The sequence below is a fragment of the Janthinobacterium sp. BJB426 genome (assembly GCF_002735705.1).
Lineage (GTDB): Bacteria > Pseudomonadota > Gammaproteobacteria > Burkholderiales > Burkholderiaceae_D > Janthinobacterium.
Genome location: NZ_PDZL01000020.1, coordinates 1 through 55183 on the forward strand (window position 1 = coordinate 1; position 55183 = coordinate 55183).

General features: G+C 63.0%; 60 protein-coding genes (1 of these 60 cut by a window edge). 39 read left to right on the plus strand and 21 right to left on the minus strand.

From position 1 onward, the window contains the following. Positions 1-476 precede the first annotated feature (476 nt). The gene (locus CSQ93_RS23775) at positions 477-1355 is read left to right on the plus strand and encodes a flagellin N-terminal helical domain-containing protein (RefSeq protein ID WP_099380175.1); all 879 of its coding nucleotides are present in this window, start codon (positions 477-479) and stop codon (positions 1353-1355) included. Between the two features lie 56 nt (positions 1356-1411). Continuing rightward, positions 1412-2524 (plus strand): hypothetical protein, encoded by a 1113-nt coding sequence (locus tag CSQ93_RS23780; RefSeq protein WP_199534491.1) that lies wholly within the window; start codon positions 1412-1414, stop codon positions 2522-2524. 52 nt (positions 2525-2576) lie between these two features. Here the strand turns inward: CSQ93_RS23780 and CSQ93_RS23785 are convergent, their stop codons facing one another. The 7 genes from CSQ93_RS23785 to CSQ93_RS23815 are packed head-to-tail and all read right to left on the minus strand — an operon-like array spanning position 2577 to position 8890. Next, a complete protein-coding gene (locus CSQ93_RS23785; protein WP_099380176.1) occupies positions 2577-4664 on the minus strand; it encodes a flagellar biosynthesis protein FlhA in 2088 nt (695 codons plus the stop codon). Next, a complete protein-coding gene (locus CSQ93_RS23790) occupies positions 4661-5800 on the minus strand; it encodes an EscU/YscU/HrcU family type III secretion system export apparatus switch protein (RefSeq protein WP_099380177.1) in 1140 nt (379 codons plus the stop codon). The genes CSQ93_RS23785 and CSQ93_RS23790 overlap by 4 nt, the downstream gene beginning before the upstream one ends. Further along, positions 5790-6590, minus strand: a complete 801-nt coding sequence (locus CSQ93_RS23795) for a flagellar biosynthetic protein FliR (protein WP_099380178.1) — start codon at positions 6588-6590, stop codon at positions 5790-5792. Before CSQ93_RS23795 ends, CSQ93_RS23790 begins: the two co-directional genes overlap by 11 nt. An 11-nt stretch (positions 6591-6601) precedes the next feature. Next, positions 6602-6874 (minus strand): flagellar biosynthetic protein FliQ, encoded by a 273-nt coding sequence (locus tag CSQ93_RS23800; RefSeq protein WP_034757874.1) that lies wholly within the window; start codon positions 6872-6874, stop codon positions 6602-6604. 3 nt (positions 6875-6877) lie between these two features. Further along, positions 6878-7648, minus strand: a complete 771-nt coding sequence (fliP, locus tag CSQ93_RS23805) for a flagellar type III secretion system pore protein FliP (protein ID WP_077403187.1) — start codon at positions 7646-7648, stop codon at positions 6878-6880. After that, positions 7645-8010 carry a FliM/FliN family flagellar motor switch protein gene (locus CSQ93_RS23810; RefSeq protein ID WP_035818022.1) on the minus strand — a complete coding sequence of 122 codons (366 nt, stop codon included), beginning with the start codon at positions 8008-8010 and terminating at the stop codon, positions 7645-7647. Before CSQ93_RS23810 ends, fliP begins: the two co-directional genes overlap by 4 nt. A gap of 1 nt (position 8011) precedes the next feature. Next, positions 8012-8890: a FliM/FliN family flagellar motor switch protein gene (locus CSQ93_RS23815; protein ID WP_199534492.1), complete on the minus strand. Its 879-nt coding sequence runs from the start codon at positions 8888-8890 to the stop codon at positions 8012-8014. A 552-nt stretch (positions 8891-9442) separates the two neighbouring features. Here CSQ93_RS23815 and CSQ93_RS23820 point away from each other — a divergent pair. The 17 genes from CSQ93_RS23820 (at position 9443) to CSQ93_RS23900 (ending at position 23109) form a co-directional block, all read left to right on the plus strand. Next, the gene (locus CSQ93_RS23820) at positions 9443-9781 is read left to right on the plus strand and encodes a flagellar hook-basal body complex protein FliE (protein WP_099380180.1); all 339 of its coding nucleotides are present in this window, start codon (positions 9443-9445) and stop codon (positions 9779-9781) included. Between the two features lie 60 nt (positions 9782-9841). Further along, positions 9842-11569 (plus strand): flagellar basal-body MS-ring/collar protein FliF, encoded by a 1728-nt coding sequence (fliF, locus tag CSQ93_RS23825; protein ID WP_099380181.1) that lies wholly within the window; start codon positions 9842-9844, stop codon positions 11567-11569. Beyond that, complete coding sequence (locus CSQ93_RS23830; RefSeq protein WP_035818015.1) at positions 11547-12587, plus strand: flagellar motor switch protein FliG; 1041 nt, start codon at positions 11547-11549, stop codon at positions 12585-12587. The genes fliF and CSQ93_RS23830 overlap by 23 nt, the downstream gene beginning before the upstream one ends. Continuing rightward, a complete protein-coding gene (fliH, locus tag CSQ93_RS23835) occupies positions 12584-13273 on the plus strand; it encodes a flagellar assembly protein FliH (RefSeq protein ID WP_099380182.1) in 690 nt (229 codons plus the stop codon). The genes CSQ93_RS23830 and fliH overlap by 4 nt, the downstream gene beginning before the upstream one ends. Then, positions 13270-14580, plus strand: coding sequence for a flagellar protein export ATPase FliI (fliI, locus tag CSQ93_RS23840; protein ID WP_099380183.1), 1311 nt, complete (start codon positions 13270-13272; stop codon positions 14578-14580). The genes fliH and fliI overlap by 4 nt, the downstream gene beginning before the upstream one ends. Positions 14581-14588: 8 nt before the next feature. Next, complete coding sequence (locus tag CSQ93_RS23845) at positions 14589-15026, plus strand: flagellar export protein FliJ (RefSeq protein WP_070289072.1); 438 nt, start codon at positions 14589-14591, stop codon at positions 15024-15026. Between the two features lie 89 nt (positions 15027-15115). Next, positions 15116-16525 carry a flagellar filament capping protein FliD gene (gene fliD, locus CSQ93_RS23850; protein ID WP_099380184.1) on the plus strand — a complete coding sequence of 470 codons (1410 nt, stop codon included), beginning with the start codon at positions 15116-15118 and terminating at the stop codon, positions 16523-16525. Positions 16526-16575: 50 nt separating this feature from the next. Further along, complete coding sequence (fliS, locus tag CSQ93_RS23855; protein WP_035818009.1) at positions 16576-16965, plus strand: flagellar export chaperone FliS; 390 nt, start codon at positions 16576-16578, stop codon at positions 16963-16965. A 31-nt stretch (positions 16966-16996) separates the two neighbouring features. Further along, positions 16997-17275 carry a hypothetical protein gene (locus CSQ93_RS23860; RefSeq protein ID WP_233516324.1) on the plus strand — a complete coding sequence of 93 codons (279 nt, stop codon included), beginning with the start codon at positions 16997-16999 and terminating at the stop codon, positions 17273-17275. Then, positions 17272-18414 (plus strand): flagellar hook-length control protein FliK, encoded by a 1143-nt coding sequence (locus tag CSQ93_RS23865; RefSeq protein WP_099380186.1) that lies wholly within the window; start codon positions 17272-17274, stop codon positions 18412-18414. The genes CSQ93_RS23860 and CSQ93_RS23865 overlap by 4 nt, the downstream gene beginning before the upstream one ends. Continuing rightward, complete coding sequence (locus CSQ93_RS23870) at positions 18414-18890, plus strand: flagellar basal body-associated FliL family protein (protein ID WP_099380187.1); 477 nt, start codon at positions 18414-18416, stop codon at positions 18888-18890. The genes CSQ93_RS23865 and CSQ93_RS23870 overlap by 1 nt, the downstream gene beginning before the upstream one ends. 33 nt (positions 18891-18923) lie before the next feature. Further along, entirely contained in the window at positions 18924-19667 is a 744-nt protein-coding gene (locus CSQ93_RS23875; RefSeq protein ID WP_077403148.1) for a FliA/WhiG family RNA polymerase sigma factor, read from the plus strand. Positions 19668-19723: 56 nt separating this feature from the next. Beyond that, positions 19724-20638, plus strand: a complete 915-nt coding sequence (gene motA / locus CSQ93_RS23880; RefSeq protein WP_034757817.1) for a flagellar motor stator protein MotA — start codon at positions 19724-19726, stop codon at positions 20636-20638. Continuing rightward, positions 20565-21626 carry a flagellar motor protein MotB gene (locus tag CSQ93_RS23885; RefSeq protein ID WP_099380188.1) on the plus strand — a complete coding sequence of 354 codons (1062 nt, stop codon included), beginning with the start codon at positions 20565-20567 and terminating at the stop codon, positions 21624-21626. Before motA ends, CSQ93_RS23885 begins: the two co-directional genes overlap by 74 nt. A 16-nt stretch (positions 21627-21642) precedes the next feature. Beyond that, a complete protein-coding gene (flgM, locus tag CSQ93_RS23890) occupies positions 21643-21933 on the plus strand; it encodes a flagellar biosynthesis anti-sigma factor FlgM (protein WP_034757812.1) in 291 nt (96 codons plus the stop codon). Continuing rightward, positions 21930-22370, plus strand: coding sequence for a flagellar export chaperone FlgN (flgN, locus tag CSQ93_RS23895; protein ID WP_099380189.1), 441 nt, complete (start codon positions 21930-21932; stop codon positions 22368-22370). Before flgM ends, flgN begins: the two co-directional genes overlap by 4 nt. Continuing rightward, on the plus strand, positions 22357-23109 hold the full coding sequence (locus CSQ93_RS23900; protein WP_099380190.1) for a glycoside hydrolase family 73 protein: 753 nt from the start codon (positions 22357-22359) through the stop codon (positions 23107-23109). Before flgN ends, CSQ93_RS23900 begins: the two co-directional genes overlap by 14 nt. Before the next feature lie 7 nt (positions 23110-23116). On the opposite strand, the gene flgA is transcribed toward CSQ93_RS23900, so the two are convergent. Further along, a complete protein-coding gene (gene flgA, locus CSQ93_RS23905) occupies positions 23117-23764 on the minus strand; it encodes a flagellar basal body P-ring formation chaperone FlgA (protein ID WP_099380191.1) in 648 nt (215 codons plus the stop codon). 254 nt (positions 23765-24018) lie between these two features. Between flgA and flgB the strand changes: the two genes are divergently transcribed. From flgB to CSQ93_RS23970, 13 genes are all read left to right on the plus strand, one after another. Beyond that, positions 24019-24381, plus strand: coding sequence for a flagellar basal body rod protein FlgB (gene flgB, locus CSQ93_RS23910; protein ID WP_034758109.1), 363 nt, complete (start codon positions 24019-24021; stop codon positions 24379-24381). An 8-nt stretch (positions 24382-24389) separates the two neighbouring features. After that, on the plus strand, positions 24390-24806 hold the full coding sequence (gene flgC, locus CSQ93_RS23915; RefSeq protein ID WP_034757795.1) for a flagellar basal body rod protein FlgC: 417 nt from the start codon (positions 24390-24392) through the stop codon (positions 24804-24806). 3 nt (positions 24807-24809) lie between these two features. Then, a complete protein-coding gene (locus CSQ93_RS23920) occupies positions 24810-25463 on the plus strand; it encodes a flagellar hook capping FlgD N-terminal domain-containing protein (protein ID WP_099380192.1) in 654 nt (217 codons plus the stop codon). 56 nt (positions 25464-25519) lie between these two features. Further along, positions 25520-26716, plus strand: a complete 1197-nt coding sequence (locus CSQ93_RS23925) for a flagellar hook protein FlgE (RefSeq protein ID WP_099380193.1) — start codon at positions 25520-25522, stop codon at positions 26714-26716. Between the two features lie 26 nt (positions 26717-26742). Beyond that, positions 26743-27471, plus strand: a complete 729-nt coding sequence (locus CSQ93_RS23930) for a flagellar basal body rod protein FlgF (protein WP_099380194.1) — start codon at positions 26743-26745, stop codon at positions 27469-27471. 32 nt (positions 27472-27503) lie between these two features. Then, positions 27504-28292 (plus strand): flagellar basal-body rod protein FlgG, encoded by a 789-nt coding sequence (flgG, locus tag CSQ93_RS23935; protein WP_167389655.1) that lies wholly within the window; start codon positions 27504-27506, stop codon positions 28290-28292. 11 nt (positions 28293-28303) lie between these two features. Continuing rightward, entirely contained in the window at positions 28304-28966 is a 663-nt protein-coding gene (flgH, locus tag CSQ93_RS23940; protein WP_099380232.1) for a flagellar basal body L-ring protein FlgH, read from the plus strand. Positions 28967-28975: 9 nt separating this feature from the next. Beyond that, positions 28976-30088, plus strand: a complete 1113-nt coding sequence (locus CSQ93_RS23945) for a flagellar basal body P-ring protein FlgI (RefSeq protein WP_099380195.1) — start codon at positions 28976-28978, stop codon at positions 30086-30088. Next, positions 30085-30477: a flagellar biosynthesis protein FlgJ gene (locus CSQ93_RS23950; protein ID WP_416208785.1), complete on the plus strand. Its 393-nt coding sequence runs from the start codon at positions 30085-30087 to the stop codon at positions 30475-30477. Before CSQ93_RS23945 ends, CSQ93_RS23950 begins: the two co-directional genes overlap by 4 nt. Before the next feature lie 81 nt (positions 30478-30558). After that, positions 30559-31920, plus strand: coding sequence for a flagellar hook-associated protein FlgK (flgK, locus tag CSQ93_RS23955; RefSeq protein ID WP_099380196.1), 1362 nt, complete (start codon positions 30559-30561; stop codon positions 31918-31920). Between the two features lie 10 nt (positions 31921-31930). Next, the gene (gene flgL, locus CSQ93_RS23960; protein ID WP_099380197.1) at positions 31931-32842 is read left to right on the plus strand and encodes a flagellar hook-associated protein FlgL; all 912 of its coding nucleotides are present in this window, start codon (positions 31931-31933) and stop codon (positions 32840-32842) included. Between the two features lie 5 nt (positions 32843-32847). Then, positions 32848-33891, plus strand: a complete 1044-nt coding sequence (locus tag CSQ93_RS23965) for a hypothetical protein (RefSeq protein WP_233516325.1) — start codon at positions 32848-32850, stop codon at positions 33889-33891. A 100-nt stretch (positions 33892-33991) separates the two neighbouring features. Then, positions 33992-35092 carry a glycosyltransferase family 9 protein gene (locus CSQ93_RS23970; protein ID WP_099380198.1) on the plus strand — a complete coding sequence of 367 codons (1101 nt, stop codon included), beginning with the start codon at positions 33992-33994 and terminating at the stop codon, positions 35090-35092. Here the strand turns inward: CSQ93_RS23970 and CSQ93_RS23975 are convergent. Together CSQ93_RS23975 and CSQ93_RS23980 are read right to left on the minus strand one after the other, a co-directional pair. Then, a complete protein-coding gene (locus CSQ93_RS23975) occupies positions 35077-37242 on the minus strand; it encodes a putative bifunctional diguanylate cyclase/phosphodiesterase (RefSeq protein ID WP_199534493.1) in 2166 nt (721 codons plus the stop codon). The genes CSQ93_RS23970 and CSQ93_RS23975 overlap by 16 nt on opposite strands. A gap of 117 nt (positions 37243-37359) precedes the next feature. Further along, positions 37360-37812, minus strand: coding sequence for a hypothetical protein (locus CSQ93_RS23980; protein WP_099380199.1), 453 nt, complete (start codon positions 37810-37812; stop codon positions 37360-37362). Positions 37813-37994: 182 nt separating this feature from the next. Here CSQ93_RS23980 and CSQ93_RS23985 point away from each other — a divergent pair, with 182 nt between their 5' ends. Further along, complete coding sequence (locus CSQ93_RS23985) at positions 37995-38462, plus strand: PACE efflux transporter (protein WP_070291265.1); 468 nt, start codon at positions 37995-37997, stop codon at positions 38460-38462. Here the strand turns inward: CSQ93_RS23985 and CSQ93_RS23990 are convergent. Next, positions 38438-39319 carry a LysR family transcriptional regulator gene (locus tag CSQ93_RS23990; RefSeq protein ID WP_035826890.1) on the minus strand — a complete coding sequence of 294 codons (882 nt, stop codon included), beginning with the start codon at positions 39317-39319 and terminating at the stop codon, positions 38438-38440. The two genes, CSQ93_RS23985 and CSQ93_RS23990, sit on opposite strands and share 25 nt — an antisense overlap. 87 nt (positions 39320-39406) lie before the next feature. Between CSQ93_RS23990 and CSQ93_RS23995 the strand changes: the two genes are divergently transcribed. Further along, positions 39407-39610 carry a DUF3460 family protein gene (locus tag CSQ93_RS23995; RefSeq protein WP_035817978.1) on the plus strand — a complete coding sequence of 68 codons (204 nt, stop codon included), beginning with the start codon at positions 39407-39409 and terminating at the stop codon, positions 39608-39610. 6 nt (positions 39611-39616) lie between these two features. Here the strand turns inward: CSQ93_RS23995 and CSQ93_RS24000 are convergent, their stop codons facing one another. Then, on the minus strand, positions 39617-40366 hold the full coding sequence (locus CSQ93_RS24000) for a YcbK family protein (RefSeq protein WP_416208784.1): 750 nt from the start codon (positions 40364-40366) through the stop codon (positions 39617-39619). A gap of 99 nt (positions 40367-40465) precedes the next feature. Then, positions 40466-41302, minus strand: coding sequence for an EAL domain-containing protein (locus tag CSQ93_RS24005; RefSeq protein ID WP_099380201.1), 837 nt, complete (start codon positions 41300-41302; stop codon positions 40466-40468). A gap of 232 nt (positions 41303-41534) precedes the next feature. On the opposite strand from CSQ93_RS24005, the gene CSQ93_RS24010 reads away from it, so the two are divergent. Then, the gene (locus tag CSQ93_RS24010) at positions 41535-42347 is read left to right on the plus strand and encodes a class II glutamine amidotransferase (protein ID WP_099380202.1); all 813 of its coding nucleotides are present in this window, start codon (positions 41535-41537) and stop codon (positions 42345-42347) included. A gap of 66 nt (positions 42348-42413) precedes the next feature. On the opposite strand, the gene CSQ93_RS24015 is transcribed toward CSQ93_RS24010, so the two are convergent. Next, positions 42414-42944 carry a GNAT family N-acetyltransferase gene (locus CSQ93_RS24015; RefSeq protein WP_035817966.1) on the minus strand — a complete coding sequence of 177 codons (531 nt, stop codon included), beginning with the start codon at positions 42942-42944 and terminating at the stop codon, positions 42414-42416. A gap of 301 nt (positions 42945-43245) precedes the next feature. Here CSQ93_RS24015 and CSQ93_RS24020 point away from each other — a divergent pair, with 301 nt between their 5' ends. Together CSQ93_RS24020 and CSQ93_RS24025 are read left to right on the plus strand one after the other, a co-directional pair. Further along, on the plus strand, positions 43246-44301 hold the full coding sequence (locus tag CSQ93_RS24020) for a sulfate ABC transporter substrate-binding protein (RefSeq protein WP_099380203.1): 1056 nt from the start codon (positions 43246-43248) through the stop codon (positions 44299-44301). A gap of 164 nt (positions 44302-44465) precedes the next feature. Beyond that, a complete protein-coding gene (locus CSQ93_RS24025; RefSeq protein ID WP_034757699.1) occupies positions 44466-44684 on the plus strand; it encodes a TOBE domain-containing protein in 219 nt (72 codons plus the stop codon). Positions 44685-44743: 59 nt separating this feature from the next. Here CSQ93_RS24025 and CSQ93_RS24030 read toward each other — a convergent pair whose 3' ends face one another. Genes CSQ93_RS24030 through CSQ93_RS24040 form a run of 3 tightly spaced genes read right to left on the minus strand, consistent with a single transcriptional unit; the run spans position 44744 to position 47206 of the window. Next, positions 44744-45172, minus strand: coding sequence for a DsrE family protein (locus CSQ93_RS24030; protein WP_099380204.1), 429 nt, complete (start codon positions 45170-45172; stop codon positions 44744-44746). A 43-nt stretch (positions 45173-45215) separates the two neighbouring features. Beyond that, the gene (locus tag CSQ93_RS24035) at positions 45216-45965 is read right to left on the minus strand and encodes a LytR/AlgR family response regulator transcription factor (protein WP_099380205.1); all 750 of its coding nucleotides are present in this window, start codon (positions 45963-45965) and stop codon (positions 45216-45218) included. Then, the gene (locus CSQ93_RS24040) at positions 45962-47206 is read right to left on the minus strand and encodes a sensor histidine kinase (RefSeq protein ID WP_099380206.1); all 1245 of its coding nucleotides are present in this window, start codon (positions 47204-47206) and stop codon (positions 45962-45964) included. Before CSQ93_RS24040 ends, CSQ93_RS24035 begins: the two co-directional genes overlap by 4 nt. 416 nt (positions 47207-47622) lie before the next feature. Between CSQ93_RS24040 and CSQ93_RS24045 the strand changes: the two genes are divergently transcribed. Then, positions 47623-48501 (plus strand): serine hydrolase, encoded by an 879-nt coding sequence (locus tag CSQ93_RS24045; protein WP_099380207.1) that lies wholly within the window; start codon positions 47623-47625, stop codon positions 48499-48501. On the opposite strand, the gene CSQ93_RS24050 is transcribed toward CSQ93_RS24045, so the two are convergent. Beyond that, positions 48502-49434, minus strand: coding sequence for a DMT family transporter (locus CSQ93_RS24050; protein ID WP_099380208.1), 933 nt, complete (start codon positions 49432-49434; stop codon positions 48502-48504). 109 nt (positions 49435-49543) lie between these two features. On the opposite strand from CSQ93_RS24050, the gene CSQ93_RS24055 reads away from it, so the two are divergent. Then, positions 49544-50443: a LysR family transcriptional regulator gene (locus tag CSQ93_RS24055; RefSeq protein WP_099380209.1), complete on the plus strand. Its 900-nt coding sequence runs from the start codon at positions 49544-49546 to the stop codon at positions 50441-50443. A gap of 14 nt (positions 50444-50457) precedes the next feature. Here the strand turns inward: CSQ93_RS24055 and CSQ93_RS24060 are convergent, their stop codons facing one another. From CSQ93_RS24060 to recB, 3 genes are all read right to left on the minus strand, one after another. Continuing rightward, complete coding sequence (locus CSQ93_RS24060; RefSeq protein ID WP_099380210.1) at positions 50458-52383, minus strand: methyl-accepting chemotaxis protein; 1926 nt, start codon at positions 52381-52383, stop codon at positions 50458-50460. 159 nt (positions 52384-52542) lie between these two features. After that, on the minus strand, positions 52543-54501 hold the full coding sequence (recD, locus tag CSQ93_RS24065; RefSeq protein WP_099380211.1) for an exodeoxyribonuclease V subunit alpha: 1959 nt from the start codon (positions 54499-54501) through the stop codon (positions 52543-52545). Further along, positions 54498-55183, minus strand: the final stretch of a protein-coding gene (recB, locus tag CSQ93_RS24070; RefSeq protein ID WP_099380212.1) for an exodeoxyribonuclease V subunit beta. The gene runs 2971 nt beyond the window's last position; 686 of the gene's 3657 nt are visible here — the last part of the coding sequence; the start codon falls outside the window, past its right edge; the stop codon is at positions 54498-54500. The genes recD and recB overlap by 4 nt, the downstream gene beginning before the upstream one ends.

Below are 55183 nucleotides of genomic sequence, written 5' to 3' on the forward strand. Positions count from 1 at the left end.
GCCTGCGCATTGGCCAACAAACTGGCGCGCACGGCATGGGCCATCGCGGCCCACCATACCGAATTTGAAATAAAAGAGGCGCCCATGACAACATGAGGGCCTCCCAAGACTCACTGCTTTACAGCACTCCTACCTGGTTTTGCGACTGCTGACATTGGATGACGTGAACGGCACACCGGCCTGACGGATAACCTAGCTAAAAAATCGGCTGTCAAAGGCCGAGCGGCTTTTAAGGACCGACAGGCGCGACTCTCATCGTGGCGCGGAGATCCATCTCCAACCAAACGCCGGATAGATTTAAGCAAGCCTACTCACATCATACAAAATCAGCTTGCAAAAAGGAGGGTGACCATAGATTTTTTATGTGCGAAACGTATTGATTTGACTATATTGCCTTTCGATTTAACAATGCTGGCGCCGCAGTCGCCTATACAAGGTAGACCCGACTCACCCTCACCGCCCACCGGAGCCGCCACGTGCTGAGCATTCACACCAATATCGCCGCAATGTACGCCCAAAGCGCCGCCGCCAGTGCGCAAAGCCGGCTGACGATGTCGATGATGCGCCTCTCCACCGGCTTTCGCATCAACTCGGCCATGGACGACGCTGCGGGCCTGCAGATCGCCACGCGCCTCAGTGCCCAGGTCAGCGGCATGACGGTGGCCATGCGCAATACGCAGAACAGCACCTCGATGCTGCAGACGGCCGAAGGCGCGTTTGGCGAAGTCACGGACATGCTGGTACGCATGAAAGACCTGGCCACGCAGGCGGCCGACGCTTCGTCCAACCAGACCGACCGCGACGCCATGCAGTCCGAGTACGATGCGCTGGGGCTCGAGCTGTACAACGTCATGACCAACACCTCCTACGGCGGCGGCCTGTTGCTGGGCAACGGCAGTGCCGGCAAGGGCACCCTGTCGGAGGCGATGACCTTCCAGATCGGCGCCAGCAGCAGCGAAACCATGAAGTTCGACGTGTCAGGCAAGATGGGCAGCCTGGATACATTATTGAAAGCCATTTCGGCCAACTTTTCCGCCACCGGCACGGCCGGCAGCGAAATCGGCACGAATGGCGCCGCCAACAGCATGATCGATCAGCTGGCGGCGGCGCTCGACCAGGTCGGCGGCGTACGCTCGGCTCTGGGGGCGGCGGCCAACCGCCTCGACCACGTGCACAACAATCTGGCCAACATGGTCACCAATACCAAGGCCGCCATCGGCCGCATCATGGATGTCGATTACGCGGCGGAAAGCGCCAACATGGTGTCAGCACAAATGTTGCTGCAGGCCAGCACGGCGATGCTCAAGCAAAGCCAGAGCATGCAGAAAATGATACTGTCACTGTTGCAGCCATGATGGCTGATACAGCCTGATTCACCGGCTTTTATAGACTTTCATCTGGACACAGTGGCATGGCGATAGACCGCATTTCATCGGGCAACCCGGTTCCCCTGATTACCCAGCGCTTCGACGTCAGCCCCGCTACGCCGATGGTGCCGGGCGTGGTGCAGCCGCTGGTGCCCATCGGTCCCTACATGGCGCCCGCGCCCGACGCCGGCACCCTGCCCGCCCAGCTGCAGCAGAAGGGACAGGACAGCCTGGCGTCCCTCATCAAGCCAAATGCCGACGGCACGGGCGGCGCCATGCCGCGCGACAGCAGCGCCATGCAGGTCAATCAGCTTTTCTTCACACGCCAGCTGGTCTGGCAACCGCCTGACGCGGCACAGCTGGCCGCCTCGTGGCGCGTGATGGTCAAGACGTATGGCGAGCAATACGCGGCCCTGCAGGAACAGGCACGCGGCCAGCACGTGCCGGGCAACCTGTTCATGGCCGAGCAGCAACCGGCCCTGCTGCGCGAAGGCGCCCGTCCGCCGTTGACGGTCGACAGCGAAGCGTGGCGCTTTGCCGTGTATGGCTGGGGCGGCCAGCGCCTGCTGCTGCGCGTGCTGGCCAGCGACGAGGATGAGGATGCAACGCCCAGACGGCGCGGCAAGGTGGCGCTGCGCGTCGAACTGATCATCATCGGCATCGGCCGGGTCGTGATCCAGATGGAACCGTCCGGCGACGGTGTGCTGCTGGAACTGGCTGCCGACGAGGAAGCCGCATTGCGCCATTTGCGCCTGGCCCTGCCCGAGATCGCCGACGCCGTGCGGCGCGCCGGTCTGCGCGTGGTGCGCTGCCGCCTGAACCGCCAGCTGCACGCGCAGCGCGTGCACGGCAATTACCCGATGCAGGCAGGCGCCGCCTCGCTGTCGCTGGCCCTGTTCCGCGCCATGGCCGAAGTGGCGCTGCTGCTGACGCAGCCGGAAGCGGAAGCGGCGGCCGATCCCGATGCGCCTGCAGCCAGCACTGCCGCGGCCGCAGCCGAAGAGGAGGCCATCATTGTCTCGAAGGAAGTGGCGGCGCCGCTCGGGTATGACTATGGCGATGCGGCGGCGGGCGAGCAGGAAGAGGAAGTGCTGTTGCTGGCCGGGCCGGCCGAAGCTACGCAGGATTTGCTGCCGCCCATCGACGAGCAGGATTGACGCAGCACAAAAAAAACGGCGCCCGAAGCGCCGTTTTTGTTTATGCCATCGTTTACCCCACCGTGCCGATGATGCTCACTTCGCGGTTTTCCGGGATTTCGTTGTACGACAGCACATGCAGGCCCGGCGCGAACAGGCGCGCATAGCGGGCCAGCAGCGGACGGATCTGCGGCAGCACCAGCAGCAGCGGCGGCGTGGCCTGCTGCTTCATCTGCTCGCGCGCCACCGGCATGTTCACCTGCAGCTGCGACAGCAGGTGCGGGTCGATCGGGTAATTATCCAAGGTCACCTTGCCCGACTGGCGCGCCTGGTTCAGCGAGCCGAGCAACATGTTTTCCAGCTCGCCGCCCAGGTTAAACGCCTGCATTTCCATCTTCTGGCCAAACAGGCCGCTGACGATCTGGCGCCGCAGCGCGCAGCGTACTTCGGCCGCCAGCAGGATCGGGTCCTTGGTCGTTTCCGAACTGTCGAGCAAGGTGGTGGCGATGGGCACGATATCCTTCAGCGACACATTTTCCGCCAGCAAGACGCGGAACACGCGCAGCAGCTGGGTGTGCGTCAGCGCCTTGTCCAGCGCGCCAGCGAGCTTGGGCGACAGGGCCGTCAGGCGCTCCATCATGTTCGAGACGTCTTCGTGGCGGAACAGTTCCGGCAGGTATTCGCGCACCATTTTCGACAAGTGCGTGGCAATCACGCTGGGCGCCTCGATGACCTGGTAACCGAGGCCCAGCGCATGCGCCTTCTCGCTCGGTTCGATCCACGTGACGGGCATGCCGTAGGCCGGCTCGATGCCGGGAATGCCATCGAGCTGGCCATACACGTTCGGCGACGGGATCGCCATCAGGCGGTCGGCCTGCACTTCCGCCTGCGCGACCACCGTGCCCGACAGCACGATGGCGTATTGCGACGGCTTCAGGGCCAGGTCGTCGCGCACGCCGATATTCGGCAGCAGCAAGCCCATCGCTTCGGACAGGCTCTGGCGCACGCCCTTGACGCGCTTGTTCAGCGGTTCGCCTTGCGTTTTATCCACCATGCCAACCAGTTTATAGCCGAGCATCACCATCAGCGGTTGCACGGCAGGCAGTTGCTGCCACTCCAGTTCGGCCGGGCGCTCGTCGCGCAAGGCCGCCTCGATGGCCGCCATGCCGGCCGCATCGGGCCCCTTCACGCGCTTGGTCAATCGCCAGGCCACGAAGGCCAGCACGCCCGCGAAGGTCATGAACATGAACCACGGCATGCCCGGAATCAAGGCCAGCGCCACCATCATGCCGGCCGCGCTGAAGATCACCGTTGGCGACGTCAGCACCTGGCCTGCCACTTGCTGTTCGAAGTCGCCCGAATCGCTGATGCGGGTCACCAGGATGGCGGCCGCGGCCGACAGCAGCAGCGCCGGAATCTGCGCCACCAGGCCATCACCGATGGTCAGCAGTGCATATTGACGGAAGGCATCGCCGAACGACAGGTCGTGCATCAGCGAGCCGATGGCCACGCCGCCGACCATGTTGATGATCAAAATCAGGATACTGGCGACGGCGTCGCCGCGCACGAACTTCGACGCACCGTCCATGGCGCCATAGAAATCCGCTTCGGCGGCCACGTCCTTGCGACGGATCTGGGCTTTTTCCTGATTGATCAGGCCGGCATTCAGGTCGGCATCGATGGCCATCTGCTTGCCCGGCAAGGCATCGAGGGTAAAGCGCGCCGACACTTCGGATATACGCTCGGCGCCCTTGGTGACGACGGCGAAGTTGATAATCATCAAGATCACGAAGACCACGATACCGACGACGAAGTTGCCGCCGATCACGACGTTACCAAACGCCTCGATCACCTTACCGGCCGCATCTGCACCCGTATGGCCGTGCAACAGCACCACGCGCGTGGACGCCACGTTGAGGGTCAGCCTGAGCATGGTGGTGGCCAGGATCACCGTCGGAAAGACGGAGAAATCGAGCGGCCGCTTGGCCGACACGCTGACGAGGATGACGATCAGTGCCAGCACGATATTGAAAGTGAACAAGATATCGAGCAGCACCGGCGGCAGCGGCAGGATGATCATTGCCAGGATCACCAGCAGGAACAGCGGCGTGGCGAACTTGTGGCGGCGCATTTCAGCAACCACGCGGTTCAGGAAATTCATGGCGGTACGACCTCGCTCAGATGAGATGGCACGGCCATCTCGGTGGGTAATACGGGCTGGGCAGCACGCTGCCCGGACCGGAATGCTTTCAATTGCAGGATGTAGTTCAGCACCTGCGATACGGCCTGGTAGAGCTGCACGGGAATCTGCTGCTGCACCTGGCTGGTGTTGTAGATGGCGCGCGCCAGCGGCGGCAACTCCAGCGTTTCAATATGGTGTTCCTTCGCCACTTGCCGGATATACAGCGCCATCTCGTCGACGCCCTTGGCAACGACAAACGGCGCCTCGGCGCGGTCCTGGTCATACTTCAATGCGACGGCGTAATGTTCTGGATTGACAATCACCACGTCGGCGTCGGGCACGGTCTTGCGCACGCTGCGCCGGCCGATCTGCTGCTGCAACTGGCGGATGCGCTGGCGCACTTCGGGCCGCCCTTCGCTGCTTTTATGTTCTTCCTTGACATCCTGCTTGCTCATGCGCTGGTTGCGGGCAAAGAAAAACGCCTGCGCTGGCACGTCGATGATGGCAAACAGCACGAAGACGGAAATGAGCGCCATCAAGCCGTCGAGCATCAGCGCCGAGCCATCGAGCATGGCCTGCTGCAGGGGCCGGTGTTGCAAATCCACGTACTGCGTCAGGCTGGAGCGGCTCACATGCACGAGCACCATGCCCAGCACGGTGGCCTTGGCGATGGACAAGCCGAATTCAAAAGCATGCTTGGGCGCAAACAGACGGCCCAGGTTCTTGGCCGGGCTCAGGCGCTCCATCTTCGGCATCCAGTTCTTCGTGCTGATGACCCAGCCGCCGGGGATCAGGGAGCCGAGCACGACAAACAGGGGCACGCAGAACAGCGGCACGATCATCTTGATCAGCAAGCCCACCGACGTCGTAAACGCCATCGACATGGCATTTTCCAGCGCGCCCTTGCTGTCGAGCGGCATGAAGGCCATGGCGAACAGCTCGCGAAAGCTCACCAGATAGCCTGGCAGCAGGTAAATGAAGACCTTCATGCTGATCAGGATGCCCAGCGCCGTCGACAGGTCGCGCGAACGCACCACCTGCCCTTCCTGGCGCGACTTCTTCAGCTTTTGCTGTGACGCCTTTTCTGTCTTGTCGCCCGTGCTGCTATCCGCCATGGGCCACCCGCATCTGTTCGGCGATCATGTCGAGCACCCGATTCGTCATGGCGATGTAGTGCTCAGGGATAAAGCGCACGATCTGCCCCAGCATCAGCAGGCCGAACACGGTGATCATGGAAAAACCCAGCGAAAACAGGTTCAGCGACGGCGCCACCCGGTTCAGGAAGCCGAAACCCAGTTGCACCACCATGGTGGAAAAGACGATGGGCAAGGCCAGCAGCATGGCGGCGGCAAAAATCCACGCCACGTTATACGCCACCGTCTGCAGCAGCAGCGGTCCGTAACCCTGCCCCACGGGCCAGGCCGTGAAACTGGCGCCGATCACGCCCGTCAGCACGAGGTGGCCGTCGATGGCGAAAAATACGATCATGCACATGATGGTGAGCATCCCCGTGATCACGTCCGACGAGGTGCCATTGAGCGGGTCGTTCATGACGGCCATGGAAAAGCCCACCTGGCTCGACACGAGGTAGCCGAGCACCGACATGACGGACATGGCGAAGTGGAAGGCCAGGCCCAGGACGAAGCCGATGATGGCCTGCTCCAGGGTGGCGACGAGGGCGTGCAGGGAAAACGGATCGATCTTCAGCAAGTCCTGCGACACGCCCGACGCCTGCATCACGGGCAGCATCAGGATCGCCAGCACCAGCGACAGCAGCACCCGCACGGGGACGGGCACCATGGCGTCGCCGATCACGGGCGAGGCGCTGAGCATGGCCAGGATGCGGCAGAACGGCCACCACACGGCCAGCAGAAACGGCAGCACCTGATTGAAAATCTGATCCATGGCGCGCGGCGCTATCCGACCAGGGTGGCGGCGCGCTGAAAAATGGATACGCAATAATCCATCAGGTAACCGGCCATCCAGCGTCCGGCCAGGATCAGGGCCAGCAGGGTGACCAGCAGGCGCGGCAGGAAACTCATGGTCTGTTCATTGATCGAGGTGGCCGCCTGCACCAGCGCGACCAGCAAGCCCATGAGCAAACCGGGCACGACCAGGATCACCACCAGCAGCATGACGACATGCAGCGCTTCGATGATCAGGTCGACGGCGACTTCAGGCGTAAACATCGGTCAATAGCCCTGTATGCTGGTAACCAACGTATTGACGGTCAGGGTCCAGCCGTCGACCAGCACGAACAGCAGCAGCTTGAACGGCAGCGAAATGACGAGCGGCGAGAGCATCATCATGCCCATGGCCATCAGCACGGACGCCACCACCAGATCGATGATGAGGAACGGTATGAACAGCATGCAGCCGATCTGGAACGCCGTCTTGAGTTCGGACAAGACAAACGCGGCCAGCTTGACCGTGAAACTGTGGTCTTGCGGGCGCATGCTCGACGGCTCCCCGGCCAGGTGCGCGATCTGCGCCAGCGCGGCCTTGCTCGTCTGCGCCAGCATGAAGCGCGAAATCGGCACTTCGGCGATCTTCAGGGCTTCCTGCATGCCGATCTGGTCGCGGTCGTAAGGCACGAACGCTTCCTTCCACACCTGGTCGCCGATGGGGCGCATGACCAGCAAGGTGAGGATCAGGGCGATGCCGGTGACGATACGGTTTGGCAAGCCCTGCTGCAGGCCCAGGGCCTGGCGCAGCAGGGACAGCACGATGACGAAGCGGGTAAAGCTGGTCATCATCATGACCATCACGGGCAGCAGCCCGAGCAGGGTCATGACGACCAGGATCTGCATCTTGACCGACAAGTCGGTCTTCGCGCCCGGCACCACGCCGGACAGCAGGTCCTGCGCGCCAGCGGCGTTGCAACACAGCATCAGAACGGGAACAGCCAGCGCGGCAGCCAGCGCGCCGCGGCGCCGGCTCAAACCGGGTACCGCCAGCTTCATGCTGTCATCAGGTCGAGATTGAGGCCGTCGAGGTCGATGACTTTCAGGCCATAGTTCTCGCCGGCCACCACCACTTCGGCGCGGCCGATCGGCGTGCCGTTGACCTTGATCACCAGCGGTTCGCCGGCCAGCATGTCGAGTTCGATCACGCTTTCCGGGCCGATGGCCATCAATTCCTCCAGCGAAATGCGGGCCGAGCCCACTTCCAGGGTCAGGGTGACGGGGATCTTGCGCATCATCTGCGGAATGTCGCGTCGCGCGCGGCCGCTGGCCACGTCGGACACATCGCCCTGCTCGATGATCATGTCATCGCCCAGGTCTTCCAGCAGGGTTTCGCTCTGGTTGGTATCGGTCATATTCATATTATTCGACATCTTCAAAGGAGGTTAAACAGAGCTTGCCCTTGTGTTCGGAAACAGCAGCTGTAAAGAGACGGGAGTCGTCGAGCATGACGTCGGTACGGCTGAGGCTGACGGGAATCACGTCACCCACGCGCAGGTCGAACAAGGCGCCCAGTTGCACCTGTTTGCTGACGAGCCGGCCTTCCAGCGTCACTTGCAGGCGCGACGCGAGCGGACGCACGCTGCCACGCAGGGCTTTCTTCGCTTGCGCGCGCTCGGGCAGCAAGCCGCGCAGCACGTCGGCCATCAGGTGCTTGTCCAGCGAGAACCAGAACTGGCCGCTCTGCCCCGCCTCGACGTCGCTGAGCGCCACGGTGACGATCCAGCTGCCGCGCACCGGATGCACGCCCGACTGCACGGCGACCTCGGCACTGGTGTCGATGTCGCTGCTTTTGCCCAGGGTTTGCAGGTTCTTGTGGACGCGGGCGAACAAACTGCTCACCAACTGTTGTCCAAGCACCACAGCGAGGCGCTCCTCCGTGGCCGTCACGCGCACCTGTGCCGGATCGGGCAACGCCCCCTTGGCACCGGCACTACCATAGCGATAGTTCAGCACGCTCAAGAGTATCTGCCGTTCGAGGGCAAAGCCCGTCTGGCTGGCCGGCGTGGAAAAACTCAGCCAGCGGTTCACGCTGTCCTCGTTCTCCACGCGCGACAAGGTCACGGCGTCGATCTGGAAATTACCCCAGTAGCGACGGCTCATCGGCTGGCGCAGGGCCATGGCCAGGTCGTCGCGTAGCTGGGCGCCGAATACATGCAGCAAATGGACAGGACGTCCAAGCAGACAGGAATCGAGGACTTGATGGCGCACAGTTTGATCTGTCTTGGTAAGGATTGTCATGTAGTGGTCATGTCGGTATTGCGGTGGCAGAACAAATTATACGGATCGCCCGAAATTAAATACAGCATCATCTTGACCTAGGGTAACGGTCCGCAAGCAAACGATTGCGCATCGTATCGCATGCTAGATGACTACGGTGCTGAACAATACATGAAAAAGCTAAATATTGCCATGTATCAATATTCCTTGAGGCAATCCTCTCTTTACTTTATAGTTGCCGCGAGGTAAGCTTATAGCGACAAAATAGTGATTTGCAGTGCGCCATTCCGCTTACCTGATTCCGGTTTTTATGGCAGTTTCCAGTCCCGCTTATTGCCACCAGAAGAAACTTTTATCAGATAATTATTAGTTATCATGGCCATGTAAATCATGTCGGCGCAGGTCTGCCGGGTTTGTTTGAATCTGCTTGAGCGGATGGTGTGGCAACTGATAAAACTGATGGCCCCCGCAAAACGGGCCGGGCAAGATGGCATGGGATGTCATGCCTGCCGGAATGGCAACACCAGTAATTTCTGATTGATACGTCACCGCATATTGAAAGTAGAGGGCACGATGAGCAACGAACTCGCAGGTCTGATCAAGGCCGATCTGGCAGCACTGAGCAATGACGCGCGCGCCTTGGGCGCCAGCATCGCGCCCGCCGCGCAGTTCGGCGCGCCGGAACAAGCCGGCTTCTCCTTTGCGCAAAGCATGAAAGACGCCATCGGCAAGGTCAACGGCGATGACCGCATGGCTGCGCAGAAAATGAGCGACGTCGACAGCGGCAAGAGCGACGACATGGTCGGCGCCATGCTGGCCAGCCAGGAAGCGAGCCTGTCCTTCTCCATGTTGATGCAAGTGCGCAACAAGGTCATGGGCGCCGTCGACGAACTCATCAAACTGCCTCTGTAATCTTCACGTCCTGAACCACGCCCAGCCTCCCAGCGAAAGTTACCCCAAGTGATTACCCCCATGAAGTCCGCATTTGCGCGCTGGCGCCTTGGCGCCCAGCCCGCCATCCCGCCCGCCCTGCTGAAAAACCTGGTTCCCATCGTCGTGCTGGCCATCGGCATCACCGCCATGGTGACCATGTATGCCTGGCGCGACCAGGCCAACTACAAGCCGGTGTTCGGCGCGCGCGAAAAAGTGGCCGTGACGGACATGATGGCCACCCTGGACGCCGAACACATCCCCTACCGCCTGCATCCGGACAGCGGCCAGGTGCTGGTGCCCGACGCCATGCTGGGCAAGGTGCGCATGCTGCTGGCATCGAAAGGCGTGACGGCGCAACTGCCGGCCGGCCTGGAACTGATGGACAAGAATGACCCGCTGGGCGTTTCCCAATTCGTGCAGGACGTGCGCTTCCGCCGCGGCCTGGAAGGCGAACTGGCGCAAAGCATCATGACGATGGACGCGATCGCTTCGGCGCGCGTCCATCTGTCGATTGCGAAATCGACATCGTTTGTCGCCAGCGACGGCGACAAGTCGTCCGCCTCGATCGTCGTGGCGCTGAAACCGGGCCGCACCCTGGCGCCGGAACAGATCGCCGCCGTCATCAACATGGTGGCCGGCAGCGTCGCCAGCCTGGCGCCCACGCGCGTGAGCCTGGTCGACCAGGGCGGCAACCTGCTGTCCGCGCACATCGACCTGACGGACGGCTTCGACGCCTCGGCCGCCGGCAATGAAGGCGCGAAACGTTTCCAGGATGAAATTCGCCGCAACGTCACGGGCTTGCTCGGCCCCGTCATCGGCGAAGACAACTTCAAGCTCAGCGTGACGGCCGCCGTGAACAATGACCGCGTGGACGAAACGCTGGAAAAATACGGCGAAGCCCCGAAAGTGACGAGCGAAGCGATGCGCGAAGAGCAGGAACGCAACCGCACCGTGGCCGGCATTCCCGGCAGCTTGTCGAACCGTCCGCCAGCGGCCGCCGTGCCGGCACCGGCCGATGCCGCCGGCGCCGCACCCGCCGATGGCGCACCGAAGCCATCCGACGATGGCACGGCCCGCAAGAACGCCACCACGCGCCAGTACGCCTACGACCGCAGCATCACGCAGATCAAGCGCAGCCGTGGCCGCCTGGAAAAACTCAGCGTCGCCGTGGTCCTCAACAGCGCCGCCGCACCGAATCCGAAAACGGGCTGGACCCCTGCCGAACTGGGCAATATTGAAAAAATGCTCAACAGCGGCCTCGGCATCAACGCCCAGCGCGGCGACAGCCTGAGCCTGACGGCGCTGGCCTTCCCGGCCAAGCCGCCCGTGGCGCAGTGGTGGGAAGAGCGCGACACCGTCGTCGATTTCAGCAGCTGGCTGCTGTACGCCCTAGGCGCCGTGCTCGGCTACTTCCTGATCCTGCGTCCGCTGCTGCGCCTGCTGACCACGCGCCTGGCGCCGCCAACACTGAAACAGCTCGATCCCGCCATGGCACTGGGCGGCAGCGCCGCCGGCACGAATGGCGCGGCCGTTGCCGGCGCGCCAGCCCTGGGCGTGAATGGCAGCCCGCTGGCGCTCGAAGGCGAGTCCGCCGGCGGCAACATGCCGGTTGTACCGCTGCTGGAAAACTATGACTTGCCGCCACCTGGCTCGGCGGTCGACGTGATGGTCGACCACCTGAAAGTGCTGGCTGAAAAAGAACCCGAGCGTGTCGCCGAAGTCGTCAAACAATGGATGCAGAAAAATGGCCGAACTCAACAACAATAATCCCTCCGACGGCGCCGAATACGAAAGCGTCAGCCTGAATCCCGTGGAACAGGCAGCCATCGTGCTGCTGAGCATCGGCGAAGAACAGGCCGCCAACGTGCTGCGCTGCCTGTCGCGTGAAGAATTGCTGGAAGTCACGCAAGTGATGTCGCGCATGAGCGGCATCAAGGTCGAATCCGTGAAAACGGCGATGCAGACCTTCTTCGACGACTACCGCCAGCAAAGCGGCGTGCATGGCGCCTCGCGCAGCTACCTGAAGCGTTCGCTGGACATGGCGCTGGGCAGCGATATCGCAAATAGCGTGCTGAACAATATTTACGGCGACGCCATCCGCCCCAAAATGGCGCGCCTGCAGTGGGCTTCGCCGAAATGGCTGGCCGAATACATCGTCAACGAACACGTGCAGATGCAGGCCGTGTTCCTGGCCTTCCTGCCGCCCGCGCTGGCCGGCCAGATCCTCGATGCCCTGCCCGTCGAAGGCCGCGACCTGGTCTTGCTGAACCTGGCGCGCCTGGACGAGATCGACCGCGACCTGCTGGTCGAGCTCGACGAACTGGTGGGCCGCTGTCTGGGCACGCTCGACACGCAAAGCACCAGCGTGGAAGGCATCCGCCAGGCGGCAGAGATTCTCAACCGCATGCCGGGCAACCGCGCCGCGCTGGTCGAACTGCTGCGCGCGCACGATCCGGACGTCGTTTCGGAAATCGAACTGAGCATGTACGACTTCCTGATCCTGGCCACGCAGAGCGATGTCACGCTCACGCGCATCCTGGAAGACGTGCCGATGGAACAGTGGGCGATTGCACTGAAAGGCGCGGAACCGTCGATCCGCGACGCCGTGCTGAAAACCATGCCGCGCCGCCAGGCACAGAGCTTCGAAGACATGATGCGCCGTTCCGGCCCCGTGCCACTCTCCCGTATCGAACAGACACGCCAGGAAATCATGGCCACCGTCAAGGGCCTCGCCGATGCAGGCGAGATCGAAGTGCAACTGTTTGCCGAAGCGGTGATCGAATGAAACACTTCCGCTCGTATCGCTTCCCTCCCCTGTCGCAATTCATCGCCGCCGGCCAGCGTTCCTCCAACGAGGACACGGATGGCCAGTGGCAGGCGTCCGTCTCGGAAGGCTTCGAGCAGGGCCAGCGCGACGGCTACGAAGTGGGCCTGGTGCAAGGCCAGCAGGACGGCTACGACACCGGGCGCAACGACGGCATGGCGCAGGGCCGCGAAGAAGGCCGCAATGAAACCCTGGTGGCGCTGGACCGCCTGGCGCGCCCCGTCGACGCGATTTTGCGCGACCTGAAAAAAGTACGCGCCGATTACCGCGAAGCGCAGCGCAAGGAAGTGGTCGACCTGGTGGCCAAGGTGGCGCGCCAGGTGATCCGCGCGGAACTGGCGCTGCAGCCGGTGCAATTGCTGGCCCTGGTCGACGAGACCCTGGCCTCGATGCCGCCCACGCGCGAGGAAATCGACGTTTTCCTCAATCCGGAAGAATTGAAACGCATCAGCGAACTCGATCCGAAGCGCGCCAAGCGCTGGAACCTGATCGCCGACGCGCGCCTCGACGCGGGCGAATGCCGCATCAAGGCGGGCGACAATGAAGTCGACGCGGGCTGCCATCAGCGCCTGTCAGCCTGCATGGAACAGGTCAGCAGCCACCTGGCGCTGGCCGCCGAACACGCAGACCAGGGCGCGCCTGCATGATCGCCGACACGCTGCGCAGCTTCGAGATCGGCGATATCCCGGTCGCGACACCGACCGGCCGCCTGGTCGGCGCTTCCGGCCTGCTGCTGGAAAGCGCCGGCTGCCGCCTGCACACGGGCCAGCGTTGTCAAATTGAAACTGTGAGCGGCGAATGGCTCGACGCGCAAGTCGTCGGCTTTCGCGAAAAACTGTCTTATCTGATGCCGTTCAAGAAAGCCACCGGCCTGACCACGGGCGCCAGGGTCCTGCCCCTGCCCGACAAGGCCAGCCTGCAGATCGGCCCGTCGTGGCTGGGCCGCATGGTCAATGGCCTGGGCGAGCCGATCGACGACCTGGGCCGCCTCGGCGGCGAACACATCCTGGAAGTGACGCCGCCAAAAATCAATCCCCTGAAGAAACAACCGGTGGTCGAACCGCTGGATGTGGGCGTGCGTGCCATTAACAGCATGCTGACCCTGGGCAAGGGCCAGCGCGTGGGGCTGATGGCCGGTTCCGGCGTCGGCAAGAGCGTGCTGCTGGGCCTGATCACGCGCCAGACGGTAGCCGATGTCGTCGTCGTCGGCCTGATCGGCGAGCGCGGCCGCGAAGTACGCGAATTCGTGGAAAAGTCGCTCGGCGCCGAAGGCTTGAAAAAGGCCGTGCTGGTGATCGCGCCGGCCGATGAATCGCCCTTGATGCGCATCATGGCCACCGAACTGTGCCATTCGATCGCCGCCCATTACCGCGACCAGGGCAAGCACGTGCTGCTGCTGGTCGACTCGCTGACGCGCTATGCCATGGCCCTGCGCGAAGTGGCGCTGGCCCTGGGCGAGCCGCCGGCCACGCGCGGCTATCCGCCGTCCGTCTTTTCGAACTTGCCGCAACTGGTGGAAAGCGCCGGCAATGGCGCCCACCCGGAAGGCAGCATGAGCGCCATCTACACGGTGCTGGCCGAGGGCGACGACCAACAGGACCCGGTTGTCGACACGGCGCGCGCGATTCTCGACGGCCACATCGTGCTCACGCGCGAACTGGCCGAGCGGGGCCACTACCCCGCCATCGACATCGCCGCCTCGATCAGCCGCTGCATGGCGCAGGTGATCACGCCGCCCCACATGCAGGCGGCGCGCGCGCTGAAAGCATCGATGGCGCGCCATGCGCGCGTGCGCGACCTGATTCCGCTGGGCGCCTATGTGCCCGGCGCCGATCCGATCACCGACCGCGCCGTCCAGTTGCACGCGCCCATCGAAGCCTTCCTGTGCCAGGGCACCAAGGAAGAGGCGCCGATGGGGCCTTGCATCGAACAACTTGAACAGATCATGGCCTAGGAGCATACGTGAGCGACGCGCATACCATCCGCAACCTGACCACCCTGGTCGGCCTGCGCAGCACCGAAGTGGAACGCCTGCAAGGTGAAATGGCGGCGCAGACGGCCGTGCGCGAGCGCTACCAGAAAAACCTGGAACGCCTGACGGGCCTGTACACGGATAGCGGCCCCAGCGGCGCTCTGCCCCTGGCCCTGTCCGTCAACTGCGGCAACTTCAAGCAAGCCGTGATGCAGATGGCCGACCAGCACCGTACCGATTTGCACCTGCACGAAGCCAACATGGCCGTTTCGCAACGCGCACTCAATACGGCCTGGGCCAAGCGCGAAGTGCTGGACCAGGTGCTGACGCAAAAACAAAAGCATGTTGCAAATGAGCAACAACGAGTTGATGCCAAGCGGCAAGACGAGCTGGCGACCCAATTCTGGTTCCGCGGACAGGTAAAATGAGGTTTGTGTAAGTTTCTTTCAGGAAAACTTCACAAAACGGGAATGGGGGTCGCCTTGTACCGGTATATCCCTTTATTCAGGAGTCTGGCATGGCAAGCGTAATTACTGCACCGCAATACGATCCGATCCCAACGGCCGAAAAACTGGCTACCAAGGCTGTCGCTGCGCAAAAGGCAGCCCTGCAGGCGCAGAACACGCTGGCCAGCAACACCAGCACGGCGCTGGGCAACCTGAAGTCGGCCATCTCGACCTTCCAGAGCGCCATGTCGAGCATGACCAGCAGCAAATCGGTGCTGAGCCAGTCCGCCACCTTCCCGGCCGCCGGCTACGGTTCTGCCACGGCCGGCATCAATGCGACGCCGGGCACCTATTCCTTTTTCGTTGAAAAACTGGCCACGGCCAGCCAGATGTCGTATGGCGGCCTGAGCAGCGTAAATACCGCCGATGGCACGGGTACGCTGAAAGTGAAAATTGGCGATGGCGTGGGCGACAACACGCTCGACATCGACCTGGCCGCCGCCGACAAGGATGGCAACGGCACACTGACACCCCAGGAAATCGCTGCCGCCATCAATGGCAACAGCAAGAACAATTCGCGCGTCACCGCGTCCATCGTGACCATCAACAACCAGGCGCAACTGGTACTGACGTCGAATGCGACGGGCATTGCAAACGCCGCCACGCTCGACGCCAGCGGCGTCAACAATATCGCGCTGAAAGGCGCGCTGATCGCGCCGGCCAACATCAAGGAAGTCGTCAAGGCTGACGACGCCACCGTCTGGCTGGGCGGCAAACCCGGTGGCACGGCCATCACGCAAGCATCGAATACCTTCACCAACGTGCAGGACGTGAAAATCACGTTCACCCGCGCCATGAGTGCCGCCGAAGCGCCCGTGACCTTGACTGTCGCCACGGACAGCAGCGGCACCGCCGCCAACGTGCAGGCATTCGTCGATGCCTATAACAAGCTGAAAAGCCTGATGGATGGCCTGGCCAGTCCCGGCAACCCGGAAAAGGGAATTGCCGCGGGCATCTTCGCCCATGATTCCGGCCTGAATGCCCTGCGCAGCAGCATGGGCGATGCCCTGCGCCTGAACGTCAATGGCGTATCGCTCGTCTCCTACGGCATTACGGCCCAGCGCGACGGCACGATCAGCCTCAACGCCGCCAAGCTGACGGCCAAGCTGGCCGACAACCCGACGGGCCTCGACAAGCTTTTTGGCAACAACAGCCTGTCCGCCCCTGCCGGCGTGCTCGGCAGCATGGACAAGGTACTGGGCCAGTGGAGCAATATCACCAAGGGCCAGATCACCCAGCGCCAGGCCGCCACGGAGAAGCTGCAAAAAAGCCTGGTCAAGAGCGGCGAGCGCCTCACGGCCCAATATGACACGGCATACAAACGTTTCCTCGATCAATTTACGCGCCTGCAAGTCATGCAGGAGCAAATGAGCAAGACGTCCGATATGTTCGATGCCATGTTCAGCAACAATAAATCCTAAGGCGGATGCGCCTGCCGCGCCGCCACAGTTAACATAGCGAGAATACAATAATGTTAAACAATGAAGCTTACGGCAACTACCACGCCGTCAACCTGGATGCCCAGACCGCCCGCGCCACACCGGTCGAGCTGGTACTGGTGCTGACGGACGGCCTGCTGGAAGAACTGGCGCGCGCGCGCGGGCATATCGTGGGCAAACGCTACGAACAAAAGGCCGTCAGCCTGGATAAATGCACGCAGATCATCAACGGTCTGTCGAGCTCGCTCGATTTCGACAATGGCGGCGAAGTGGTCGTCAACCTGGCGCGCCTGTACGATTATTGCGTGGCGCGACTGTACACGGCCGGCATCAAGCTCGACCCGACCCTGATCGACGAAGTGACGACCTTGATGACCACCATCAAGCGCGGCTGGGTGGGCGTCCAGGCCAACAATGCCTAGGCGCGCTGCGCTGCAGCAGCTGAGCCGGCAATTGAGCGCGGCCATCGCGCAGCCGGACTGGGAGGCGATGGAAAAACTCTCGGCCAGCCTGGCGAAAAACATCCCGTTGCTGGCCGAACGGGGCGCATGGAATGCGCTGGAACAAACAGAATTGTTGCAATTGCGCAAAATTCACGCGCAAGCGGTTAAAATTTGCTCTGAGGAAAAAGAACGCCTGGGTCAACACCTGGGTGCATTACAGGCAAATAAGGAAGGTTGGGTCGCCTACGCCGCGCTCGGCGAATACGACTCGGACGGGAATCAAGCATGATCATGAACTTCAATACGGCGCCGGCCGCTCCGGCACCGGCAGCCACGGCGGCATCCGCCCCTGCACCAGCGCCGGCACAGGCCGCTGCCTTGCCAGGCACGCCAGGCTATGGCAGCACTGGCGCCGCGCCCTCCGCCCTGCCCCTGTTTGCGCAGGTGCTCGATGTGACAGCCGTGGAAACGGCCGACGCGGACACGCCCGCGCCCGCGCCCACCAAGGATGGCGACAGCGACAGCCAGACCGACAGCAGCCTGCCAGCCATGGCCGCGCCCGTCATCGGCTTGCCGGTGACGATACTGCCGCCAACGGACGCGGCCGCAGCAGAGGCACGCGCCGCCGCCCAGGCGCAGGCACAGACACCGGTGCAATCGAATGTGGCGCAAGCCAACCCGGCACTCAACATCAGCCTGCATCCGACGGCAATCACCCTCACCGCACAGGGAACGGCACAGCCGGCAGGCCGCGATACGCGTGAACCGCTGGCCGCCGCCAACCCGGCGACCGCTGCAAAAGGCAACGCGACGGCACAGCCGTTCGAAGCGCTGCTGCAGCAAGCCGCTCCGGTGACGGCCGCCGCCCCTGCCGCGCGCGAGGGCGAACGTGGCGCCGCGACACCAGCCCCCGTCACGCCCAACCTGGGCCTGACAGGCGCGGTCGGCAATACGGCTGCAGCGGCCCCGACCGGCGATACCATCAAGCTCAGCGGCCCTGCCCAGCAATGGCAGGAACCGCTGCGCGAAGCGCTGGGCGAACGCCTGCAGACGCAGATCGGCCGCAACAGCGAACACGCGACGATCCGCCTCGACCCGCCCATGCTGGGCCGCATTGAAATTTCCATCCGCCACACGGCTGGCGCGCTGCAGGTGAACGTCACGGCGTCGAACTCGGAAGTGTTGCGCCAGCTGCAAGGCATCGGCGAAAACATGCGCAGCGACCTGGCGCAGCGCCAGTACACCGAGGTGGCCGTGAATATCAGCGCCACCCCGCGCAGCCCCGCCGCCCAGGCCTTTGCCGAAGGCGATGCGCGCGGCCAGCGTCAACCTGGCCGCCAGAACGACGACGCGGAACCGGGACGCGCCCTGTCCGACGGCAGCCCTGCCGGTACCACTTACGCCATGCATGAGCGAGAGACTGCCTGATGAATATGAAAATGAAACTGATCGGCGGCTTTGTCGCCGTGGCCGTGCTGGCCGCCGGTGCGGCTGGCGGCGCCATGTGGTACCTGGCCAAGCCGGTTGCCGGCCATGCCGAGGTGGCCGACGCAAAAGCCCCGCCACCGCCCGCCACGGGCAAGAAGGCGCGCAAGTTCCTCACGCTTGACAAGGTCATCGTGATGCTGCGCCGCGGCCCGGGCGAAGGTGAAACGCATTACCTGTCGGCCGACCTGGTGATCGCCACCACCGAGGAAAAGGAAAAGCTGACCAAGGACCACTTGCCGCTGATGCGCTCGATCGCCGTCAGCACCCTGTCGAGCTTCCCGATGGACAAGGCGCAGACGATGACGGTGGAGCAATTTGCCGAACAGATCAACAAGGCCTTCAATGTCAGCTATGAACGCGAGCAGATGGAAAAACCGTTCACGGAAGTCATGGTCGGCAAGCTGATCATTGAATAAGTCAACACGCCAGCCGACCTAGTGGGAGATCCCTTGGCCTATGTAGAGCAATACCAGGAAGCGTATGGCGCCGGCGAATATGCCGCCGCCAGCGCTTGCGCGGCCGTGCTCAGCGTTGCTGAGGAGCAACAACATCTGGTGGCGTACTCCCCTTTGGTGAAACGCATCGTGCGCCAGCTCAATTCGCAGGTGTCGGGCGCCATCGACCGCGACGACATGGAACAGATTGGCCTGATGGGCTTGCTCGAAGCCTTGCGCCGCTACGGCGTGCCGGACCAGTCGTTCGGCAGCTATGCCAGCCTGCGCATCCGCGGCGCCATCCTCGATGAACTGCGGCGCCAGGACTGGCGTCCGCGCGCCGTGCGCCAGGAAAGCCACCGCCTGCGCGACAGCGTGCGCGCCCTGACCCGGCGCCTGGGGCGCGAGCCGCTGGAAGCGGAAATCATGGCGGCCCTGAAACTGACGCCGGAAGCCTTCCAGGAATACCAGTTGGCGGAAAACGCCGAACTGATCGCCAGTTTCGACGAAGTGCTGCAGGAAAGCCTGGGGCAAGCCGACAGCGCACCGAGCCCGGAAGAGCAATTGATGGTGCGGCGCAGCCTGGAACAGGCGCTGCGCACGCTGGACGAGCGGGAACAGCGCGTGATCCAGATGTATTACGAATTCGAACTGAGCTACAAAGAAATTGCCGCCGTGCTGGACCTGAGCGACGCCCGCGTCTGCCAGTTGAACAAGACGGCGCTGGGCAAGATGAAAACCATGCTGCAAGACGCATAAGTTTCAGCACTATCCATCAAATTGACGCAGCACAATGACGCAGAAAGGCAGTTGACATGGTAATTATCGGTATCTTAATCGTGATGGGGTGTGTATTCGGAGGCTTCGCCCTGATGGGCGGCACCGTCCATGCGATCTGGCAACCGGTCGAGTTGATCATCATCATCGGCGCCGCCGTCGGCGCCCTGGTGCTGGGCAACCCCAAGCATGTACTCGGTGAAATGCTGCATCAGATGCGCAAGATCGTCACGCACAAGAAGCAAGGCTCGGAATTCCAGCGCCAGTTGCTGCTGCTGATGTATGAACTGCTGCAAACGGCCGCCGGCGGCCTGAAGGCGCTCGACGCCCACGTCGAGGCACCGCGCGAAAGCGCCCTGTTCCAGCGCTATCCGCTGGTGCTGGAAGAGCCGAAGCTGCTGGCCTTCATCGTCGACAACTTCCGTTTGATGGCGATGGGCAAGATCAACGCGCATGAGCTCGAAGGCGTGCTGGAGCAGGAACTGGAAGCCATCCACGACGAATTGCTGCAACCGTCGAAATCCTTGCACAAGATCGCCGAAGCCATGCCCGGTTTCGGTATCCTGGCCGCCGTTCTCGGCATCGTGATGGCCATGAATTCCGTGGCCGACGGCGCCGATGCGGCGGAAATTTCGGAAAAAGTGGGCGCCGCCATGGTCGGTACCTTCATCGGTATCTTCTTTTGCTACGGCGTGCTCGATCCGATGTGCAACATGATGAAACAGCTGGTGGGCGAGGAAGGCTCGACCATGGAATGCGTGAAGGTCGTGCTGGTCACGCACGTGGCGGGCAAACCGCCGCTGCTGGCCATCGATGCGGGCCGCCGTCTGGTGCAGCTGAACATCAAGCCAAGCTTCGCCCAGCTGGAAAGCTGGATCAATGCGCTGGAAGATGGCGGCGCCGAACAAGAGCAAGGCCAAGGCCGGGGAGGCCGCCGTGCTAAAGCCGCATGAGAAACATGAACAGGCCATCATCAAGCGTGCCGGTCGCAAGCATGATGACGATGGCCATGGCGGCGCCTGGAAAGTAGCGTTTGCCGACTTTTGCCTGGCCCTGCTGTCGCTCTTCCTCGTACTGTGGCTGATGGCCGCGCGCGAGCAGCAGGCGATGAAGGAAATCATGATGGATGCGTCGGCAGGCAGCCGCCAGGGCGAAGGCCAGGGCGTCATGCCGGAACAGAAAGGCGGCCCGCGCGGCAGCCTGATCGAGCGTTTCCCGATGCCCCGCAAAGGCACGGGCGACACGCGCACGGAAGGCAAGCAGATGCAGGACGGCAAGGCCGGTACCGCACCGCAAAACCAGACCAAGGTCAGCTACCAGTCGCCGGAAGACTTGCTGTCGCTGTCGCGCGCGCTCGACAAGCTCAGCGATGAAGCGGGACTGAAGAGCAATCTGCAATCCGTGATCACGCCGTACGGCTTGCGCGTCATGCTGCACGATACGGACAAGCAAGGCATGTTCGTGCGCGGCAGCGCCGTGCCGACCGACCGTTTCCGCAAGCTGCTGCGCCAGATGGGCCCCGTGTTTGCGCAAATGGATAACCAGATGCTGATCGTCGGCCACACCGACTCGATGCAATACGCCAATACCGGCTACGAAGGCTTTTCCAACTGGACCCTGTCGGCCAACCGCGCCATGTCGGCGCGCGCGCAATTGTTGATCGGCAGCATGAGTCCGGACAGCGTGCTGCAAGTGGTGGGCATGGCCGACCGCGCACCGCTGGACGTGAAAAATGCCAGCGCCGGCATCAACCGCCGCATCGAACTGTTAATATTGACGCGTGGCCAGGCCGACAGCATCGCCGCCATGTTCGGCATGGCCGGACAAAAGCCGCAAGGCGAAGAGCTGCAAGTGGGTGAACCGGATGCGGGCACCTTGCAGCGCCTGCGCGAGAAACTGGGCCTGCCCGCCAAGAAGGAGCGGGATGAGCATGCAAATTAAGGGCAAGGGACAACGTATGAAAATCTCCTCCGGCAATACCGGCGCTGCCGTACGCAGCAGCGCCGTCGCGCCGGCCGAGGCGATCGCCGAGAATGCGGGCGCCGCCGGCGCCATGGGCGGCTCCTCGGCCGGGGCGGAACTGCAATCGGCCGTGCTGCAACCGGCCATGGCCGCCCTGCGCGCCATGCCCGAGATCGATCACGAGCGCGTGGCCATGCTGCGCGATGCGCTGGCCAAGGGTGAATTGCCGTTCGATCCTTCGAAACTGGCAGGCTTGATCCAGCGTTTCCACGGCGGCGAATCATGACCGCACCGCGCAAGGGCATCACGCGTCAGGAAGCCATGCGCCGCGTACTGCAAGGCATGGCGGATGACCGCGCCGGCTATGCCGCCCTGCACACCTTGTTGGAAGAGCAATTCCAGGCCACCCTGCACCACCAGAGCGCGCAGCTGACGGCACTGGCCGACCAGGTCATCGCCGCCGTCGAGCCACTCGATGCGCGCCGCCGCCAGCGGGTCAGCCTCGTCACTGCCCTGCTGGGCCCGCAAGGCGATATGCCACAATTGTTTGCGCTATTGCAAGAAGATGCGCGCGCCACCGCCGAGCGCGACTGGGCAGCGCTCGAGCAGATGGTGCTTGAATGCAAGCGCCTGAATGCCCGCAACAGCGATTTATTAACAGAGCAGTACAGCATCATGCAGCGCGTGCTGCATGGCGAGGAAGATACGTATGCGCCAGGCTGATTTCCTGACCACCCGCGCCACGGCGGCAACGCCATCGACGGCAGCCACATCCGCCGTACAGAGCAATATGCGCGCCACCGACGCCACCAGTTCCAGCGGCAACTTCAGCAGCGTATTCCGGCAAGTACAGGGCGAAGTGGCCCGCTTCATCGAACAGGGCGGCGGCAACGCCACCAACCTGAATCCGCAAGGCCGCGCCTACCTGGAACAGAGCCAGCCCGTGAATGTGCTGGGCAGCATCAACCAGGGCGGCGAGATCGGCGAAACGCAGCAGCAATTCCTTGCCTCGATCAAGCCATGGACGCAAGAAACGGGCGCGCGCCTGGGCGTGGCGCCAGAAATCGTCGCCGCCCACGCGGCGCTGGAATCGGGCTGGGGCCAGCGTCCGCTGCGCCAGGGCACGGGCGCGGACACGCATAATCTGTTCGGCATCAAGGCCGGCGGGAAATGGCAGGGCGATGTGGCCAGCAATGTCACCACCGAATACGAGGCCGGCAGCGGCACGGCCCTGAAGAAAACGGAGCGCTTCCGCAGTTATCCGGACCAGGCCAGCGCCTTCCGCGACTATGCGCAAGTCTTGCTCGATAACCCGCGCTACCGCGCCGCCCTGAATACGGGGGCCGACGCCGGCGCTTTCGCGCAAGGCCTGGCGCGCGGCGGCTACGCCACCGACCCCAACTACGCCGCCAAGCTGACGCAGCTGGCGACGCGTCTGCAGCGCACGGCCGCCGCAGACTGATCTTTCCTTAACGGCCGGGAAGTTCGGCCGGCTCCACCACGCCCGCATCGACCACCCTGGCACGTATCACCGTGCCGCTGGTGGCGTTGCGCACGCGAATCACCTCGCCCAGCGCGCCCGGATCCAGCGCTTCGCCGGCCATGCTCACTTCCACCTGCTCCTTGCGCGCCACGATATTCACCGCGCTGCCCCGCTTGATCAACACGGGCGACGCCAGTTGCCCTTGCCGCAGCACTTCGCCGGCGCGCAAGCTGCGCCGGCTCGACAGGCCAACGGCGCCGGGCAAGGAGGCAATACTGTCGGGCACCATCGTCACGTCGCGCCGCGCCAGGGTCACGTCGCCCGCCTGCAGCGGCGTATTCGCCGTGACGGGGGCGCTGGTGACGGCCACCTGGGCCGTGATGCTGCCGCGCGCCAGCATTTCATAGCGCCAACCGTTGCTTCCAGGACACACTGCCACAAAGCGCATGCGCTGCGCCGAACGGCTGTCCGCCGTTTCCAGCGCGACGGGCGCCGCGCACGCCGGCACGGGGCGCGTGCTTTTCACCACGGTCACTTGAAACTGCGGTTCCAGCAATCCCGCCGAGGCTGCTTGCTGCACCAATTGCTCGCGCGCCAATTGTTCCACACGCGAAAATATATTGTCGGCTGGCAATTCTGCCCGTCCTGCACTACTATATAGGCTGGTCAGTAAAAAGAGGCCCGGAAGCAGTATGTGACGACATTGCGCCTTGTTCCACATCACGGAATAGTTCTCAAAGTAAATCATTGCTAACCTTAATCAAAGATACTGAAGCGGCATGACCTTACCATGCGTCAACATGACCAGGCTGGGATTTTACCTCTGCACCACCTATTTTCTAGCCCGAACCGCAAAAAGCACGATCGAATTCAACACAAAGGATGACCATGGGGATTAATTTCAAGGATGCGCTGGGCGTGCACGCCGATGCACTCGCGCTGCGTGCCGACCGCACACGCGTACTGGCCGCCAATATCGCCAATGAAAACACGCCCGGCTTCCAGGCCATGGACATGGATTTCGGCAGCGCCCTGCAACAGTTGCAGGACAACGAGGCCGGCCTGCTGTCGACCGATGACGATGCCAGCGCCCTGTACCGCGTCCCCTACCACCCTAGCCGCGACGGCAATACCGTCGAAATCGGCGTCGAGCAGGCGGCGTTCTCGCAGAACGCCACCGACTTCCAGACCAGCCTCACTTTCGTCAACATGAAACTGAAGGGTCTGTCCAAGGCCATTTCCGGACAATAAGGATCAGCATGAGCTTCCAGGATATTTCCAAGATCGCCGGTTCGGCAATGGCGGCGCAAACCGTGCGCCTCAATACCATCGCCAGCAACCTGGCCAATGCCGATTCCGTTGCCGGTTCCGAAGGCGAAACCTACCGCGCGCGTAAACCCGTGTTTGCGGCCGTGATGGATGGCCCTGGCGCCAGCGGCGCCGGCGGACGGGTACAGGTACTCGACGTGGTGCAAAGCGATGAGCCGCTGCGCAAGGTGTATGAACCGGGCCACCCGATGGCCAATGCCGATGGCATGGTGTTCTACCCCAACGTCAATCAGGTGGCCGAGATGACCGACATGATGTCGGCGTCGCGCGCGTTTGAAACAAATGTCGAAGTTCTGGGCCGCATCAAGTCGATGCAGCAATCGCTCCTCAAATTAGGTGAAGCATAATCCATGGAAACCAATCTCTTTACAAACAACACCAGCGGCAGCAACAGCAACAGCAATGCCGTCAAGTCGCAAAGCAATGCCACCCAGGATATGTTCACCAAGTTGCTGGTCGCGCAGATCAAGAACCAGGATCCCCTCGCGCCGACCGATCCGAGCCAGTTCGTCAATCAATTGACGCAGCAGGCACAAACGGAAGCGATGCAAAACCTGTCGGCGCTGACCAGCGCCAATGCCAGCGTGCTGCAATCGATGCAGGTGCTGGCCCTGGGCGCGCAAGTGGGCTCCGAAGTGATGGTCAACAGCGAAACCGTCCAGCTCGACAAGAGCAAGGTCAGCGGTACCATCGCGCTGGCCGCCGGCACCACCAAGACCACCGTCACCCTGAAAGGGCAGGACGACAAGGAATACAAGATCGAACTGGGCGCCAAGTCGCCCGGCACGGTGCCGTTCACCATCGATCCCGTGGCCTTGGGCTTGCCTGCCGGCACCTACAGCATGAAGGTCAGCACCAGCGGCGCCGAAAAACCAACGGTCGACATTGCAGGCAAGCTTAACAGCGTGCGCCTGTCGTCCAGCGGCAGCATGATTCTGAGCGTGTCGAACCTGGGCGAAGTCAACCCTGGCGCGATCACCGGCTTTAATGGCAAGACGGCCTGATCCGGCCCTTGGTTCCCCAAACACACTAATCTCGTCCTTCACTAAAGGAAGTCAACATGAGTTTCGACATCGCCCTGTCCGGTATCCAGTCCATCAACCAACAGTTGAACAGCACCAGTAACAATATCGCCAATGCCGGCACCTACGGTTTCAAGAGCAGCCGCGCCAACTTTTCGGCCATGTACGCCGGTTCGCGCGCCACGGGTACGGAAATCGGTTCGGTCACGCAAAGCATGTCGCTCAATGGCGGCGTGCTGAACACGGGCCGCGCGCTCGACGCGGCCATCGATGGCCGCGGCTACTTCGTCGCGCGCGATGCGCAAAACACCATGAGCTACAGCCGCGTCGGCATCTTTTCGGCCAGCAATGACGGCAAGCTGATCGACTCGAACGGTCGCCTGGTGCAAGGTTATGCCGCCGTCAAAGGCAGCACCACCCTGGGCACCATGGGCGACATGCTCATTCCGACGGGCCAGATTCCCGCCGTGGCGTCGACCAAGCTGGCGTATGCCGCCAACATGTCGTCCGAATGGACCATCAAGACCGTGCCCTTCGACAAGACTAGCGAACTGAGCTACAACAGCGCCAAGTCCTCGATCATCTACGATTCGCTGGGCGCCAAGCACTCGCTGGGCCAGTACTTCGTCAAGACGGCAGCGGGCGTGGACGTGCACTACACTCTGGACAACGTCGATGTAACATTGCCAGGACCGGCGCCGCTGGTGACAAGCATGGCCTTCAACACGTCCGGCAAGCTGACGATGACCGCGCCGGTCACGCTGGCGCTGGGCACGCCGCCAGGCGCCGCGCCGCTGTCGATCGCCATCGATTACACGGGCACGACCCAGTTCGCCGGCGAATCGACCACCTCGACCGACCGTTCCGACGGCTATGCCTCGGGCACCTACACGGGCGTGGAACTGGCCGATGACGGCTCCGTCGTGGCGAAATACACGAACGGCCAGAAGCAAAGCATCGGCGTGATCGCCCTGGCCACCTTCCCAGACGAAGGCGCCTTGACGGCCGTCAACGATACCAGCTGGGTCGCGTCGACCACGTCCGGCACCGCCATCTATGACCGTCCAGGCGTCGGCATGGCCGGCAAACTGGTGACGAGCTCGCTGGAGCAGTCGAACGTCGACATCACCTCCGAACTGGTGGGCCTGATGACGTCGCAGCGTAACTACCAGGCGAACTCGAAAGTCATCTCGACCGAGAACGCCATGCTGCAATCGCTGATGCAAGCGCTGTAATCCACGATACGCAAAGGTAAAGAGCAATGGATGCGCTGATTTATACCGCCATGAGCGGGGCCGACCGTGCCCTGCGGGCACAGCAGGTACACGCCAACAACCTGGCCAACATCGAGACGGGTGGCTTTCGCGCCAACCTGGAAGTGTCCACTGCCCAGCCGTTGCAAAACGGCTATGGCTACGACGACCGCCACATGACGCAGACGCAGTCGAGCGCCATCGGCACGCGCACGGGCGCCATCAAGGAAACGGGACGCGAACTCGACGTGGCCGTCACGGGCCCCGGCTTTCTCGCGGTGCAGTGGCAAAACGGCGAAGCCTACACGCGCGCCGGCGCCATGGACCTCGATGAAACGGGCGCCCTGACCATCAATGGCCGGCCCGTGCTGGGCGAAGGCGGTCCGATCACGATTCCCGAGCACACCAGCCTGTCAATCGGCGCCGATGGCACGATTTCCATCCAGGTGCCGGGCACCGCGCAAATGCAGACGGTCGACAAGCTCAAGCTGGTCAACGCCGAAGCGGGCGAGCTGACCAAGAACGAGGCGGGCCTGATCGTGGCGCGCGGCGGCGAAGACTTGCAAGCCGATCCGACGGTACGCATCCGCGACCGCCACCTGGAAGGCAGCAACGTCTCGGCCGTCGAGGAAATGGTCGCCACCATGAGCCTGAACCGCAGTTTCGAGATGCAGATGAAAATTTTCAAGGCCAGCGATTCCATGACGGAGTCGGGCAACCGCCTGCTGGGCGCCTAAGCCCAACGCCAACCAATTACCAGGAGTAAACCATGAATCCAGCAATGTGGATCAGCAAGACCGGCGTGCAGGCACAAGATGCCAAACTGCAAGCCATCGCGAATAACCTGGCCAACGTCAATACCGTCGGCTTCAAGCGCGACCGCGTCGTCTTCGAAGACCTGTTTTACCAGGTCGAGCAGCAGCCGGGCACGCAGCGCGCCGACAATACCCTGTCGCCATCGGGCGTGCAGTTGGGTAACGGTACCCACATGGTCGGCACGCAAAAGGTGTTTACCACCGGCAGCCTGCAAACGACGAGCCGCGAATTCGACGTCGCCATCACCGGCAACGGCTTCCTGCAAGTGCTGCGCCCGAACGGCGAAGCGGCCTACACGCGCGCCGGCCAGCTGGGCATCAATGAAAACGGCGTAATGGTCAACGCCCAGGGCTTGCCCCTGGTGCCGCAAATCACCGTGCCGAACAATGCCACGGCGATCACCATCGGCGAAAACGGCATGGTCACGGCCACCGTGCCGGGCAATGTCAACGGCACCCAACTGGGCCAGCTGAACCTCTCCAGCTTCATCAACCCGACGGGCCTGCTGGCACTCGGTGAAAACCTGTTCCAGGAAACGGCATCGAGCGGCACGCCAACGGAAGGCCGTCCTGGCGAAGGCGCACTGGGCAAGCTGAAACAATTCGCGCTGGAAGGCTCGAACGTGCAGGTGGTCGAAGAGATGGTCGACATGATCGCAGCCCAACGCACCTATGAAATGAACACCAAGGTGCTGTCGGCCGCCGACAATATGCTGCAATACCTGGCGCAAGCGGCACGCTGATGACAGTCGCCATGAAAACCACGGCAGCCATGCTGCTGGTGTTGATGGCCGGTTGCGCCAGCCGGCCGGCGGCGCCGGTGGCGCCCAGCTTTTCCGATACGCCGCTGCCCGTGGCGCCGCGCAGCGCTGCGCGCGGCGGCGTGGGTGGCGGCGTTTTCAATCCCGACGCGGGCCTGGACCTGATCTCGGACAGCCGCGCCTTCCGCGTCGGCGACGTCGTCACGGTGGCCTTGCAGGAAACCACGCAGGCCAGCAAGAAGGCGGGCACCTCGTTCAACAAGGGTTCGTCCGTCGGCGTGAATGCGGCCAATATTCTCGGCAAGACCTTCCCCAAGACCGGTATCGACCTGTCGGCCGACCGCAACTTCGCCGGCGACTCGACCAGCACGCAGCAAAATGCGCTGTCCGGCGCCATCACCGTGATCGTGCAGGAAGTGCTGCCGAACGGCTTGCTGCGCGTGCAGGGCGAGAAAACCCTGACCCTGAACCAGGGCGAGGAATTCGTGCGCCTGCGCGGCTACCTGCGCGCCGCCGATATCGATTCGAACAACCAGGTGTCATCGTTGCGCATCGCCAATGCACAGATCGCCTACTCCGGCCAGGGCACCCTGGCCGAAGCCAATACACCAGGCTGGCTGACGCGCTTCTTCGTCGGCCCATGGATGCCGTTTTAAGGTGACCTCATGAAATTTCGTTCCGCCCTGCCCCTGGCAGCCATGCTGGCCGTACTCTCCGGCCTTGCCCTGCCCGCCAGCGCCGCGCAAGTGCTGCGCAACCTGGTCAGTATCGAGGGCGTGCGCGACAACCCGCTGGTCGGCTACGGCCTCGTCGTGGGCCTGAACGGCAGCGGTGACACCACCCAGGTGAAGTTTTCCAGCCAGTCCGTGGTCAACATGCTCAAGCAGTTCGGCGTCAAGATGCCGGACGGCGCCGAAGCGAAAAGCAAGAACGTCGCCACCGTCATGGTCAGCGCCGTGTTTCCACCAGGATACCGCCGTGGCCAGGCCATCGACGTCACCGTGTCGTCCTTGGGCGATGCGAAAAGCTTGCGCGGCGGCACCTTGTTGCTGACGCAATTGCGCGCGGCCGACAATGAAACGTATGCGCTGGCGCAAGGCAACGTCGTCGTCGGCGGCTTGAACGCCACCGGCAAGAGCGGCTCTTCCGTCACCGTCAACACGCCCACCTCGGGCCGCATTCCCAACGGCGCCAACATCGAGCGCGAGATTCTCAGCGATTTCTCGACCAAGCCGACCGTCACCCTGAACTTGCGCCACCCGCATTTCGAGACGGCCATCAATATCGTCGAAGCCGTCAACCGCCGCTTTGGCGCCGTCGCCACCACGCGCGACGCCACCAGCGTGGAAGTGCTGGCGCCGGAAAACCCGACCCAGCGCGTGGCCTTCATGGCCAAGCTCGAAGCGCTGTCCGTCGATGTCGGCGTCGATACGCCGAAAGTGGTCTTCAATTCGCGCACGGGCACCGTCGTCATCGCCGAAGGCTTGCGCGTGAAGGCGGCCGCCGTCACGCACGGCTCGCTCAAGGTCGTCATCTCCGAAAGCTCGGCAGTGAGCCAGCCGGCACCGTTCGGCCGCGGCCAGACCACCGTCACGCCGCAATCCAAAGTGTCGGTCGACCAGGGCAACGGCAATATGTTCAAATGGCCGGCCGGCGCCAAGCTGCAATCGATCATCGACGTGGTCAACAGCCTGGGCGCTTCGCCTGATGACATCATGGCAATTTTACAAGCCCTCGACCAGGCTGGTGCCATCGAAGGCGAATTGGTGGTCATATGATCAACATCAACGACAGCAGCAGCGCCCTGCCCTCGGCGCTCGACGACAAATCCCCTGCGGCCGCCGCGCCGGCCGATCCCCGCTATGCGGCCAAGGCCACCGAGGCGGCCGTCAAGTTCGAAGCCTTCTTCATCTCGCACATGCTGCGCCAGATGCGTTCTGGTACGCGCGAGATGGCGGGCGAGGACAGCGTCTTCAAGGACCCCGTCAACAGCGACATGCTGGAAATGGCCGACAACCTGGTGGCCGACAAGATGGCTGGCCAGCGCGCCTTCGGCATCGCCGACGCCATCCTGCGCCAGCTGCTGCCGGCAGCCGGCGCCCCCGTGGCCGCCAAAAGCACTGTCAAGACCGACAATATTGCGGCCCCGCTTAATAAATCCGTCTGAAGCGTCGCCTGTACAAGGTAACAACGATTCAATGCCTGCCCACCCGCATGCGCCACACTCTTCACGAAAGAAACTTGCCCAATGAGCATCATCAGCAATGCATTGTCAGGCAGCATCGCCGCCCAGGCCGCACTGAATGCGGCCAGCCAGAACATCGCCAACCTGCAAACGGCGGGCTATACCCGTCAAGGCGTGCTGTTGTCCTCGCTTGGCGCCACCGCCGGCGTACGCTCGGCCGGCAATGGCGTGGAAGTGTCCGCCCTGCTGCGCTTTGCCGATGCTTATAAAAGCCAGCAAATGTGGCGCGCCGCGTCCGACCAGGGCGCCCGTTCGCAGACCCAGCCTTACCTGACCCAGCTCGAGCGCGTGATGGGCGACGATGCCTCCAGCATCAGCAACGGCATCGACGGCTTTTTCGCCGCACTCAACGCCTCGGCCGTCGACCCGACCTCGACACCGCTGCGCCAGCAGATCATCACCTCCGCCGACGCCATGTCGCAGCGCTTCAACAGCATCAGCACCGTCATGGGCAACCAGTTGCTGTCGCTGCAGCAACAACGCGCAGCGATCGTGCCGCAAGCCAATACGACGCTGGCCAATATCGCCGCGCTGAACCAGCGCATCAGCGCCTCCACGGCCTCGGGTACGAACGTGTCGTCGCTGATGGATGCGCGCGACCAGCTGATCGACGGCCTGGCCTCGCAAATGGGCATCGACGTCCTCGACCAGCCGGACGGCTCGCGCAATATTTCGCTGAAGTCGGGTCAGCCGCTGGTGATCGGCAGCCTGGCCGGCACCTTGACCAGCAACATGACGAACACGGGCGAGCAAACCCTGAGCCTCGATTTCGCCAAGTCGTCGTATACCCTCGATCTGGTCGCCATCGGCGGCCAGATGGGCGGCCTGGGCGAATTCGAGAGAAATACCCTGAAACCGCTGCAACAGTCGCTGCAAGACATGGCCACCCAGTTGACCAGCAAGGTCAACGCACAGCTGGCCTTGGGCAAGACCATGGCCGGCACATCCGGCGCCCCCCTGCTGGCCTACGCGAATGGCAAGTTGAGCATTACTCCCGGCTTCAACGCCAAGGACCTGGCCCTGTCGCTGACGGGTGCGGCCGGCGACAGCGGCAACTTGCAAAAATTGATCGATATCAAGAATCAATCGATCAACGTCAGCTGGGTGGGTACGGTCCTGATGAGCGATGCGGATACGCAGCTGGTCGGCAAGCTGGCTATCTACAGCCAGCAGAACCAGGCCCTGCTGAAGACGTCCAACACGGTGCGCGCGCAAGCGATCGATGACTGGAAGTCCACCAGCGGCGTGAACAAGGACGAGGAAGCGATGAACCTGGTCGAATTCCAGAATATGTATCAGGCAAACATGAAAGTCATTTCCGTGGCGAATACCTTGTTTGATGCCACTTTGCAAATGATGGGTTAAGGAGAAGATCATGCGTGTCGCCAGCAGCCAGTACCAATCGCTGATTAATATTTCGCTTCAGCAAAATCAAGAACGCATCAATTACCTGACCCAGCAAATGTCGTCGGGCTTGCGCATCCAGCTGCCATCGGACGATCCGATCGGCAACGTGCGCATTTCGCGCCTGACGCGCGAGCAAGCCATGGTCACGCAATACCAGGACAATATCGCCACGGTGAAAGTGCGCCTGCTGAAGAACGAAAACTACCTGTCGAGCATGGTCACCGACATGGGCCAGGCACGTGATCTGCTGGTGTGGGCCGCCGACGGCGGCAATGCGCCGGACGACCTGAATGCGATGACGCAATCGCTGATCGCCATGCGCGACAGCGTGCTGTACACGGCCAACCTGAAGGATCAGGAAGGCCGCTACATGTTTTCCGGCACCGCTACCGACCAACCCGCCATCAAATACGATCCGGCGGCAACTGCAGGTTCGCGCTATACCTACATCGGCAATACCGACACGCAGACCGTGGTGGTGGGCAATGGCGTGACGCAGGCGGCCAACGTCGACGTGAAGAACCTGGAAGTATGGCTGAACAAGATCGACCAGGCCATCACCACGCTGGGCGTGCCTGGCGTCAGCCCGAACGATCCGGCCGTGCGCAGCGTGGTGGGTGCGGCGCTCGATGGCACCGATGACGGCATGGATTTACTCTCCGGCAAGATCGCCATCTTCGGCGGCGCGCAAAACATCCTCACCACGCTCTCCGGCAACCTGGCCAATGTGTCGCTGTCGAACAATTCGGCCCTGCTGGACCTGAAAAAGACCGACATGGGCGCGGCCGCCATTGAACTGACCGGCTACCAGACGGCCTTGCAGGCAACCTATAAAGCCTACGCCAAGGTTGGCACCATTTCCCTGTTTGATCTTCTCTGACCATCATGCAAATCGTTCAGACCTCCTCCTCTTCCGGCGTCAATGCCAAAGGCGCCGGCACAGCGCGCGTCGTCGATGACGCGTCCGCCGCGGTCAAAGGCAGCGCCAGCGCGCGCAGCGAAGCGCCGGCAGCGAGGAGTTCGACGGCGAGCCTGCAGCGTGGCCTGAGCAACTGGGATCACCAGTTGCAGGGAGAAATTTCTAACGCGCAACAAACCCTCGACTACCTGGAACGCAGCAGCAGTCAGTTGCAAGCGCTGAAAAGCGAGCTGGCGGCCAAGCTGGCCGCGCGCCAGGGCCGCGAAGGGCAAGTCGAGGCCAGAGTACGCCAGTTCAGCAATACCTGGCGCCAGCGCGCCAGCGCCTCGGGCGGCACGCTCGATGCGCAACTCAGCTATACCAGCCCGCAGGCGGCACAGCAGAACTTCAGCATCCGCGGCCTGACCATGGCCAGCCTGCAGGAAGGCCCGCAGGAAGTGCTGGCCTTTTCCGTCGGCGGCGCGAACCAGGCCTTGCGCTCGGTGAATATCGAACCTGGCCTGAGCGCGAACGAAATCGTCTCGCGCTTCGACCGCGCACTGATGCCGTCCGGCATCGGCGTCAAGCTGGGCGAGAATGGCGAACTGGTGTTCAGCACCTCGGAAGCGGCCTGGACCAACGTGCGCGACAGCCTGTCCGTGCGCGGCAGCGGCATCCGCTACCCGACCGGCCAGATGAGCCGCGTGCGCACGGATGCGGAACCGGCCGCCATCTCCCCGGAAGAATGGCATACCGGCGATACGGAAGCGCTGCGCGCCACCTTGCAGCAAGTGGTGCAGGCGCTGGCGCAGTTGCAGGCGGCGCGCAGCTCCGTCAGCCTGGCCCTGGCGCAAGCCACGGGACGGGTGGCCCGCGCGCAACCGGTGCAAGTGCACGTCAGCATGGATACCCTGGCGGAAAACTTCACGGAAAAGGCCAGCCAGCCCGGCTATGAATCGCTGCTGGCGATCAGCTCGGCGCTGGTCGGCATCAGCCGCGAGCGCGTCGTCGCGCTGCTGGGCCTGGAATAAATCCCCCTAGCTCAGGACGCTGGAAATCCGTAAGATGCTGCTGTCGCTGGCGCGTTGACCCACACGCCAGCGCATCCCGTCATCCACCTCCGGAGTTCCCTTGATAAAGACCGCCGCCCGGCTGATCAGTTACGCCCTGTTGGGCAAATCCGGCAAGCAAACCCTCGATATCGCCAAGGTGCGCAAGGTATTGATTTTGCGCAACGACAAGATCGGCGACATGATCGTCACCACGGCCCTGCTGCGCGAGCTGAAGAAGAACTATCCGCACTGGCAGATCGACGTGGCCGCCAGCAGCGCCAACCGGGCAGTGATCGCCGACAATCCGCATGTGAGCGAGATCCTCATCTGGGACAAGCAGCCGCTGCTACGCGACTTGCGCACCAGCATCGCCAAACTGCGCCAGCGCCGCTATGACGTCATCTTCAACCCCTACAACCGTTTTTCGATTCCCTTGCTGCTGCGCATCAAATGGCTGGGTGCGCGCTATTTGACGGGCTTTGCCATTCCCAAATACGGCACCTCGACGGCCAAGCTGGGCATGTTTGACCATACGGTGCCCTGCGACCGCAGCCGGCACATCCTGCACAGTTTTTTCGCCACGTTCGGGCAATTCGGCTTGCGCGACATCGATATGCGCTATGAACTGTTCGGCGTGGACGCGCACGCGGCGCAGGTGGACACCGCCTGCGACACCCTGCTGCGCAGCCATGAGGGTTTGTTTTGCCTCAATTTCCAGGGCAGCAATGCGCAACGCACGGTCAGCGTGGCCGATGCCCAGCGCTGCTGCGCCGCCCTGGCCGCACGCTATCCGCGCCATGCGCTGTTGGTGATCGCCGCGCCAGGCACCGAGGCGCGCGCCGCCGAGATCGTGCGCGGCGCCGGCCATGCCAACGTGATGGCCGCGCCGCCCACCGGCCACATCCTGGAGCTGGCGGCCCTGATCCGCCGCTGCGAACTGGTGCTCTCACCCGACACCTCGGTGATCCACATCGCCTCGGCATATGACAGGAAAATCGTCGGCTACTACATCCGTACCGACAATTACCGCTGGTTTTATCCGGCCAGCCGCCATTACCGCGTGATCCTGGCGCCTGGCCTGACCCTGGTCAGCGTCAACGCCGCCGAGACCCTGGCCGCCGTGGAACAGTTGATGGAAGGCGACGGGCAGGCGCAAGCGACGATTCAAGCCGCCGGCTGAGCCGCCAGCAGGCAATTCATCTGCCCTGCCGCCAGCGCGCGGGAAAAGAAATACCCCTGTGCATAGTCGCAGCCGGCGGCGCGCAGCAGGTCGCGCTGCGTCGCCGTCTCCACGCCTTCGGCCACGACTTTCACTCCCAGCCGCTGCGCCAGCGCAATGATTGCCTCGCACAGGCCCAATCCAGCATCATCGCGTCCCAGTTCGCCAACCAGCGAACGGTCGATCTTGAGAAAGTCGATACCGGCCTTCCGGATGCATCCGAGCGACACTTGGCCGCTGCCGAAATCGTCGAGCGCCAGCGCCAGGCCCATGGTGCGGAACTGGCGCAGGCGGTCGGCCACCTGGCGCGCCTCGTCGAGCAGCACGGCTTCCGTTGTTTCAATGACGATGGCGCCCGGCGCCAGGCCCGCCCGCGCCAGGGCATGGCCCCAGTCCTGGTACAGCGCGGCGTCGCAGCGAAATTCCGCGGGCGACTTGTTGATACAGACCTGGAACCCGGCGCCATGCTCATCCCGCCACTGGCGCGCCTGACGCACGACCTGCTGAAAGACCCACTCGCCGATATCGATGATCAAGCCGTTTGCCTCGGCAAAGGCGATGAAATCGGCGGGCACGAGCAAGCCGCGCAGCGGATGGCGCCAGCGCAGCAGCGCCTCGGCCCGCTCGATCGTGCCATCGCACAGGCGGATGATGGGCTGGTAATACACCTCGAACTGTTCCTGCGCCAGCGCCAGGCGCATCTCGCGCACCGTGCTGCGGCGCAGGTCGGCAGCCTGCTGCAGGGCCGGCGTGAAATAGCTGTAGCCATTGCGCCCCGCGCTCTTGGCCGCATACATGGCCTGGTCGGCATGCCGCAGCAAGGTGTCCGTTGCCTCGGCGTCGGCCGGATACAGCGCCACGCCCACGCTGGCCGACACTTGCGCCGTGTCGCCGTCGAGCACGAAAGGCAGGGCCAGCGCCGTCGTCAATTCCTGCAGCACGCGCTCGATGCCGCCCAGCTGCCCCACGCCGGCCAGGATGACGGTGAACTCGTCGCCGCCCAGGCGCGACACCGTATCCGTGGAACGCACGCGCTCGCTGATGCGCAGCGCCGCCTGGCGCAGCAGCATGTCGCCCTTCTCGTGGCCGAGGCGGTCATTCACCTGCTTGAAATGGTCGAGATCGATGAACAGCAGGGCCAGGCAACCGCCTTCGCGGCTGGCGTGGCGCGCCTCGTGCTGCAAGCGGTCGAGGAACATATGGCGGTTCGGCAATCCCGTCAACGGGTCGAAATTGGCTTGCCGCCAGATGCGCTCGGACGCGGCGCGCTGTGCCGTGATGTCGCTGACCAGCGCCAGCGCACCCAGGTAGGTGCCGCCGGAATCGAAGATGGGATTGGTGGCCAGGGTGGCCCACAAGGTGCTGCCGTCACGCCGCTGGAACTTGAATTCATGGCGCTCGACGATGCCATCCTGGCGCCGCGCGATGTTGCGCTCCAGGATGGCGCGCCCCTCGTCATCCATGAAGGCGGCCAGCGGCTGGCCCAGCATGTCCTCGATCTGGCAAGCGAGCATGTGCGCCATCTTCGGATTGACAAAGCTGGTCAGCGCCTGCGCATCGATTTCCCAGATGCCCTCCTCGGCGCTGTGCACGATGCGCCGGAAGCGCTCTTCGCTGCGTTCCAGCGCGGCCAGCTTGCCCTCGGCCTGCTCCAGCACCAGGCGCAGCGCCTGGCCGTTCGGATCGGCGCTGCCCAGCAGGCTGACGGGCAAGCCTGCCTCGCGCGCGCCGGGGCGCAGCCGCACCTGCAGCTGGATGCGCTCGGGTTCACTGCTATTGAGCACGCGCTGCACGAACTGCTCGAAATCGTGGAGGAACGCCTCGTGCACATAGGAGCGGAACAGCACGTGGCCAAGGCGTTCGCGCACCAGGCCGAACAATTCGGCCGCCACCAGGTTGACCTGCACGATCACGCCATCGAGGCCAAGCACGAAATAGGCGACGGGCGCCAGCAGGTATAAATCGTTGAAATACGCTTGCTCGCGCTCGGCCTTCACCCGTTCCGGGCTGAAGACGCCATCGTCAAGCAGGGGCGCGGCATGCCGCGGCACGCCGTGAAGGCTGTGCGAGGAGGAATCCGGCGCAGGTACCGCTAGCGGTGGTGTGTCCATGGCTATCCTTTGCACCGCCGCCCTGGCAACCAGGTGGGTGCAGTTGCGAGACTAGCACGCGCCACGCGCAGTGTCGAGCCAAGCCTGCCATGGATGTCATCTCTACAACAAGGCGCTTCAGCGGCCCATGCCGCGCCGGCGCCAGCCGAAATCATGGCCCACCACCAGCAAGGTGCTGGCCACCAGGCTCGATAGCCCCACGATCAGCTGGATCAATTTGTCGTCAGGCAAGATCCACAGCGACGAGTCCGGCGTCTCGCAGCCCGTGGCCGCGCTGATCAGGGGAGAGACCCAGGCCGCGTCCGGCGTCACGTCCAGCACGACGGCGCCGTCGGCGCTTGTCTGCATATAGATATCGCCGCCCTCGGCCAGGGTAAAGCAGATGCCCACACCCGTTTCCGTGGCGCGGATATTGTCCTGCATGCTGCGGTTATGTTCTTCGATCCACACCTCCACGTCGTATGGCGTTTCCAGGTGCTCCCACGGACGGGGGCGGAAACGGGGACGTTCGTCCGCGCTGGCGGGAGTGTCGGGAACGTCGGGGATGTTGCTGTCTGCTGCGCCTTGCATGCTGGTTGACCTTTTCTGCGGTGATGCGGCGGGACCGGTTGCCTGCCAGCCGCCATTATCCACCGATCACGGCACGCATGGTATTCCCACGGCGAATCCATCAGAAAAACTGACAGCTATCGACTTCAAACATCAGAACACCTGACTTAAAATACGCGCCATCTCTTCTTTACAGGCTTTACATGCAAGGCATCAAACGCAAAATCGTCTACGTCACCGCCTTTGAAATCATCGGCATGGCCATTTCCACGGCTTGGCTGACTCTGCTTTCGGGCGAGTCGCCCACCAGCACGGGGCCGCTGGCCATCATGATCACCACCATTGCCGTGATCTGGAACCTGCTCTACAACACGGCCTTCGAATACTGGGAAATCCGCCAAGTGTCGCGCACGCGCACCGTCTGGCGCCGCATCCTGCATGCAATCGGCTTCCAGATCACCTTGGTGATTTACCTGATCCCATTGATCGCTTGGTGGCTCGACATCAGCTTGTGGCAGGCGTTCGTGCTGGACTTCGCCCTGATGCTGATCATCCCGTGCTACAGCTTCATTTTTAATTATTTCTTCGACGGCCTGTTCGGTGTGCCCCTGTCGGCGCAGCAGCCGAAGGAAGAGCCAGCGGACGTTCAGGCCGCTTCGCTGAGTAACTGAAGAAAGGACCGCGCCGCCATGCCCAGCGGCCGGTCCTTCATCCACACCAGGTGGATGGGCACGACCAGACCATTGCCCGTATTCTTGAACGCCACGCAGCGCACCCGCCCCGCCGCCAGAGAATGCTGGATGGCCGAGGCGGCAAAGTTGCCCCATCCCAAGCCCGCTTCCACCATCGCCAGCGCCATCGGCAAGCTGTCCGTGCGCCAATAGGACAGCCCCACCACGGGACGCGCATCGGCCAGGTCGAGTTCGCGGCTGGCGACGATGATCTGACGCAAATTCACCAATTCCTCGATATACAAGGGCTGGCCCGCCGCGCTGGGCGGATGCTGGGTGGAAATAATCGCCAGCAAGGCATCGCTGCCCACCAGCTGGAACTGTTCCTCGTGATTGATGCGTCCGCCTGCGAAAGCCATGCAGGCGCTGATGCGCCCCCGGTGCAGCATGTCGAGCACATCGTCCTGCGGCGCCGTCAGCACTTCGATGTCGAGCAGCGGATGGCGCTGCGACAGCGCGCGCACGGCAGCCAGGAAGGGCGTATGGTCAAGCTCGGCCGCAATGCCCAGCGAAATGCGGCTCTCCAGTCCCTGCGACAATTCCTGCACGTGCAGGTGCAACTGCTTCAACTGCTCGGCGATCAGGCGCGCGTGCGGTATCAGGGCCATCGCGGCCGGCGTGGGCACGGCTTCGCGCGCGCCCCGGTCGAACAGGGTGATGCCCAGTTCCGCCTCGATGTTGGCCATCGCCATGCTGACCGCCGACGGCGCCCGCCGCAAGGCGCGCGCGGCGGCCGAGAACGAGCCGCCGTCGACGACGGCCAGGAACAGTTCGATGTTATGGCTGGACAGTTTCATGGAATCGGAAAGTGGGAAGCGGAAAGCGGGCGGCACGTTTGCGCCGCCGGCGATAGAATGAAAGAAATCCCGATAGCAGGAGGAGCCATGACTCATCCACTTCCCTACCGCCGCGGCGGCTATGTCTCGGAATTCACGCGCTTTATCGACGGCTACCTGCGCGACCATCCCGAAGCGCAAACCAGCCAGCGCCTGGGCTGGCGCATTTACTGGGAACGCCCCGTGAATTTCGATGAATGGCGGCGCACCGAACGCGATAGCGTGCCGGAGCCGCCCTACCATTACGACTAAAAAGTCTTAGCCTTTCCAGGTGCGCTGCAAGCCCGTATCGGCATGGATCCAGCCGCCACGGGGGCCGGAGCGGTAATAAAAGCCCACGCCTCCCTGTTTGAAGCTGCGCACGAGCGAACCGAGCACTTCCGCGTTCAGATTTGCCACGCGGATGTCGGCAGCGCGGCCGGAAATGTGCAGCGACTGGCGCGCGGCCGGTACGCCCGCCTCGCGCAGGCGGCTATTCGACTCGGCCGTGCGGTAGCCCGACAGGATCTCCAGCGGCTGCTCGATGCCGTAACGGGCCACGAACGCTTGCGTACCCCACAGGGTTTCCAGCAGTTTCGGGTCGATGGGCGCCGTCTTCTTGCCGTTCACGTCGCGCAGCAAGTGGCACAGTTCCTGGTAGGCCGAATCGATGACTTCGCCATCTTTCCAGTACAGCAGCTTGGCTTTTTCATTGCTGGCCGGGCGCACCACTTCCAGGGTGCGGGGCTTGAGCCAGAATTCCAGGTCCAGCGCCTGCGCGTCGAAGATGTCGGGAGGCGGTTCCATCTCGGTGATGACCTGGCGCGACTGCGAGGTGACCGAGCGGTCAATGCTGGCAAGTTGCGTCGGCTGGGGTGGCACGCCCGTGCGCGGCGCGCGCGGCTTGGCGCTGGCCGAAGCCGAGGCGGGAGCGGCCGTGCGCGAGGCGCAGCCTATGAGCGGGGTGGCAACCAGGCCCAGCGCGGCCAAGCCCATACCGTGGTGTAGAAAATTTCTGCGCGATGCCATAGTCAGTCCAATATAACGATGGGAATACTATAGCGTATTGTGCCGCGAAGAAAAACCCTCAATGCCTATCGTGTCGCCCTCATTTCACCTTCGTGCGCCTTACGCGGCGGCGGCGCTGGCCACGCTGTCCCGATTTGCCTGCGCCAATGCCGTCAAAGGCTTGTCGAGCAGATAACCCTGGGTGACGATGGGCAATCCCGTGGCGGCGGCGATGCGCTGTAGCGCGGCCAGCGCGGCCGGCGTGTCGAGGCGTTTGAAAATGACGCGGATTTTCGCCGCATGGCACACGGTGACGAAGCTGGCGACGGCCTGCTCGTCGCTGAGGTTGCCCGCGTCAAGCTTGAATGCATGCGGATGCAGGCGCTCCAGCATGCCCGTGGCCTCCTGCACGCTGGCCACGTTGATGGCCAGGCGGAAGCCGTTGCGGCGGTAATTGTCGGCCACATAGTTGAGCAGCCAGCCCTGGTTCGGCGTCACCGTCGGCAATTGCAGCACGATGCGCTCGATGGGCAAGCCCAGCGCGTCGAGGATGCGCTGGAAGGCGTGGCCGTGATTGCTGCTGACGGCGCTCAGCAGGCGGTCATGCACGTTCAGATACAGGTCGGATTCCTCCGCTTCGCTCTGGCGGAAAAAATTAATGGCGTGCAGCATGCGGCACAGCCGGTCCAGCTCCACGGATTCATCGTCGCTGGCCGCGTGATCGAGCAAGCGCCACAGCGACAAGCCTTCGTCCGCCTTCGACACGCTGCGCGCCAGCCCCTCGAACGCCACCAGCTTGCCGCTTTCCAATTCGCGCAGCGGCTGGAAAGCGCTGGTCATGGTGCAATTGAAAAAGCGCCCCAGCGCCCTGCCCTCCCCGTCGAGCCAGACGCTGGTGCCGGCCTGGGTTTGGTGCGACAGGCGGGCCAGGTAATTTTTCAGGACGGGAAATGGCATACGTGCTCCTTCATCGGGCTGCGCCAGCTGCCCTCATGGGGAAGACGGCGCCAAAGTGTGCAGAGTAAGGCAGCGCCAACCAAAGGAGAACGAATGGTTTCGCCATTTGATATGCGCCCAGCACATATGGGATGCGGCGACCAGCGCATAACGATACTCGGAAACATTCCTTCCAGCCACCTGCCCCGGCCTTTACTGTGTTCATGTACCGATACCATCAGGAAGGGCCGCCATGTGCCAGTTACTCGCAATGAACAGCAGCAAGCCCGCGGCGCTGGGTTTTTCCTTTGCCGGCTTTGCCGAACGGGGCGGACGCACGGACGAGCACCGCGACGGCTGGGGCATCGCCTATCATTCCAGTAGCGGCTGCACCCTGCTGACGGATCACCTGGCTGCCATCGATTCGCCGCTGGCAGCCCAGGTGCAGCAGCATCCCGTGAAGGCGAAAAACATCGTCGCGCACATCCGCAAGGCCACGCAGGGCCGCATCGCGCCGGAAAACACGCATCCGTTCGCTCGCGACCTGTGGGGCAAGACCTGGTCGTTCGCCCACAATGGCGACTTGAAAACGTGGCGCGCGCCCGCCAATGCGCACTACCGCGCCAGCGGCGACACGGACAGCGAGCAGGCCTTTTGCCACTTGCTGGCCCATTTGCGCACGCGCTTCCCCTTGGGCGAACCCGCGCGCGCCGACTTGCGCGCCGCCATCGCCGAGGTCGCCACGGAAATCGCCGCGCACGGCACATTCAATTTCATTCTGTCGGACGGCGAGCTGCTGTTTGCCCACTGTTCCACGCATTTGCACTTCGTGATACGCGAATACCCGTTTTCCGTCGCGCAACTGATCGACTGCGAGCGCAGCATCGACTTTCGCCAGCATAATCACCTGGACGACCGCATCGCCGTCATCGCCACGCATCCGCTGACGCAAAACGAGGACTGGCTGGCGTTCGCGCCCGGCGAACTGAAACTGTTTGCTGGCGGCACTTTGCTGCCGGCAAACGAGAGCGTGCCGCAAGGCGTGTATATCCAGATCAGTTACTGAAGGGAAATATTCAAACGGAGGAAATGGCCCGCCGCCGGATGGGCGGGCTGAAGTGCAGAAAAGCCGTCAGGCCGAATTGCAGTTGCAAAAGCGCTTGCGCTTGGGGTCGCCGCTAGCGATACCCGCGGGGTCAATCTGTTTCCAGCAAAAAATCGTTTCCACGCCATACGGCGACCGTACATTGCCCGCCTCGACATACCCCTGCTTGACGAAAAATGCCTGGCTGCTGGCCGTGCTGTGCAGTTGCAAGGCCTTGATGCCCCACTCGCGCGCCTGCGTTTCCAGTTGCTCCACCAACGCCTTGCCCGCGCCGCGGCCTTGCGCCTCGGGCAACAGGTAGCACAGGGCCAGCTTGCCGGCGCGCGTCAGCAAGCCGACGCCGACAACGGCGCCCGCCTCGACTGCGACCAGCGAAAAATTGGTAGGCGACGCAAACCAGCACGCCACCATCTGCGGTGTTTTATTGCCCAGCCAGGCTTCCAGAATGGCCGGATCGTCCCGATGATCGAGGCTGCAGCATTCGACGATGGAGCGTCGTAATACGTTGCACGCCTCGAAAGCGTCGGTCGATGTTGCAATACGAATTTCAAGACTCATGTACGCTCACAAAATATTCCAGTTGCCGATGCAGACGGTTTTACCCCTGTATCGTGCGATTCGACTATACACCAAGCGGCGCTTTCGGGTTTTTTGCCGCGCGCCACGGACCGGTTTTGCCTATGGTGCGATGCCTGCAGACTAAGTGCTGATGCACATCTTGCCCACGAATGTTTCCAGAAATCGATATCTGTTTTTTAGCGCAAACGGGAATCGAATCTAAGCATATTACGAAAAATTCGTTTCTTTTCCGGCCGGAATTTTAGACTATGTCTATCTATTCTCACAACAAGAGTTCAACATGCCCCATTCCAACGCCGTATCGACTGCCGCAGCAACGCTCACCCAACGCTCGCGCCGCTGGTTCCTGGCCAGCGCCCTGGCCGCTTCCGCTGCCGCCATGAGCCTGCCGATGGCCGCCAGCGCCGCCGAACCCGTGGTCTTGCTGAACGCGTCCTACGACGTGATGCGCGAACTGTTCAAGGACGTGAATCCCGCATTTATTGCTGATTGGAAAGCCAAAACAGGCGAAACCATCACCATCAAGCAATCGCACGGCGGCTCCAGCAAACAGGCGCGCTCCGTCGCCGATGGCCTGGAAGCGTCCGTCGTGACCATGAACCAGGCGAATGACATCGATATCCTCGTCGACCGCGGCCTCGTGGTGGCCGACTGGGCCAAGAAATTCCCGAACAATGCGGCGCCGTTTTACTCGACCATGGTGTACCTGGTACGCAAAGGCAACCCGAAACACATCAAGGATTGGGATGACCTGGCCAAGCCCGGCATCAAGGTCATCGTGCCGAACCCGAAAACCTCGGGCAATGGCCGCTACACCTACCTGGCGGCGTGGGGTTATGCCGTGAAAAAAGGCGGCAGCGAAGCGCAGGCGCGCGACCTCGTCACCAAGCTGTTCAAGAACGTGCCCGTGCTGGACGGCGGCGGCCGCGGCGCCACCACCACCTTCACCCAGCGTGAAATCGGCGACGTGCTGGTGACGTTTGAAAACGAAGTGCAACTGGTGCGCGCCGAATTCGGCGACAACTTTGAAGTGGTGTATCCAAGCATCTCCATTTTGGCCGAGTCGCCGGTGGCCGTCGTCGACAAGGTCGTCGACCGCCGCGGCATCCGCAAGGAAGCCACGGCCTACCTGCAATACCTGTACTCGGAACCAGGCCAGGAACTGGTCGCCAAGCATTATTTGCGCCCCCGTTCGGCTGCAGTGGCCAAGAAATACGCGGCCAGCTTCAAGCCGATCACCCTGTTTACCATCGATGACGTCTTTGGCGGCTGGAAACAGGCGCAAAAGAAACACTTTGACGATGGCGGCGAGTTCGACAAGATTTATCAGAAGTAAGTTTGCGCCATATCAACAAAAAACCGGGACTTGTCCCGGTTTTTTCATGTCCGCGCCTGTTTGCGCATATCGATATGCGCATCGATTCGTGGTCAAAACTCCGCGCGCGCCGTACTCTGGCCTTGTCGCGCCGCATGGCGTATTACGGGCACAAAGGAAATATCATGGCTATCTCGGAAGTAAATGTACGCAACCAGTTTCGCGGCAAGATCAAGGAAATCATCTTTGGCCCCGTGGTGTCGGAAGTGGACGTGGAAACGCCGCACGGCATCGTCACCTCGGTCATCACCTCGCGCTCGATCAAGGATCTGGACTTGAAAGTGGGCAGCGAAGTCATCGCTCTGGTGAAATCGACGGAAGTGTCGATCGCCAAGATCCAGTAAGCGTTATCTGCCCACTGACGCCGCGCCCCTTGCCATCCGGCAGCGGCGCGGCGTTTGCATCAGGGCTTGATATACGCATACCCTTCCTGCCACTGCAAGCGGCTCAACTCGGCCACGCCCGAGGGCACGATGATGGCTTCGGGCAGCACACGCTGGCGGTCGATGTTGCGTCCTTGCAAGGTGTTATTGCAAACGCGAAAGCTCACGCCACGCTTGGCCAGCTCGCGCACCACTGCGTCATACGGATTGCCATTCTTGTCGATGGCGCCATCGAGCAGAAAATCGATGCCGGGGCCATGCGCGACGAGCACGATGGTGGCTTGGGGGCTGGCGTCCAGGTGATTGCGGATGTTTTTCAGCGCAGCCGTGGCATTGCTGGCGTCATTGACGTGATACACCACCTTTTCCTCCTTCTGCGCTGCCGTGGCGGCGGTGCAAGCGAGCAAGGAAAGAAGGATGGCGGAGAACCAGCGGCGCAAGATTGTCATGAGATGTCCATTTCAGTGGCAGATTAAAAACATTGCCATCATATCAATCTCTGAACAAATACGTAAACGTGCGGCTGACGGGCAGCTTTTCCGTGCTGCCGCGCAGCAGCACCTGCATGCGTTCGGCATCGATGCGCTCGGCCGCCTCGATGGCTTTCACGTTGACCATGGTGCCACGGTGGATTTGCCAGAACTGTTCCGGATCGAGGCCGCCCAGCAAATCCTTCAACGGCGTGCGCACCAGCGCCTCCGAGCCGGCCAGCACCACACGCGTGTATTTTGTGTCGGCCTGGAAGAACAGCACGTCATTGATGTCGATCAAACGGATCTGCTTGCCCACGCTGGCCCTGATCCATTTCAATTTTTCGCGCGGCGGCGCCGGCAGCGCCGCGCGCAGCGATTGCAATAAATTCGCCATGTCGGCCGGCTGGGCGCCGAGCTTGTCGCGCAGCCGGGCCAGCGCCCGCTGCAGCCGCTCGGCCTGTACGGGTTTCAACAGGTAGTCGACGGCGCCCGCGTCGAAGGCATCGACAGCGTACTGGTCGTAGGCCGTGACGAACACGACGTGGGCGCGCTTGCCGATGCGCTCGGCCACTTCCAGGCCCGACAGGCCAGGCATGCGGATGTCGAGGAAGACCACGTCCGGCTCATGTTCGAGAAAACCGTCCCAGGCATCGTTGCCGTTTTCCGCCACCAGCACGATGCGCGCCTCGGGCCAGGCCAGCGCCAGCATCGTTTGCAGGCGTTCGCGCATCAGGGGTTCGTCCTCGGCGATCAGGATGGTGGCATTCATGCGGCAAGTTCCTTGGTATTCATCGGCAATACGATCTCGGCGAGCACGCCCTCGTCCTCGCCATTTTGCACGTGCAGGCTGGCAGCGGCTGCGGCCAGCTGCAGCCGGCGGCGCACATTCTCCAGGCCCAGGCCGCCTCCGGGCGCACTCGCGGCGCCCAGGCCCACACCGCTATCCTGCACGCGCAAGCGCATGGCGCCGTCCGCGTCCAGCAGGGCCGAGACGGCGATCTCGCCGCCCCGCAGCGATGGCTCGATGCCATGCTTGATGGCGTTTTCCACCAGGGTCAGCAAGATCATGCTGGGCACTTGCATCTGCGCCAGGCCGGGCGGCAAATCGAGGCGGAAGGACAGGCGCGTGCCCATGCGTACCTGCATCACTTGCAGATACGCTTGCACCACGTCGAATTCCGTTTGCAGGGGCACCTGGTCGGCGCGCATCTCGGCCAGGCTGGCGCGCAAGAAGGCGATCAGGTTGGCCGTCAGCGCGGCCGCCTGCACCGCCCCGCTGGCGCCCTGCTCGGCCAGCTGCTGCACGGCGCCCAGGGTGTTGAACAGGAAATGCGGTTCGATCTGCGCGCGCAGCAAACGCAGCTGCGATTCGCTCAGCTCGCGCGCCAGACGGTCGCGCTCGGCATCCTGCTGCAGCTGCAGGGCCAGCGCCTCGTACTGGCGGTTGCGCCACAGAACGACGATGGTCATCGGTATCATGTAGACCAGCCCGGCCGTCAGCGCGGCCCAGCCGCCCACGCGCGCACCGCGCTCGATGGCCACGCCGATGGAACTATTACCTTCCAGTATGGCGCGCAGCACGCCAATCGCCACACCGCCCAAGGCCGGCACCAGCAGTAGCAGCAGCAGCGTCTTGAACTTCTTTTGCGCCAGCTTGCGGTAATTGAACCAGACCCCCAGCACGCCCCAGGCCATCGCCAGGCCGAGCACATTGCTGAGCACCACGGCCTTGGTCCAGCCCACCTTGTCGGGCAGCAGCAGGTGCAGCACAACGCCGATGATACTGAACAACAGCACCAGCCTGGCTGCCGCCAGGTAAAAGCCGGCGCCTCGGTACTTGAGCATGAAGGCGTGGAATTGCTGGCGCTCGATCGGCGTCAGGGTGACGAGGCGCAACGCCACCCAGCGCCGCCAGCCATGCGGCAACTGGGCCGCCGTGTCCGGATGCGCGAGCACCCTGAGGGTTTCATCGTCGTAACAGCGATACCATCCCGCAAATTTTTTCCACATGCTGCGTTCTCCTTGTCGTCTCAATCAGGCATGAACGCAGTCTACGGCGCCCTTGTTGCAGGGCATAGCGTGGGGCGACGAAGCACGAAGCGACAGGCATCAGCGACGAAACGCGCGGCGCCTGCCGGACCATGGCTGCCAATATTGCTGAAATAATACGAAGTTTCCAAGACGAAATCAATAATCGCGCAACAATTTTCACTACGGCAAGATTAGCCCCATTTATTTGCCAAATTGGCCGCAACGCCGCTTGTCACGGGCTTATACCGTAGACATCGCTTGATCTTTAATGGTATTGTTTAAGCTTGGCAAATATTGCCTCCGAGATACACGCCGCGTCCCCGCGCGGCCCGTTTCCGGATTTGCGCGCAGCGCCCACGATGGCGCCCCAAAACTGCTTTCCCACATACAATCCCATGCTCAAAAAAATGTTCGCCGCGGTGCTGATGACGCTTTCGACAGCGGCCATCGCCGTGCCCTTCGGTTCCCAGTCGATACTGGTGGTCGAAGACGGCACAGGCAAAGTCTTGCTTGAAAAAAATTCCAACGTGGTGGTACCCATCGCCTCGCTGACCAAACTCATGACGGCCATGGTCGTGCTCGACTCCAAGGCGAATATGCAGGAAGAGATCAGCATCGACCGCGAGGATGTCGACACCCTGAAACACAGCACCTCGCGCGTGCCCGTGGGCGCCACCCTGAGCCGCCACGACGTGCTGCAACTGGCGCTGATGTCATCCGACAACCGCGCCGCCGCCTCGCTGGCGCGCACCTTCCCCGGCGGCCCGACCGCGTTTGCCGTGGCCGTCAACGCCAAGATCAAGGCCCTGGGCATGCGCCAGACCGTGATCGAAGAGCCGACGGGCCTGTCGCCGAACAATCAGTCGACGGCGGCGGATCTCGTCAAAATGGCCGTGGCCGCCTCGCGCTACCCGGAAATCAGCCGCATCACGACGGACTCGAAGGACATCATCCAGATCAAGGGCCGCGACGTGGAATACCACAACACGAACCGCCTGGTGGGCGCCAAGGGCTGGGATATCGGCCTGTCGAAAACGGGCTATACGAATGAAGCGGGCCGCTGCCTGATCATGCGCATCAAGTCGGCCGGCAAGTTCGCCACCATGATCCTGCTCAACGCGCGCGCCAATTCCGTGCGCGCCATGGACGCCGTCAACATCCGCCGCATGCTTGCGGCCGAGAACGGCATCGAAGAACCGAAAGTGATGCGCGCCTCGGTCAGCCGGCACAAGAAGGCGCCGGCGAAACCTGGTAAACGCCGCCGCGCCCGCTGATTATTTCGCTTGCCGGTTGGTCATCACCACGCCGGCAATCGTCACCGCGCCGCCCACCAGCATCGAAACCAGCACGGGTTCGCCCAACAGCACTGCCGCCAGCACGATGCCGAATACGGGCACGAGGTTGTTGAACACGGCCGTGCGCGACGGACCCAGCGCTTTCACGCCCTCGTAATACCAGACAAAGCCGATTACCGTGCCGAACACGCCCAGGTAGCCGATGGCGGCCCACACTTGCCAGCCAAAGCTGTGCCATGGCACGTTCGGGAATTCCACCACCGCGCCCACCAGCAAAAAGGCCAGGCCCCACATCGACGCATACGTGGTGGCGGCAATCGGGCTCAAGCCCTTCAGCGCGACCCGGCCGATCAGGGTGTAGGCGGCCCAGCTGGAAATACCGCAAAACATGAACACTTCGCCCATGCCGATGCCGCCGCCCGTGCCATGCAGCACGCCGGCCAAGTCGCCGCGCGTGATGACGATGGCCGTGCCGCAAAACGCCAGCATGATGCCCAGCCACTTGAAGGAACCGAGCCGTTCGCGGAACAGGAAGGCCGAGGCCAGCGCCGTGACGATCGGGTTCAGGGCCACGAACAGAGCCGTGCGCCCCGCCGGCATGCGCGACAGGGCCGCCAGGAAGCACAGGTTGTACAGAAAGATGCCCGTCAGGCCAAGCGCGGCCGTCGTCATCAGCTGCTTGCGGTCCAGGCGCGGCAAGCCGCCTTCGAGTTTCCACGCCAGCACGAGCAGCAACAGCACGGCCACGCCGAAGCGTCCGCTGGCCGCCGTCATCGGAGGCATCTGCTGCGCCAGCACGCGGCCGGCGATAAAGGTACCGCCCCAGAACAGGGCGACGAAAATCAGTTTGAGATAGACGAGCGGCGATTGCACGGAAGGCAAGGCGGCGGAAGGTATGGCGGTAGTGCGCATGGAAAGTCCTATGATATCGCTTGTACAGCGGACGCTGTACATATATATTAATACTAATATTAACTCATGAAATAATGAGCAAATACTCATATCTCAAAGAAACCACACCATGACCTTCACGCAACTGGAAATCTTTACCCTGGTAGCCGAACTGCACGGTTTTTCCGCCGCCGCCGCGCAGCTGGGCATCAGCCAGTCAGCCGTCTCGCATGCCTTGAAAGCGCTGGAAAAGGAGATGGGCGTTGACCTCATCGTGCGCCACCAGGCCTCGGCCGAACTGACCGATGTGGGCCGCCAACTGCTCGTGCGTGCGCGCGAAATCCTCGGTTTGTCGGAAGCCATGCGCCAGGAAGCGGCCGACGTGCTGGGCCAGCGCCAGGGCACCCTGCGCATCGGCTCCTTCGGCCCGACGTCGTCGTTGAATCTGCTGCCGGCCATCACGGCGCAATTTCGCCTGCGCTATCCGGGCATCGACCTGCGCATCGACGAGGGCGCAGACCATGAAGTGGTGCAGTGGATACGCGAACGCAGGGTCGACGTCGGCTTCGTCGTGCTGCCCGACGAGCGTTTCGATACGGCGCCGCTGGTGGAAGACCAGATGATGGCGCTGGTGCCGCGCAGCCATGCGCTGGCCAGCGAAACGTCCATCACCCTGGCGCAGTTGTGCGAAGGTCCGTTCATCATGTCCGAAGCGGGATGCGCCTGCCTGATCGAACCGCTGTTCGCCAACGCGGGCTTGCAGCCGAACGTGCCCTACCGCATCAGCCAGGTGATCACCATCCTCGACATGGTCAGCCGCGGCGACGGCCTGTCCATCGTGGCCGAACTGGCCCTGCCGCAGCGCCTGCGCGAACAGTATCCGGAGCTGGTCGCCCTGCCGTTAAACCCGCCCGTCAGCCGCAAGGTGGGCCTGGCCGTGCGCGACCGGCGCCAGAACACGCCCGCCACCAACGCTTTTTTCGAGGTGGCGAAACAGATGGCGCCGACCCTGGCGCCCCGCCGCGCTTGAAAGTCCAAAAGAGCTTAAAACGTCTCCCACTCTTCGCTGCGCTCCGGCCTGGCGACGGGCACCGTTGCGGGACGGCTGGCGATGCGCGGCGCAATCGATGCGCGCGCCGCGGGCCTTGCCGGCGGTTGCTGCGGCGCCTGCCCGTCATCGAGCTTGAACACGCCCACCACCTGCGCCAGGGTGCTGGCCTGGTCTTGCAGGCTTTCCGCCGCGGCGGCCGCCTCTTCCACCAGGGCCGCGTTCTGCTGCGTCACCTGGTCCATCTGCGCAATCGCCTGGTTCACCTGCTCGATGCCCGAGCTTTGCTCTGCGCTGGCCGCCGTGATCTCACCCATGATGTCCGTTACACGGCGCACGCTGTCGACGATTTCCTGCATCGTCGCGCCAGCCTCGTCGACCAGGCGCGCGCCCGAGTCCACCTTGCCCACCGAATCGTCGATCAGCAGCTTGATTTCCTTCGCTGCGCCAGCGGATCTTTGAGCCAGATTACGCACCTCCGTCGCCACCACGGCAAAGCCGCGTCCCTGCTCGCCCGCGCGTGCCGCTTCCACGGCCGCATTCAAGGCCAGGATATTCGTCTGGAAGGCGATGCCGTCGATGACGCTGATGATGTCGACGATCTTCTTCGACGAGTCGTTGATCGAGGCCATGGTATCGACCACCTGTGCCACCACTTGCCCGCCCTTGCTGGCCACGCCGGACGCCGATTGCGCCATCTGATTGGCCTGGCGCGCATTGTCGGCATTCTGTTTCACCGTGCTGGTCAGCTCTTCCATCGAGGCTGCCGTCTCTTCCAGCGAACTGGCTTGCTGTTCCGTGCGCGATGACAGGTCCTGGTTGCCGGCGGCGATTTCCGATGACGAGACTTTCACCGATTCGCTGGCCGTGCGGATTTTTACGAGCACGGCGGCGATCTTGTCGATGAAGCGGTTGAAGGCGCCGGCGATCTGCGCCAGTTCATCCACGCCGGAAGCGTCGAGGCGGCGCGTCAGGTCGCCCTCGCCCGAGGCGATGTCGTCGAGCGCGTCGCGCACCAGTTCCAGGCGCTTGAGCATCCTGAACACCAGCAGCGACAGCAGCAGCGCCGCCAGCCCGGTCAGCAACGCGGCCGTGACGGTGGCCGTCGTCAGCATCGTCTGCAAGGCTTGCATGGCTTCCTGCTGGTCCAGCACCACGGCCAGCAGCCAGTCGGTGCCCGCCACGCGCGTGACATACAGCTTGCCGTCACGCTCATCGAGGCGCACGGCATCGCTCGTGCGCGTGCTTTCCAGGCGGTTGACCTGCGCGGCCGACAGCGACGCATCGAGTTTCGTCACCGGCTGCAGGCTCAGGTCCTTGTTCGCGTGGGCGATGATGGTGCCGCTCTGGTCGACGAGGAAGGCAAAGCTGTGCGGCGTCGGCTTGATCGCCACCACGTTGGCGATCACCGTATCGAGCAGCACGTCCGCGCCCGCCACGCCCAGCAGCGCCTCTTTCGGGCCGACGGGCGCCGTGAACGACACCACCAGCTTGTGGCTGGCCGCGTCCACGTACGGCGGCGTGAGCATCGGCACGCCCGCCTTGACGGTGTCCGTGTACCAGGCGCGCGCCGTGGGATCGAAATCGGCCGGACGGCCCGGATGGGTAAACACGGAGCGTTTGTCCGCGTAGCCGATGAACACTTCCGCGAAATCGCCGGCCTTTTCCGCGATCTGGAAAGCGCGCAGCGGGTCCGGCGTCTCTGCCGACATGACGACGGACGCCATGACCTTTTTCTTGCCATCGACCCATTGCGCCAGCACGGCCGACTGGCTGTGCAACAACTGCTGCATCTGCTGGTCCGACGACGCCAGCATGCTGCTGCGCGTGGTGATGTAATTGGCGACCGAGAGGGCCAGCATGGACAGCACGACGATGGCCACGCAAATGAGCACCAGCCGCGTGCGAAGGGAAGACAACATGATGGACTCCTCGTTTCAATTTTAATGGCGTGAAACAGTGCTTTTGCACTACTTTCTCTACGAAAGCATTTTCACACAAAAATCGGAACAATTTCCATCAATATTCGGAATACAACACATATATTTCCATATGGAAACTCATCAAACCCAGTCCAGCCATCAGCCGATCAGCCCCCTCAAGCCGCTGGCCCGCTGCGTACGGCGCAGAATCGCATCGAACAGCACGGCCTGCGTAGGCGAGACGAGGGTAAAGAAGTCGCGCGCACGCGTGATGCCTGTATAGACCAGTTCGCGCGCCAGCATGGCGCCGCCTTCCTGCGGCAGCACCAGCACCGTATGGCGAAATTCCGAGCCCTGCGATTTGTGCACCGTCATGGCGAACGCCGTTTCCACATGGCGCAAACGCGTGGCCAGCACGCTGCGCACGTTCTCGCCTTCCAAAAAGTACACGCGCAGGGAGCCGGGCCGCGCAGGGTCGCGCAGGGTCAGGCCGATGTCGCCATTGAACACGCCAGTGCCGTAGTCGTTGCGCGTGACCATCACGGGACGACCCACATACCACTCGCTGCGGCGTATCAAGCCTTCCTTTTCCAGCCGCAGTTCGATGGCCGTGTTCAAGCCGGCCACGCCCCACTCGCCTTCGCGCACGGCGCACAAAATGCGGAACGATTCAAAACTGTGCAGCACGGCGCGCACCCAGTCGTCATGCTGCGCGTACGCATCGCCGCCCGCATTGACCAGTTCCAGGTAGGGCTGGTAGCCGCCCGGCGCGTCAAACCGCCCGCGCAAGGCCAGGCGCAGCACCTCGTCCGGCTGCGCGGTCACGCTCCACGCCAACTGGCCGCCGCTGTCGCCGGCGAAGCAAGCCTTGGCCAGTTCGGGCCTGCCGCCGTTCACGGCCAGCGCCAGCTCGCCGATCGGACCGCTGAAACGGTGGCTGTGACGCAGCATCACGGTCTGCTGCGCCAGCGCACCCGCCGCACCGGCAAAGGCGGCGGGAATAGCCACGCCGCTGGCCGCCTGCGCATACGCGATGGTGGCGTCCGTATAGCCGCCCGCTTGCGCGTCGTGGCACAAGTCACCCAGCACGGCGCCCGCTTCCACGGACGCCAGTTGGTCCTTGTCGCCGAGCAGGATCAGGATCGCCGTGGGCGGCAAGGCGTCGAGCACGGAGGCCATCATCTCCAGGTGCACCATCGACGCCTCATCGACGATCAGCACGTCGACGTCGAGCGGATTGCCCGCGTGGTGGGCAAAGGCGCGCGTATCGGGCCGCGCACCCAGCAAGCTATGCAGGGTACGGGCCGCGCCCATGCGCCGCGCCAGTTCCAGCAGGGGCAAGGCTTCCCCGACCTTTTCCGCCAGGCCGCTCAAGGCCTTGTCGATCGACTGCTTCAGGCGCGCGGCCGCCTTGCCCGTGGGCGCGGCCAGCGCGATGCGCAGCTGCTCCGGCTGCGGCGAGACGGCAAACAGCAAGGTCAGCAAACTGGCCACCGTGTACGTCTTGCCCGTCCCCGGCCCGCCCGTGATGATGGCCACCTTGCCGCGCAAGGCGATGGCGCACGCCACCTTTTGCCAGTCCGGGCCACCATCCTGCGTGGGCTGGTCGAACAGGGTGTCGAGCCATTGCCGCACCTGCGCCAGCGGCGGATTGGTCAAATCCTGCGCGCGCAGCGCGATTTTCTCGCCCACCAGGGTCTCGTCGCGCCAGTAGCGGCGCAGGTACAGGCGGTCGCCGTCGAGCACCAGCGGCTGGCGCATGTCGTGGGCATCCACCTGCCACACCTGCGGCGCGCCAGCCAACAGCGCGCGCCAGCCATCGACGCTGTCCGGCAGCGGGCCGGAAACGGCCAGCACGCCATGCCACAGCTCCTCGCTCCAGCCCAGCAACTGCGACGGTTCGCCGGCCAGCTCGGCCAGCATCAAACAACTGTGGCCCCGCCCTTCCAGCTCGGACAGCACCACGCACGCCACGGCCACGGCGGGCGCATTTGGCGCCTGCTCGTCCAGGCTGGCGATGAAGCGGGCAAAGGCGGCGCTCAGGCGGCGCAGATGGCCATCCCCGGCGACGCCGTCGACATGGGCAAACAGGGCGTCCAGAGCCACGTCATGGTTCATGCTATTTCCACTTCTTCTGACAATAATTGATCGAGGCCGTCCAGCAGTTCCAGCTGCGGCGCCAGCCAGTAGCAGCCATGCGTATCCGCATTCGCGATACCGCGCAGGAACAGGAAGATGGCGCCGCCCAGGTGCTCGGCCGGGTCATACGCGTCACCAAGGCGGCTTTTCAGCAGCCGGTGCAGGGCCAGCATGTAGATGGCGCCCTGGATATCGTAGCGGTGCTGCGCCATGCCAGCCGCCAGCGCGGCCGTGTGATAGGCCGCGTCGTTGGCGCCCAGTGCATTCGACTTGTAGTCGAGCACCCAGTAGCGGCCATCCTGTTCGATGACCAGGTCGGCAAAGCCTTTCAGCATGCCGTGCAGCTGGCGCCGCGGCAGCACGGGACGCGGCGCGCCGTCGAGCAGCAAACGCGTGCACAGCTGATCGAGCGCCCCGGTGGACAAATGCTCGCTGGGGAACCAGAACTCCATCTCGGACAGGGTGCTATTAAGCTGCGACAGCGACGCATCGAGCAGCGGCAGCGGCGTGACGGCGACTTCCCTGAGCCAGGCGATGGCGTCTTCCTGGCGATGGGCCCAGCCAGCCCGCTCGCAGCGCGCGGCCAGGCGCGTGTCGAAGTGCGCCTCGTGGACGCTGTCAAAACCTTCGCCGCCCATCCACTCGAGCTGCTCGTGCAGGA

What these genes read in the sequence shown, in the direction of transcription:
- CSQ93_RS23885 (WP_099380188.1), top strand. Translation starts at nt 20,565, where the DNA reads ATGCGCTGGAAGATGGCGGCGCCGAACAAGAGCAAGGCCAAGGCCGGG.
- CSQ93_RS23900 (WP_099380190.1), top strand. Translation starts at nt 22,357, where the DNA reads ATGCGCCAGGCTGATTTCCTGACCACCCGCGCCACGGCGGCAACGCCA.
- CSQ93_RS24005 (WP_099380201.1), bottom strand. Translation starts at nt 41,302, where the DNA reads ATGCCATTTCCCGTCCTGAAAAATTACCTGGCCCGCCTGTCGCACCAA.
- CSQ93_RS23780 (WP_199534491.1), top strand. Translation starts at nt 1,412, where the DNA reads ATGGCGATAGACCGCATTTCATCGGGCAACCCGGTTCCCCTGATTACC.
- flgH (WP_099380232.1), top strand. Translation starts at nt 28,304, where the DNA reads ATGAAAACCACGGCAGCCATGCTGCTGGTGTTGATGGCCGGTTGCGCC.
- CSQ93_RS23800 (WP_034757874.1), bottom strand. Translation starts at nt 6,874, where the DNA reads ATGTTTACGCCTGAAGTCGCCGTCGACCTGATCATCGAAGCGCTGCAT.
- CSQ93_RS24055 (WP_099380209.1), top strand. Translation starts at nt 49,544, where the DNA reads ATGACCTTCACGCAACTGGAAATCTTTACCCTGGTAGCCGAACTGCAC.
- CSQ93_RS24025 (WP_034757699.1), top strand. Translation starts at nt 44,466, where the DNA reads ATGGCTATCTCGGAAGTAAATGTACGCAACCAGTTTCGCGGCAAGATC.
- CSQ93_RS24035 (WP_099380205.1), bottom strand. Translation starts at nt 45,965, where the DNA reads ATGAATGCCACCATCCTGATCGCCGAGGACGAACCCCTGATGCGCGAA.
- CSQ93_RS24030 (WP_099380204.1), bottom strand. Translation starts at nt 45,172, where the DNA reads ATGACAATCTTGCGCCGCTGGTTCTCCGCCATCCTTCTTTCCTTGCTC.
- CSQ93_RS23985 (WP_070291265.1), top strand. Translation starts at nt 37,995, where the DNA reads ATGCAAGGCATCAAACGCAAAATCGTCTACGTCACCGCCTTTGAAATC.
- CSQ93_RS24015 (WP_035817966.1), bottom strand. Translation starts at nt 42,944, where the DNA reads ATGAGTCTTGAAATTCGTATTGCAACATCGACCGACGCTTTCGAGGCG.
- CSQ93_RS23930 (WP_099380194.1), top strand. Translation starts at nt 26,743, where the DNA reads ATGGATGCGCTGATTTATACCGCCATGAGCGGGGCCGACCGTGCCCTG.
- fliH (WP_099380182.1), top strand. Translation starts at nt 12,584, where the DNA reads ATGAAACACTTCCGCTCGTATCGCTTCCCTCCCCTGTCGCAATTCATC.
- fliI (WP_099380183.1), top strand. Translation starts at nt 13,270, where the DNA reads ATGATCGCCGACACGCTGCGCAGCTTCGAGATCGGCGATATCCCGGTC.
- CSQ93_RS23995 (WP_035817978.1), top strand. Translation starts at nt 39,407, where the DNA reads ATGACTCATCCACTTCCCTACCGCCGCGGCGGCTATGTCTCGGAATTC.
- CSQ93_RS23990 (WP_035826890.1), bottom strand. Translation starts at nt 39,319, where the DNA reads ATGAAACTGTCCAGCCATAACATCGAACTGTTCCTGGCCGTCGTCGAC.
- CSQ93_RS24020 (WP_099380203.1), top strand. Translation starts at nt 43,246, where the DNA reads ATGCCCCATTCCAACGCCGTATCGACTGCCGCAGCAACGCTCACCCAA.
- CSQ93_RS23865 (WP_099380186.1), top strand. Translation starts at nt 17,272, where the DNA reads ATGATCATGAACTTCAATACGGCGCCGGCCGCTCCGGCACCGGCAGCC.
- CSQ93_RS23925 (WP_099380193.1), top strand. Translation starts at nt 25,520, where the DNA reads ATGAGTTTCGACATCGCCCTGTCCGGTATCCAGTCCATCAACCAACAG.
- fliF (WP_099380181.1), top strand. Translation starts at nt 9,842, where the DNA reads ATGAAGTCCGCATTTGCGCGCTGGCGCCTTGGCGCCCAGCCCGCCATC.
- CSQ93_RS23810 (WP_035818022.1), bottom strand. Translation starts at nt 8,010, where the DNA reads ATGAATATGACCGATACCAACCAGAGCGAAACCCTGCTGGAAGACCTG.
- CSQ93_RS24050 (WP_099380208.1), bottom strand. Translation starts at nt 49,434, where the DNA reads ATGCGCACTACCGCCATACCTTCCGCCGCCTTGCCTTCCGTGCAATCG.
- CSQ93_RS23870 (WP_099380187.1), top strand. Translation starts at nt 18,414, where the DNA reads ATGAATATGAAAATGAAACTGATCGGCGGCTTTGTCGCCGTGGCCGTG.
- CSQ93_RS24010 (WP_099380202.1), top strand. Translation starts at nt 41,535, where the DNA reads ATGTGCCAGTTACTCGCAATGAACAGCAGCAAGCCCGCGGCGCTGGGT.
- CSQ93_RS24040 (WP_099380206.1), bottom strand. Translation starts at nt 47,206, where the DNA reads ATGTGGAAAAAATTTGCGGGATGGTATCGCTGTTACGACGATGAAACC.
- CSQ93_RS23785 (WP_099380176.1), bottom strand. Translation starts at nt 4,664, where the DNA reads ATGAATTTCCTGAACCGCGTGGTTGCTGAAATGCGCCGCCACAAGTTC.
- flgM (WP_034757812.1), top strand. Translation starts at nt 21,643, where the DNA reads ATGAAAATCTCCTCCGGCAATACCGGCGCTGCCGTACGCAGCAGCGCC.
- flgN (WP_099380189.1), top strand. Translation starts at nt 21,930, where the DNA reads ATGACCGCACCGCGCAAGGGCATCACGCGTCAGGAAGCCATGCGCCGC.
- CSQ93_RS24000 (WP_416208784.1), bottom strand. Translation starts at nt 40,366, where the DNA reads ATGGCATCGCGCAGAAATTTTCTACACCACGGTATGGGCTTGGCCGCG.
- flgK (WP_099380196.1), top strand. Translation starts at nt 30,559, where the DNA reads ATGAGCATCATCAGCAATGCATTGTCAGGCAGCATCGCCGCCCAGGCC.
- CSQ93_RS24060 (WP_099380210.1), bottom strand. Translation starts at nt 52,383, where the DNA reads ATGTTGTCTTCCCTTCGCACGCGGCTGGTGCTCATTTGCGTGGCCATC.
- CSQ93_RS23920 (WP_099380192.1), top strand. Translation starts at nt 24,810, where the DNA reads ATGGAAACCAATCTCTTTACAAACAACACCAGCGGCAGCAACAGCAAC.
- fliD (WP_099380184.1), top strand. Translation starts at nt 15,116, where the DNA reads ATGGCAAGCGTAATTACTGCACCGCAATACGATCCGATCCCAACGGCC.
- CSQ93_RS24045 (WP_099380207.1), top strand. Translation starts at nt 47,623, where the DNA reads ATGCTCAAAAAAATGTTCGCCGCGGTGCTGATGACGCTTTCGACAGCG.
- fliS (WP_035818009.1), top strand. Translation starts at nt 16,576, where the DNA reads ATGTTAAACAATGAAGCTTACGGCAACTACCACGCCGTCAACCTGGAT.
- CSQ93_RS23795 (WP_099380178.1), bottom strand. Translation starts at nt 6,590, where the DNA reads ATGGATCAGATTTTCAATCAGGTGCTGCCGTTTCTGCTGGCCGTGTGG.
- CSQ93_RS23830 (WP_035818015.1), top strand. Translation starts at nt 11,547, where the DNA reads ATGGCCGAACTCAACAACAATAATCCCTCCGACGGCGCCGAATACGAA.
- flgL (WP_099380197.1), top strand. Translation starts at nt 31,931, where the DNA reads ATGCGTGTCGCCAGCAGCCAGTACCAATCGCTGATTAATATTTCGCTT.
- recD (WP_099380211.1), bottom strand. Translation starts at nt 54,501, where the DNA reads ATGAACCATGACGTGGCTCTGGACGCCCTGTTTGCCCATGTCGACGGC.
- fliP (WP_077403187.1), bottom strand. Translation starts at nt 7,648, where the DNA reads ATGAAGCTGGCGGTACCCGGTTTGAGCCGGCGCCGCGGCGCGCTGGCT.
- CSQ93_RS23815 (WP_199534492.1), bottom strand. Translation starts at nt 8,890, where the DNA reads ATGACAATCCTTACCAAGACAGATCAAACTGTGCGCCATCAAGTCCTC.
- CSQ93_RS23820 (WP_099380180.1), top strand. Translation starts at nt 9,443, where the DNA reads ATGAGCAACGAACTCGCAGGTCTGATCAAGGCCGATCTGGCAGCACTG.
- CSQ93_RS23945 (WP_099380195.1), top strand. Translation starts at nt 28,976, where the DNA reads ATGAAATTTCGTTCCGCCCTGCCCCTGGCAGCCATGCTGGCCGTACTC.
- flgG (WP_167389655.1), top strand. Translation starts at nt 27,504, where the DNA reads ATGAATCCAGCAATGTGGATCAGCAAGACCGGCGTGCAGGCACAAGAT.
- motA (WP_034757817.1), top strand. Translation starts at nt 19,724, where the DNA reads ATGGTAATTATCGGTATCTTAATCGTGATGGGGTGTGTATTCGGAGGC.
- CSQ93_RS23965 (WP_233516325.1), top strand. Translation starts at nt 32,848, where the DNA reads ATGCAAATCGTTCAGACCTCCTCCTCTTCCGGCGTCAATGCCAAAGGC.
- flgB (WP_034758109.1), top strand. Translation starts at nt 24,019, where the DNA reads ATGGGGATTAATTTCAAGGATGCGCTGGGCGTGCACGCCGATGCACTC.
- CSQ93_RS23975 (WP_199534493.1), bottom strand. Translation starts at nt 37,242, where the DNA reads ATGGACACACCACCGCTAGCGGTACCTGCGCCGGATTCCTCCTCGCAC.
- flgC (WP_034757795.1), top strand. Translation starts at nt 24,390, where the DNA reads ATGAGCTTCCAGGATATTTCCAAGATCGCCGGTTCGGCAATGGCGGCG.
- CSQ93_RS23790 (WP_099380177.1), bottom strand. Translation starts at nt 5,800, where the DNA reads ATGGCGGATAGCAGCACGGGCGACAAGACAGAAAAGGCGTCACAGCAA.
- CSQ93_RS23950 (WP_416208785.1), top strand. Translation starts at nt 30,085, where the DNA reads ATGATCAACATCAACGACAGCAGCAGCGCCCTGCCCTCGGCGCTCGAC.
- CSQ93_RS23980 (WP_099380199.1), bottom strand. Translation starts at nt 37,812, where the DNA reads ATGCAAGGCGCAGCAGACAGCAACATCCCCGACGTTCCCGACACTCCC.